This window comes from Pseudomonas sp. KD5, assembly GCF_012932895.1.
Lineage (GTDB): Bacteria > Pseudomonadota > Gammaproteobacteria > Pseudomonadales > Pseudomonadaceae > Aquipseudomonas.
The window spans coordinates 54291-111530 of record NZ_JDWJ01000012.1 but is presented as its reverse complement, the minus strand read 5'-3'; the positions used below and the strand labels follow the sequence as shown (position 1 = coordinate 111530).

The 57240-nt window shown below is 59.7% G+C and carries 51 protein-coding genes and 1 pseudogene (2 of these 52 running past the window's edge); 26 read left to right on the top strand and 26 right to left on the bottom strand.

The window, feature by feature from the left end; all coding sequences use genetic code 11:
• A protein-coding gene (gene recF / locus AF70_RS24525; protein ID WP_018927321.1) for a DNA replication/repair protein RecF crosses the window boundary here: on the top strand, positions 1–1042 show its 3' portion. Its footprint begins 62 nt before the window's first position; 1042 of the gene's 1104 nt are visible here — the last part of the coding sequence; its start codon lies off the left edge, out of view; the stop codon is at positions 1040–1042.
• Positions 1043–1047: 5 nt separating this feature from the next.
• Positions 1048–3465, top strand: coding sequence for a DNA topoisomerase (ATP-hydrolyzing) subunit B (gene gyrB, locus AF70_RS24520; RefSeq protein WP_007934319.1), 2418 nt, complete (start codon positions 1048–1050; stop codon positions 3463–3465).
• Positions 3466–3588: 123 nt separating this feature from the next.
• Here the strand turns inward: gyrB and AF70_RS24515 are convergent, their stop codons facing one another.
• On the bottom strand, positions 3589–4386 hold the full coding sequence (locus AF70_RS24515; protein ID WP_032831051.1) for a helix-turn-helix domain-containing protein: 798 nt from the start codon (positions 4384–4386) through the stop codon (positions 3589–3591).
• A gap of 158 nt (positions 4387–4544) precedes the next feature.
• Here AF70_RS24515 and AF70_RS24510 point away from each other — a divergent pair, with 158 nt between their 5' ends.
• Positions 4545–5444 carry an EamA family transporter gene (locus tag AF70_RS24510; protein ID WP_028940077.1) on the top strand — a complete coding sequence of 300 codons (900 nt, stop codon included), beginning with the start codon at positions 4545–4547 and terminating at the stop codon, positions 5442–5444.
• Between the two features lie 123 nt (positions 5445–5567).
• Here the strand turns inward: AF70_RS24510 and AF70_RS24505 are convergent, their stop codons facing one another.
• The gene (locus AF70_RS24505) at positions 5568–6287 is read right to left on the bottom strand and encodes a response regulator transcription factor (protein ID WP_026331802.1); all 720 of its coding nucleotides are present in this window, start codon (positions 6285–6287) and stop codon (positions 5568–5570) included.
• Positions 6288–6523: 236 nt separating this feature from the next.
• On the opposite strand from AF70_RS24505, the gene AF70_RS24500 reads away from it, so the two are divergent.
• From AF70_RS24500 to AF70_RS24490, 3 genes are all read left to right on the top strand, one after another.
• Entirely contained in the window at positions 6524–6727 is a 204-nt protein-coding gene (locus tag AF70_RS24500; RefSeq protein ID WP_169342502.1) for a hypothetical protein, read from the top strand.
• 341 nt (positions 6728–7068) lie between these two features.
• Positions 7069–8055 carry a FecR domain-containing protein gene (locus AF70_RS24495; protein WP_032831056.1) on the top strand — a complete coding sequence of 329 codons (987 nt, stop codon included), beginning with the start codon at positions 7069–7071 and terminating at the stop codon, positions 8053–8055.
• Between the two features lie 18 nt (positions 8056–8073).
• Positions 8074–10386 (top strand): CHASE2 domain-containing protein, encoded by a 2313-nt coding sequence (locus tag AF70_RS24490; RefSeq protein WP_019580334.1) that lies wholly within the window; start codon positions 8074–8076, stop codon positions 10384–10386.
• A 182-nt stretch (positions 10387–10568) separates the two neighbouring features.
• Here the strand turns inward: AF70_RS24490 and AF70_RS24485 are convergent, their stop codons facing one another.
• The 4 genes from AF70_RS24485 to glyQ all read right to left on the bottom strand — a co-directional run bounded on the left by AF70_RS24485 (position 10569) and on the right by glyQ (position 14978).
• Positions 10569–11348: a 1-acyl-sn-glycerol-3-phosphate acyltransferase gene (locus AF70_RS24485; protein ID WP_018927315.1), complete on the bottom strand. Its 780-nt coding sequence runs from the start codon at positions 11346–11348 to the stop codon at positions 10569–10571.
• Between the two features lie 81 nt (positions 11349–11429).
• On the bottom strand, positions 11430–11969 hold the full coding sequence (gmhB, locus tag AF70_RS24480; RefSeq protein ID WP_167331188.1) for a D-glycero-beta-D-manno-heptose 1,7-bisphosphate 7-phosphatase: 540 nt from the start codon (positions 11967–11969) through the stop codon (positions 11430–11432).
• 4 nt (positions 11970–11973) lie between these two features.
• Positions 11974–14028: a glycine--tRNA ligase subunit beta gene (gene glyS / locus AF70_RS24475; protein WP_028940075.1), complete on the bottom strand. Its 2055-nt coding sequence runs from the start codon at positions 14026–14028 to the stop codon at positions 11974–11976.
• Complete coding sequence (gene glyQ / locus AF70_RS24470; RefSeq protein WP_003213601.1) at positions 14025–14978, bottom strand: glycine--tRNA ligase subunit alpha; 954 nt, start codon at positions 14976–14978, stop codon at positions 14025–14027. Before glyQ ends, glyS begins: the two co-directional genes overlap by 4 nt.
• A gap of 81 nt (positions 14979–15059) precedes the next feature.
• Between glyQ and tag the strand changes: the two genes are divergently transcribed.
• Together tag and AF70_RS24460 are read left to right on the top strand one after the other, a co-directional pair.
• Positions 15060–15617: a DNA-3-methyladenine glycosylase I gene (gene tag / locus AF70_RS24465; RefSeq protein WP_028940074.1), complete on the top strand. Its 558-nt coding sequence runs from the start codon at positions 15060–15062 to the stop codon at positions 15615–15617.
• A gap of 40 nt (positions 15618–15657) precedes the next feature.
• Positions 15658–16545 carry a lysophospholipid acyltransferase gene (locus AF70_RS24460; RefSeq protein ID WP_019580330.1) on the top strand — a complete coding sequence of 296 codons (888 nt, stop codon included), beginning with the start codon at positions 15658–15660 and terminating at the stop codon, positions 16543–16545.
• 60 nt (positions 16546–16605) lie between these two features.
• Here AF70_RS24460 and AF70_RS24455 read toward each other — a convergent pair whose 3' ends face one another.
• The 5 genes from AF70_RS24455 to def form a co-directional block, all read right to left on the bottom strand.
• Positions 16606–16920, bottom strand: coding sequence for a tetratricopeptide repeat protein (locus tag AF70_RS24455; RefSeq protein ID WP_019580329.1), 315 nt, complete (start codon positions 16918–16920; stop codon positions 16606–16608).
• Between the two features lie 139 nt (positions 16921–17059).
• A complete protein-coding gene (gene trkA, locus AF70_RS24450; protein WP_018927309.1) occupies positions 17060–18433 on the bottom strand; it encodes a Trk system potassium transporter TrkA in 1374 nt (457 codons plus the stop codon).
• A gap of 22 nt (positions 18434–18455) precedes the next feature.
• A complete protein-coding gene (rsmB, locus tag AF70_RS24445) occupies positions 18456–19766 on the bottom strand; it encodes a 16S rRNA (cytosine(967)-C(5))-methyltransferase RsmB (RefSeq protein WP_019580328.1) in 1311 nt (436 codons plus the stop codon).
• Positions 19763–20722, bottom strand: coding sequence for a methionyl-tRNA formyltransferase (fmt, locus tag AF70_RS24440; RefSeq protein ID WP_019580327.1), 960 nt, complete (start codon positions 20720–20722; stop codon positions 19763–19765). Before fmt ends, rsmB begins: the two co-directional genes overlap by 4 nt.
• Positions 20723–20792: 70 nt before the next feature.
• The gene (def, locus tag AF70_RS24435; RefSeq protein WP_007941507.1) at positions 20793–21299 is read right to left on the bottom strand and encodes a peptide deformylase; all 507 of its coding nucleotides are present in this window, start codon (positions 21297–21299) and stop codon (positions 20793–20795) included.
• 169 nt (positions 21300–21468) lie between these two features.
• On the opposite strand from def, the gene AF70_RS24430 reads away from it, so the two are divergent.
• The 3 genes from AF70_RS24430 (at position 21469) to AF70_RS24420 (ending at position 24294) form a co-directional block, all read left to right on the top strand.
• The gene (locus AF70_RS24430; RefSeq protein WP_019580326.1) at positions 21469–22494 is read left to right on the top strand and encodes a LysM peptidoglycan-binding domain-containing protein; all 1026 of its coding nucleotides are present in this window, start codon (positions 21469–21471) and stop codon (positions 22492–22494) included.
• 80 nt (positions 22495–22574) lie between these two features.
• Positions 22575–23681 carry a DNA-processing protein DprA gene (dprA, locus tag AF70_RS24425; RefSeq protein WP_028940073.1) on the top strand — a complete coding sequence of 369 codons (1107 nt, stop codon included), beginning with the start codon at positions 22575–22577 and terminating at the stop codon, positions 23679–23681.
• Positions 23682–23736: 55 nt separating this feature from the next.
• Positions 23737–24294, top strand: a complete 558-nt coding sequence (locus tag AF70_RS24420) for an L-threonylcarbamoyladenylate synthase (RefSeq protein WP_019580324.1) — start codon at positions 23737–23739, stop codon at positions 24292–24294.
• Positions 24295–24447: 153 nt separating this feature from the next.
• On the opposite strand, the gene AF70_RS24415 is transcribed toward AF70_RS24420, so the two are convergent.
• Positions 24448–25425 (bottom strand): NADPH:quinone reductase, encoded by a 978-nt coding sequence (locus AF70_RS24415; protein ID WP_028940072.1) that lies wholly within the window; start codon positions 25423–25425, stop codon positions 24448–24450.
• Between the two features lie 174 nt (positions 25426–25599).
• Here AF70_RS24415 and hemF point away from each other — a divergent pair, with 174 nt between their 5' ends.
• Positions 25600–26514 carry an oxygen-dependent coproporphyrinogen oxidase gene (gene hemF, locus AF70_RS24410; RefSeq protein ID WP_018927302.1) on the top strand — a complete coding sequence of 305 codons (915 nt, stop codon included), beginning with the start codon at positions 25600–25602 and terminating at the stop codon, positions 26512–26514.
• Between the two features lie 13 nt (positions 26515–26527).
• Positions 26528–27349 carry a shikimate dehydrogenase gene (gene aroE / locus AF70_RS24405; protein WP_018927301.1) on the top strand — a complete coding sequence of 274 codons (822 nt, stop codon included), beginning with the start codon at positions 26528–26530 and terminating at the stop codon, positions 27347–27349.
• Between the two features lie 128 nt (positions 27350–27477).
• Here aroE and AF70_RS24400 read toward each other — a convergent pair whose 3' ends face one another.
• From AF70_RS24400 to betC, 3 genes are all read right to left on the bottom strand, one after another.
• Positions 27478–29046: a SulP family inorganic anion transporter gene (locus AF70_RS24400; RefSeq protein WP_028940071.1), complete on the bottom strand. Its 1569-nt coding sequence runs from the start codon at positions 29044–29046 to the stop codon at positions 27478–27480.
• 202 nt (positions 29047–29248) lie between these two features.
• The gene (choX, locus tag AF70_RS24395) at positions 29249–30181 is read right to left on the bottom strand and encodes a choline ABC transporter substrate-binding protein (RefSeq protein ID WP_028940070.1); all 933 of its coding nucleotides are present in this window, start codon (positions 30179–30181) and stop codon (positions 29249–29251) included.
• A gap of 16 nt (positions 30182–30197) precedes the next feature.
• Positions 30198–31712 (bottom strand): choline-sulfatase, encoded by a 1515-nt coding sequence (betC, locus tag AF70_RS24390; protein ID WP_028940069.1) that lies wholly within the window; start codon positions 31710–31712, stop codon positions 30198–30200.
• 114 nt (positions 31713–31826) lie between these two features.
• Here betC and AF70_RS24385 point away from each other — a divergent pair, with 114 nt between their 5' ends.
• Positions 31827–32777 (top strand): LysR family transcriptional regulator, encoded by a 951-nt coding sequence (locus AF70_RS24385; RefSeq protein ID WP_028940068.1) that lies wholly within the window; start codon positions 31827–31829, stop codon positions 32775–32777.
• A 5-nt stretch (positions 32778–32782) separates the two neighbouring features.
• Here AF70_RS24385 and AF70_RS24380 read toward each other — a convergent pair whose 3' ends face one another.
• Positions 32783–33448 (bottom strand): NAD(P)-dependent oxidoreductase, encoded by a 666-nt coding sequence (locus AF70_RS24380; protein ID WP_019580318.1) that lies wholly within the window; start codon positions 33446–33448, stop codon positions 32783–32785.
• Between the two features lie 83 nt (positions 33449–33531).
• On the opposite strand from AF70_RS24380, the gene AF70_RS24375 reads away from it, so the two are divergent.
• A complete protein-coding gene (locus AF70_RS24375) occupies positions 33532–33858 on the top strand; it encodes a DOPA 4,5-dioxygenase family protein (protein WP_019580317.1) in 327 nt (108 codons plus the stop codon).
• On the opposite strand, the gene AF70_RS24370 is transcribed toward AF70_RS24375, so the two are convergent.
• The gene (locus AF70_RS24370; protein ID WP_019580316.1) at positions 33859–34260 is read right to left on the bottom strand and encodes a GFA family protein; all 402 of its coding nucleotides are present in this window, start codon (positions 34258–34260) and stop codon (positions 33859–33861) included. It lies immediately after the preceding gene.
• Between the two features lie 319 nt (positions 34261–34579).
• On the opposite strand from AF70_RS24370, the gene AF70_RS24365 reads away from it, so the two are divergent.
• The 9 genes from AF70_RS24365 to AF70_RS24325 all read left to right on the top strand — a co-directional run bounded on the left by AF70_RS24365 (position 34580) and on the right by AF70_RS24325 (position 44874).
• Positions 34580–35887 carry a CitMHS family transporter gene (locus AF70_RS24365; protein WP_018927294.1) on the top strand — a complete coding sequence of 436 codons (1308 nt, stop codon included), beginning with the start codon at positions 34580–34582 and terminating at the stop codon, positions 35885–35887.
• Positions 35888–35969: 82 nt separating this feature from the next.
• Complete coding sequence (locus AF70_RS24360; RefSeq protein ID WP_018927293.1) at positions 35970–36737, top strand: TerC family protein; 768 nt, start codon at positions 35970–35972, stop codon at positions 36735–36737.
• Between the two features lie 211 nt (positions 36738–36948).
• Complete coding sequence (locus tag AF70_RS24355; protein WP_018927292.1) at positions 36949–38607, top strand: Na/Pi cotransporter family protein; 1659 nt, start codon at positions 36949–36951, stop codon at positions 38605–38607.
• 55 nt (positions 38608–38662) lie between these two features.
• Positions 38663–40039: a pitrilysin family protein gene (locus tag AF70_RS24350; RefSeq protein WP_018927291.1), complete on the top strand. Its 1377-nt coding sequence runs from the start codon at positions 38663–38665 to the stop codon at positions 40037–40039.
• Positions 40040–40280: 241 nt separating this feature from the next.
• On the top strand, positions 40281–41309 hold the full coding sequence (locus tag AF70_RS24345; RefSeq protein ID WP_028940067.1) for a DUF5924 family protein: 1029 nt from the start codon (positions 40281–40283) through the stop codon (positions 41307–41309).
• A gap of 53 nt (positions 41310–41362) precedes the next feature.
• Positions 41363–42511, top strand: a complete 1149-nt coding sequence (locus AF70_RS24340; RefSeq protein ID WP_018927289.1) for an ABC transporter permease — start codon at positions 41363–41365, stop codon at positions 42509–42511.
• Positions 42508–43311, top strand: coding sequence for an ABC transporter ATP-binding protein (locus tag AF70_RS24335; protein WP_018927288.1), 804 nt, complete (start codon positions 42508–42510; stop codon positions 43309–43311). The genes AF70_RS24340 and AF70_RS24335 overlap by 4 nt, the downstream gene beginning before the upstream one ends.
• A 1-nt stretch (position 43312) precedes the next feature.
• Positions 43313–44251: an MlaD family protein gene (locus tag AF70_RS24330; RefSeq protein WP_019580311.1), complete on the top strand. Its 939-nt coding sequence runs from the start codon at positions 43313–43315 to the stop codon at positions 44249–44251.
• Positions 44248–44874, top strand: a complete 627-nt coding sequence (locus AF70_RS24325; protein ID WP_019651219.1) for an ABC-type transport auxiliary lipoprotein family protein — start codon at positions 44248–44250, stop codon at positions 44872–44874. The genes AF70_RS24330 and AF70_RS24325 overlap by 4 nt, the downstream gene beginning before the upstream one ends.
• A gap of 48 nt (positions 44875–44922) precedes the next feature.
• On the opposite strand, the gene AF70_RS24320 is transcribed toward AF70_RS24325, so the two are convergent.
• The 5 genes and pseudogenes from AF70_RS24320 to AF70_RS24300 form a co-directional block, all read right to left on the bottom strand.
• Positions 44923–46152: a nucleoside recognition domain-containing protein gene (locus AF70_RS24320; RefSeq protein WP_019580309.1), complete on the bottom strand. Its 1230-nt coding sequence runs from the start codon at positions 46150–46152 to the stop codon at positions 44923–44925.
• 104 nt (positions 46153–46256) lie between these two features.
• Positions 46257–47588, bottom strand: coding sequence for a glutamate/aspartate:proton symporter GltP (gene gltP / locus AF70_RS24315; RefSeq protein ID WP_018927284.1), 1332 nt, complete (start codon positions 47586–47588; stop codon positions 46257–46259).
• Positions 47589–48271: 683 nt separating this feature from the next.
• A pseudogene (locus AF70_RS24310) lies at positions 48272–48376 on the bottom strand (Ivy family c-type lysozyme inhibitor); the annotation flags it as partial.
• Positions 48377–48442: 66 nt separating this feature from the next.
• Complete coding sequence (locus tag AF70_RS24305; protein WP_003177151.1) at positions 48443–48607, bottom strand: DUF1328 domain-containing protein; 165 nt, start codon at positions 48605–48607, stop codon at positions 48443–48445.
• Between the two features lie 81 nt (positions 48608–48688).
• Entirely contained in the window at positions 48689–48976 is a 288-nt protein-coding gene (locus tag AF70_RS24300; RefSeq protein ID WP_028940066.1) for a hypothetical protein, read from the bottom strand.
• A gap of 440 nt (positions 48977–49416) precedes the next feature.
• On the opposite strand from AF70_RS24300, the gene algB reads away from it, so the two are divergent.
• Both algB and AF70_RS24290 read left to right on the top strand, forming a co-directional pair.
• The gene (algB, locus tag AF70_RS24295; RefSeq protein WP_018927282.1) at positions 49417–50763 is read left to right on the top strand and encodes a sigma-54-dependent response regulator transcription factor AlgB; all 1347 of its coding nucleotides are present in this window, start codon (positions 49417–49419) and stop codon (positions 50761–50763) included.
• A 10-nt stretch (positions 50764–50773) separates the two neighbouring features.
• Positions 50774–52564, top strand: coding sequence for a KinB sensor domain-containing domain (locus AF70_RS24290; protein ID WP_028940065.1), 1791 nt, complete (start codon positions 50774–50776; stop codon positions 52562–52564).
• A 12-nt stretch (positions 52565–52576) separates the two neighbouring features.
• On the opposite strand, the gene AF70_RS24285 is transcribed toward AF70_RS24290, so the two are convergent.
• The 4 genes from AF70_RS24285 to AF70_RS24270 form a co-directional block, all read right to left on the bottom strand.
• On the bottom strand, positions 52577–54193 hold the full coding sequence (locus AF70_RS24285) for an EAL domain-containing protein (RefSeq protein WP_028940064.1): 1617 nt from the start codon (positions 54191–54193) through the stop codon (positions 52577–52579).
• 73 nt (positions 54194–54266) lie between these two features.
• The gene (locus tag AF70_RS24280) at positions 54267–55046 is read right to left on the bottom strand and encodes an N-acetylmuramoyl-L-alanine amidase (protein ID WP_028940063.1); all 780 of its coding nucleotides are present in this window, start codon (positions 55044–55046) and stop codon (positions 54267–54269) included.
• Positions 55047–55148: 102 nt separating this feature from the next.
• Positions 55149–57197, bottom strand: coding sequence for a GGDEF domain-containing protein (locus tag AF70_RS24275; RefSeq protein WP_028940062.1), 2049 nt, complete (start codon positions 57195–57197; stop codon positions 55149–55151).
• A protein-coding gene (locus AF70_RS24270) for an endonuclease/exonuclease/phosphatase family protein (RefSeq protein ID WP_007940704.1) crosses the window boundary here: on the bottom strand, positions 57198–57240 show its 3' end. 818 nt of this gene lie beyond the right edge of the window; 43 of the gene's 861 nt are visible here — the last part of the coding sequence; its start codon lies beyond the right edge, outside the window; its stop codon occupies positions 57198–57200.

The following is a 57240-nucleotide window of genomic DNA, read 5'->3' as shown; positions in this document are numbered from 1 at the left end:
CTCCCCCCGAATCAACATTCTTTACGGCGCCAACGGCAGCGGCAAAACCAGTGTTCTGGAAGCCATTCATCTGCTGGGGCTTGCCCGTTCGTTTCGTAGCACCCGCCTGTTGCCGGTTATTCAGTACGAACAATTGGCGTGCACGGTATTTGGCCAGGTCGAATTGGCCGAGGGCGGGCACAGCGCATTGGGGATATCTCGCGATCGTCAGGGAGAGTTCCAGATCCGCATCGACGGGCAGAACGCCCGTAGTGCGGCACAACTGGCGGAGATCCTGCCGCTGCAGTTGATCAACCCGGACAGCTTCCGCCTGCTGGAAGGCGCGCCGAAGATTCGCCGGCAGTTTCTCGACTGGGGTGTGTTCCACGTGGAACCGCGATTCATGTCTACGTGGCAGCGCTTGCAGAAGGCCTTGCGCCAGAGAAACTCTTGGCTGCGGCATGGTACACTTGACGCCGTTTCGCAAGCGGTTTGGGACAGGGAACTGTGCCAGGCCAGCGATGAAATAGATGAATACCGCCGCGCTTACATCAAAGCCTTGAAACCAGTCTTTGAACAGACCTTGAGCGAACTGGTTGAGCTTGAGGGCTTGACGCTCAGCTATTACCGAGGCTGGGACAAAGACCGTGAGTTGAGTGCAGTGCTCGCCGGATCCCTTCAGCGGGATCAGCAAATGGGTCATACCCAGGCCGGACCACAACGGGCTGATTTGCGTCTCCGATTAGGCGCACATAACGCCGCGGACATCTTGTCCCGTGGTCAGCAGAAGTTGGTGGTCTGTGCATTGCGGATTGCCCAAGGGCACTTGGTCAGCCAGGCCCGACGCGGCCAGTGTATTTATCTGGTGGATGACCTGCCGTCCGAACTGGACGAGCACCACCGTCGCGCGCTTTGCCGCTTGCTGGAAGACTTACGCTGCCAGGTCTTTATCACCTGTGTAGATCACGAATTATTGAGGGAAGGCTGGCAGACGGAAACGCCAGTCGCTTTGTTCCACGTGGAACAGGGCCGTATCACCCAGACCCACGACCATCGGGAGTGAAGGCATTGAGCGAAGAAAATACGTACGACTCAACGAGCATTAAAGTGCTGAAAGGCCTGGATGCCGTACGCAAACGTCCCGGTATGTACATTGGTGACACCGACGATGGCAGCGGTCTGCACCACATGGTGTTCGAGGTGGTCGATAACTCGATCGACGAAGCTTTGGCCGGCCACTGCGACGACATCAGCATCATCATTCACCCGGATGAATCCATCACTGTTCGCGACAACGGTCGTGGCATCCCGGTAGACGTGCACAAAGAAGAAGGCGTTTCGGCGGCCGAGGTCATCATGACCGTGCTGCACGCCGGCGGTAAGTTCGACGATAACTCCTACAAGGTTTCCGGTGGTCTGCACGGTGTAGGTGTATCGGTGGTTAACGCCCTGTCCGAAGAGCTGGTCCTGACCGTTCGCCGCAGCGGCAAGATCTGGGAACAGACTTACGTCCACGGTGTTCCGCAAGAACCGATGAAAATCGTTGGCGACAGCGAATCCACCGGTACCCAGATTCACTTCAAGCCTTCGGCTGACACCTTCAAGAACATCCACTTCAGTTGGGACATCCTGGCCAAGCGGATTCGCGAACTGTCCTTCCTCAACTCCGGTGTCGGCATCGTCCTCAAGGACGAGCGCAGCGGCAAGGAAGAGTTGTTCAAGTACGAAGGTGGTCTGCGTGCATTCGTTGAATACCTGAACACCAACAAGACTGCGGTCAATCAGGTGTTCCACTTCAACATCCAGCGTGAAGACGGCATCGGCGTGGAAATCGCCCTGCAGTGGAACGACAGCTTCAACGAGAACCTGTTGTGCTTCACCAACAACATTCCACAGCGCGATGGCGGTACTCACCTGGTGGGTTTCCGTTCGGCACTGACGCGTAACCTGAACACCTACATCGAAGCTGAAGGCCTGGCGAAGAAGCACAAAGTCGCCACCACCGGTGACGATGCCCGCGAAGGCCTGACGGCGATCATTTCGGTGAAAGTGCCGGATCCGAAGTTCAGCTCCCAGACCAAAGACAAGCTGGTGTCTTCCGAAGTGAAGACCGCGGTCGAACAGGAAATGGGCAAGTACTTCTCCGACTTCCTGTTGGAAAACCCGAACGAAGCCAAGCTGGTCGTCGGCAAGATGATCGACGCGGCGCGTGCTCGTGAAGCGGCGCGTAAAGCCCGTGAGATGACCCGTCGTAAAGGCGCGCTGGACATCGCCGGCCTGCCGGGCAAACTGGCGGACTGCCAGGAAAAAGACCCTGCCCTTTCCGAACTGTACCTCGTGGAAGGTGACTCTGCTGGCGGCTCCGCCAAGCAGGGACGTAACCGCAAGACCCAGGCCATCCTGCCATTGAAGGGCAAGATCCTGAACGTCGAGAAGGCGCGCTTCGACAAGATGATCTCTTCGCAAGAAGTGGGCACCTTGATCACCGCGCTAGGCTGCGGCATCGGTCGCGACGAGTACAATATCGACAAGCTGCGTTATCACAACATCATCATCATGACCGATGCTGACGTCGACGGTTCGCACATCCGTACCCTGCTGCTGACCTTCTTCTTCCGTCAGTTGCCAGAGCTGATTGAGCGCGGCTACATCTATATCGCTCAGCCACCGCTGTACAAAGTGAAGAAAGGCAAGCAAGAGCAATACATCAAAGACGACGACGCCATGGAAGAGTACATGACGCAGTCGGCCCTGGAAGATGCGAGCCTGCACCTGAACGAGGAAGCACCGGGTATCTCGGGTGAAGCCCTCGAGCGTCTGGTGAATGACTTCCGTCTGGTGATGAAGACCCTCAAGCGCCTGTCGCGCCTGTACCCACAGGAACTGACCGAGCACTTCATCTACCTGCCAGCGGTCAGCATGGAGCAACTGTCCGATCACGCAGCGATGCAGGATTGGCTGGCTCAGTACGAAGTTCGTCTGCGCACCGTCGAGAAGTCCGGCCTGGTCTACAAGGCCAGCTTGCGTGAAGACCGTGAACGTAACGTCTGGCTGCCAGAGGTCGAACTGATCTCCCACGGCCTGTCGAACTACGTCACCTTCAACCGCGACTTCTTCGGCAGCAACGATTACAAGACCGTCGTTTCCCTGGGCGCTCAACTGAGCACCCTGCTGGACGATGGCGCTTATATCCAGCGTGGCGAACGCAAGAAAGCCGTCACCGAATTCAAGGAAGCCCTTGAATGGTTGATGGCCGAAAGCACCAAGCGTCATACCATCCAGCGATACAAAGGTCTGGGTGAGATGAACCCTGATCAGCTGTGGGAAACCACCATGGATCCGGGCTCGCGCCGCATGCTCAAAGTGACCATCGAAGACGCCATCGGCGCCGACCAGATCTTCAACACCCTGATGGGTGATGCGGTCGAACCTCGCCGTGACTTCATCGAAAGCAACGCCCTGGCGGTGTCCAACCTGGACTTCTGATCCGGCAGGACCGCTAAAACAAAAAAGGCCAACGCTAAGCGTTGGCCTTTTTTATTGCGCGTGTCCCGTCCTGAATAAGGTTTACACCTGTTTCAGGACTAGACACCCTTCCTGATCAATCGCTCAGAACATCGATGCGCCTTTGGACTTGGCCAGATAACGCCCCGGTGAATCCCCCAGGTTACGCCGAAATACCGAGGTAAATGCGCTTGGGCTGCTGTAACCCAGATCCATCGCCACTTCGGTGATAGATGAACCATTGCTCAGTCTGGATGTTGCTTCTAGCAAACAGACTTGTTGCCGCCAGAACACAAAACTCATGCCAGTCGCTGCCCGAAAACTTCGCGTGAACGTTCGCCGGCTCATGTTCGACCAGCTGGCCATTTCACTGATGGAGATATTCTGCGTGGGGGCATCCAGGAATCGATGGCACGAAACGGCCAGTCGAGGTTCCGAAGGCAATGGTGCGCTCAATGGAAGCTCCGACATGGCGCCGATTTCATCCACCAGCAGCGTCTGTACGGACTGGCTTCGGATACTAGGCGCTTGCTCCGGGTCGATGGCCAGCGCTGCTTCCAACAGATGCCTCAGCAACGGCGAAACATCGTAGACCTGGCAATGCTCCGGCAAACCGGCGCGGATGGAGGCAGCCTCATTGAGGTAAGTATTGATCATGGTCACTTCGCCGTGCATATGCATTTCATGCGACACGCACGCGGGAACCCAAAGCGCTCTTTGAGGCGGGACAACCCAATTCCCCTGATCGGTGAACATCTTCAACGCGCCCGTCGAGGCGTACGCAAACTGACCACGACTGTGCGTATGCCGCGCAAAAACAGTACCCGAAGAATACTTGCTCAGGTTCACCACAGCATCGGGGCTTCCATGCTCGTAGGGATCTAGTGTTGGATTGATCGACATGGCCCGATTTTGACAAAAGTAGACCTGCTATAGCAAGCAGGCCAAATTTTTGGACCATAGAATCACATCTCCAAAAATGCCTGATGCAGAAACGGTTCGCATTGAACTGATTGGAATGAGGCATACCGCGGTGTGCCGCTTAATGTGAGGATAGGGATATGCAGAAAAAACATTTGGTTCTGGCGATACTCGTCACTTTAGTGTGGGGAGTGAACTTTCCAATCACCAAGCTGGGGTTACGCTCGATCGATCCCTTTGTGTTAACCGGAATACGCTTTGCACTCGCCGCCATACCTTTGGTGTTCTTCATAAAGCGCCCCGCCATCAAGTTCAGCTATGTTGTCGCCTACGGCTTCATTTTCGGATTGGGTATGTGGGGCGTAATCAACTATGGCATCCAAGTCGGTGTCAGCCCCGGTATTGCTTCGCTGATCATCCAGCTCAGCGTGTTCTTCACCATGGGGTGGGGGGCGTTATTATTTAAAGAGAAGCTACGTAGGGCTCAGCTTATCGGGGCACTGCTGGCATTGGTCGGGTTGGCGGGCATCATTTCTACCCAGCAAGGGGAGCACGCGATACTTGGAGTACTGCTGATTGTGCTGAGTGCAGTCGCCTGGAGCGTCGGCAACATGATTATCAAGACATCCGGTGTCAAAGAGATCTTTTCATTTATGGTCTGGGCCAGTCTGTTTCCACCCATCCCACTCTTCTTCATCGCCTGGCTCATGCAAGGTGCCGCGCCCTTTGAGAATCTGCAAAGCAGTCTCGACCTGACAGCTGTGCTATCGATTATTTTCCAGGTTTATCTGGCCACACACTTTGCCTATTGGGGGTGGAACTCGCTCTTGAAGCTTTATCCTGTTTCAACAGTGGCACCGCTGTCGTTGTTGATTCCGGTATTCGGCATCGGCAGTTCGATGCTGATTATCGGCGAACACATCTCGATACCGAACTTGATTTCAATTGCGATCATCATTATGGGATTGGCAGTCGGCCTCTATCGCAAGTCTGCCGACACAATCCATGCCGCCCCCAGAGCCAGGTTGCGCTCGGACTAAGGCGGTCGTGCCAGAACATTGATCAATTGAAATCTACATGGGCGGGGGATTTATTTCCCGCGCAGAACTACCGTAATGGACACTGCCAACGCTCAGCGTTGGACTTTTATATTGTTCGTCGAATCATTCGCTAGCGGTGGCTACGCTCTCAAGCCGATACCCATACCCGTAAATCGTCAGCAGTTGCCAACCGCGATCAGCCGTCAGGCCCAGCTTGTTGCGCAGGCGATAAATATGAGTATCCAGAGGCCGGGAGGAGACGATTTCTTCATGGGTCCAAAAGCGCTCATACAAGTATTCACGGGATAAAGGTCGACCCAGATTGGCGAACAGGCAGCGGGCGAGACGGTATTCCCGTTCGGTCAGGCTGATGGGGGTGGAGGCACGGGTGACAGTGAGTTCGGCGTCGTCGAATTCGAGGTCATTGAATGTGAGTACTTCGGTGGCTGCCGCGCGTTGCAGTCCATGCCGACGAAGCACGGCGCTGACCCGAGCCATCAGCTCGTTAGGACGAAACGGTTTGCTCACGTAATCGTCGGCTCCGGCGTTCAAGGCCTGGACGATATCGCTTTCGGTATCGCGACTGGTGAGCATGATCGCGGCCGGTGGTGAGTCCATGTGTTCCCGGGTCCAGCGCAACAACGACAGACCGCTGATGTCGGGCAATTGCCAGTCGAGGATCAACAGATCGAAAGTTTCCCGGCGAAGTTGCCGTAACAGGTCCTCTCCCCGCTCGAAACTGTGCAACGTCCACGCCTGCTCCCCCGTGACGGGGATCTGTCGCAGTGTCTGTTCCACCCGGCGGAGTTCGGCGGGTTCGTCATCCAGTATTGCGACACGCATGCCGAGTGCTTCCTTCATCTCGTAAGTGCAACGGTTAAGAAAATTCCTGCGGGAGTTTAGGCTGATTGATTGAATCTGAACAATTGTGGCGAATTGCTGTGAACTTCCCAAGTGTGGATACGCTGATATCACTTAGCCGGTAGGTGATGAATGATCGGCAGAATGCTCCAGAGGGACTGTGGGAAAAAATGCGTCTAAAGATTATCTTTAACGGGTTTACAAGATTAGCAGCGTTGATGTTGGCCGCGGGTCTCGGATTGGGATGCACCACGGTCCAGTCAATATCAGTCATCGAGCAGAATGTTACACCGCGTTACTTCGGCCCGGCAGAGACGAACACGGTGATGGGCGACTCGCCAGGCTTTGCCCCGGTGCACTCCGCACAGGTAGAAGCCGCCCAGCTCGACATTCGCTCGGCGCAACAACGTTGGGTGTTTTAGGCGCCTTCAGTCAATTCTGAACAAATATTGAGAATGACCGCGCAAGGTCGCTTATGCCGGTAAATTCGTTTTCGCTGAGCGGCACAGGGGCATTGGGATGTGCTCCGACGCAGGGAGCGTCAATGCCAAACTGCAGGACCGTCGATCGCCGGTTTTCGGCGGGTCTGCAGTTCAGGGGAAAACACATGGAGTGCCTGCTCAGTTCTGACACAGGGATGTGTCATCTCATTTCCTTTGCGCCCATGGCTATCTGCCAGAGCATCCGGTCAGGTATCGTGCGTCAGCGCGGGCGTTTCCCGGCATGATTTGTATAAGAGCATAAAAGCCAATCCATGAACCTCATGACCTTATTGCTCCCACGCCGTTCTGGCGTTTGTCTTTTACTGGTTGCCGGGTTGATGGAATTGTTCACCCAGAGTGCATCGGCGGCTGCCGCCTCGGCAAAACGTCTGCCTTATATCGATGACAATCAACAATGTCGCGGCCAACCGCTGCCCGCGACTGTCGAGCACCTGACTGGCGAAGCCTGGAAGCTGGATGCTAAAGGCAGACAGACGCCACTGCAGGAAGGCATGCCGATCGACGAGCAGGAAGGCATCAAGACTTCACCCTCGGCGTTTGTCAGCCTGTCCCTGGGCGATGGCTCGCGGGTAGTGCTGCCTTCCAGCTCCCAGATCACGCTACACCTCAATGAAGAACATTCGATCCCTCAGGTTATCCTCGAGCAGGGCCAGGTCGAGTCGTATGTGATCAAGCGTGCCAGCGACCATGATCGTTTTCAGATCGTCACGCCGGTCGGTGTACTGGGCGTACGGGGTACGCACTTCCGGGTGCGCAACGATGATGGTGGCCAGGCATTACTGGAAGTGCTGAACGGGCACGTGGCGGTCAATCGTGATGAGGAACTGTCGCGCCCCCGCTCTGCCCGCTCCACTGCCAAACGGACTCAGGGCCCTGAGGATGATGAAGTCCAGGTCATGGCCCGTCAGGGCTTGCGTATTCAGAAACAAGGCACGTTGACGCCAATCGACTTGTTACCTGCCCCACGTTTGTTGGGGCAGGCCGGTCAAACGGGTAATGTGCCTGTCTGGCAATTGATCATGAAGCCCATCGAAGGCGCCACGCGTTATCGGGCGCAAGTGGCCACCGACGCGGCCTTTCTGGACATCAAGCAAGAGCAGTTTTCCAGCACGCCCGAGGTCAAATTCAGCGGGTTGAAGGCGTTGTTCTACCATGTTCGCCTGTCGGCGTATGACGCTCAGGGGTTAGAAGGAGAGACCGGGGTGTATGACATTTTCTATTACCCCAGGACCACGCGTGTCCAATAGCGCCCTGGCCGACGACCGATGAAGGGCCGCCCAAGGAAGGATGGTCGCGAGCCGACCCAGGCTCAGCGGCTGTTTCGGCGAATGGTCCGCGAGTGGCTGTGGGTCAGCCTGATCCTGTTGCCGCTGACGGCAGTGCTGTCCATGACCCATGGCCTGGTCTTGAGCAATCTGCTGTACGACAACCTGCGTCGGCTGAGCCCGCTGCCGGTGGACCCACGAATACTCATCGTCACGATCGATGACTACAGCTTGCAGCAGCTAGGCAAATGGCCTTGGTCGCGGGCCATGCACGCGCAGTTGCTTGATCGGCTAGGCGCTGCGAACGCCAAAGGCATTCTGTTCGACGTAATTTTCAGCGAGCCCGATAGCCATCCCGGCAACGATCAGCTTCTGGCCCAGGCGGCCTGCCGTGCCGGAAATGTCTTCGTGCCGTTGCTGCGTGAAGGCGTGGCGCGTTATGGACAGCCTTTGGGGGAAATTGAACCGGTGGCGCCACTGAGCCATTGCGCCAAAGGCGTCGGGCACATCAATGCCCAAGCGGATGCCGACGGGATCGTTCGCAGTGTGTACTTAAGCGAAGGACCGGCACAACAAACACGTGCGCAACTGGCCTGGCTGCTGTACGAACAGACCCTTGCCGACAAGGAGAATGTACCGATGCCCGGGACCCCGGCCCTGCCGTCGACACAAGGCTGGCAGCGAGCCCACGAAATACGGATTCCTTTCATCCGTTCCGATGCGGGTTTTCCCAGTGTGCCCTACGTCAGCGTCTTGCGCGGTGAAGTCCCGCCCGAATTGCTGCGCGATCGCTTGATCCTGATCGGCTCCACCGCTCCAGGTTTGGGGGACCGTTACGTGACACCGCAATCGGCGAGCATGGGCACCACCCCGGGCATCGAAATTCAGGCAAATATCCTCAATGGGCTGCTGCAACAGCGCAACATTGTGGCTCTCGATGAACGTTTGGCGGCGTTGTTATCGGTGGTGATTGTCGGTGAGTTGCTGGGCCTGATGTTGGTGCGTCCGCGTCGCGCGTTATGGCTGACCCTGGGGGCAATGGCGGTCGCGCTGCTGGGTTCGAGCCTGCTGTTACGTCTTGGCTGGTGGTGGTCACCGGCCGCGAGTCTGCTGGGTATGCTGTTGGGTTACCTGATCTGGAATTGGCGAAGGCTGAATGCGGTGCTCGCCTATTTCGGCTGGGAACTGGCGCGTCTGGACAGCGAGCCGAAAGTGTTTCCCGAACGCCGCCGTACCCAGGCTCCGGCTGGCGATGTGCTGCAAGGGCAAATCGTCGCGCTGGAACAGGCCATGAGCCGGACACGTGACACCCGGCGTTTCATTGCCGATGGCCTTGAGTACTTGCCGGTGGCGACGCTGATCAGCGATCCGAACGGGCGCATTCTGTTGGCCAACCGTAAGGCTCGAGAGATATTTTCCAGCAGCCTGGTGGGCGAGGAGATGCTCGAGCAACTGAGCGAGTTGGGTTACCCGGTGCCGTCCGATGGAACGCTACCGGCGTTGTCGACCCTGGAGCCGCTGGAATTTCGTGACACTCAGGCACGCAGCCTGCGTCTGGACCTGGCGCCGCTGTTGCCGGCCGAGGGCGACTCGGTGATTGGCTGGTTACTGAGCCTCACTGACTTGAGCGTCGAACGGGACGCCGAGGAGCAGCGGGCCGTGTTGCTGCGTTTTCTGTCTCATGACCTGAGGGCCCCCCACTCGGCGATTCTGGCTTTGCTCGACGTTCAGCGGCATCAGGTGTCTGGCGACACTCAAGTGTTCAGTCAGATCGAATTACAAGTACGCAAGGCGCTGAACCTGACCGAGGCCTTTGTGCAGTTGGCAAAGGCTGAATCCGAGGCCTATCAGTTTCAGCCGAGTATGTTCGCGATGTTGCTGCTCGATACCTTCGACCAGGCCTCGAGCATCGCTCATCTGAAGAACATTCAGTTGCTGCATGACCTCGACGAAGATGCTGAAGCGCTGGTCCTGGCCGATCAGTCGTTACTGACACGGGCACTGTTCAACCTGCTGGAAAATGCCATCAAGTACAGTCCGGCAGGTTCGCGGATCAGCGTGCGGGTGAGTTGTGCCGAGGGTTGGTTGACGTGCGAGATCGCCGACCAGGGCCGAGGGATTGCCGTCGAAGAACTCCCCGAGTTGTTCAGTCAGTATCGACGTTTTGCATCGGCTCACGGCAGTGACGGCCTGGGGCTGGGGTTGTCCATGGTCAAGGCGGTGGTGGATCGTCACGGCGGGCGGATTTCCTGTCATAGCGTGGTGGGGCAAGGTACGACGTTCAGTGTCCAGCTGCCCCTATTGAGCGAGTGAGCCTGATCTTTTTCACAGGCATAAAAAAACCGGCTATATCAGCCGGTTTTTTTACGTCCGAAAAAAACTTATGCACGTTTTCCGAAGTTTTATTTGCTTAAGAAATATGTATGCAAATCAAAAGCTTAAAAACGAAATACAGCGATTTTCAACAAAACGGTACACAGGTTATCCACAGAATCTCAGACAGTCACTTGATCGGTTGCACTTGGTGCCGCCGGGGCTGCTGGCAGCGAACCCATTTCGCGTTGCATCTGTTCGTTCCAGGCCTGCACCCGGTCATTCAGGTCGGCGATGGCCCGTGGCCCGCTACCCTCGGCGTACATTGGCGCGCCGATGATCACGGTAATCACGCCCTGCTTTTTGGCCCAACCGGTTTTTGGCCAGAACTTGCCGGCATTGTGTGCAATCGGCAGCACGGGCAATGACGCATTGACGGCCAACGCGGTGCCGCCTCGGGAGAACTTGCCGATGGTGCCGTAGGGAACGCGAGTCCCTTCTGGGAAAATCAGCACCCAGACATTGTCCTTGAGCAGTTCATCGCCCTTCTTTGCTACATGCTTGAGCGCAGCTTTCGGGTTGTCACGGTCGATGGCGATCGGCCGCAGCATGGCCATGGCCCAGCCGAAAAACGGCACGTAGAGCAATTCGCGCTTGAGCACCTGGCTTAACGGTTCGAAGTAGGCCGAGAGAAAGAACGTCTCCCAGGTGCTCTGGTGGTTCGACTGAATCACGCAGGGCTGTTCAGGCACATTCTCGGCGCCCTTCACTTCGTAGCGAATACCCAGAAAGACTTTGCTCAGCCACAAGGCGCAGCGGCACCAATACACGTTGATAAAGCGATAACGCGCCTTGAATGGCAGAAACGGCGCGATAAAAAAGCTCAGGGTGCACCAGAGCAACGAACTGGTGCCCAGCAGCAGGTAAAAGAGGAAAGTTCTGATGGCCTGCAGTATCGACATGGCGACATTTACCGTTGCGGGCACTGCCCGCCTATTCAAGCGCACTCCCGATCAGTCCTTGGCCAGGATGTCAGAAGAGCCTTAGTTGTGGATAAGTTCTGCGGCAATCGCCGCCAGATCGTCAAAAATCAAGGTGCCTGCCGGTAGGGTCTTGCCCTGAGTCTTTTCGCCTTTCCCGGTCTTTACCAAAACTGGCTGACAGTCGACGGCTTTGGCGGCCTCCAGGTCACCGAGAGTATCGCCGACGAACCATAGATTCGTCAGCGAAACGTTGTAATGCGCGGCGATGGTTTTCAACATCCCGGGTTTTGGCTTGCGGCAATCGCAGCCATCGTCTGGCCCGTGCGGGCAATAGACGATCAGCCCGACTTCGCCGCCCTGCTCCGCCACCAACTCGCGCAAGCGCGCGTGCATGGTCTCCAGGGTGGCGATGTCGTAATAGCCGCGAGCGATGCCCGACTGGTTGGTGGCGACCGCCACCGTCCAGCCGGCCTTGCTCAACTGCGCGATCGCTTCGATCGAACCGGGGAGTGGAATCCACTCCTCCACCGACTTGATGTACGCGTCGGAGTCGTAATTGATCACCCCGTCCCGATCGAGAATCAGCAGTTTCAACAGCAGCCCCTCAGCCCAGCAACGAAATGTCGGCGACGCCGAGGAACAACCCACGCAGACGCGCCAGCAGCGCATAGCGGTTGGCTCGCACCTTGGCGTCTTCGGCGTTGACCATCACGGCTTCGAAGAACGCATCCACTGGCTCGCGCAATGCGGCCAGACGCGCCAGCGATTCGCTGTATTGACGGGCAGCGGCCATTGGCTGCACAGCCTGGTCCGCCTGCTGGATCGCCGAATACAGCGAGAACTCGTTGGCGTTGTCGAAGTACTTGGCTTCAACGACCGTCGGCACGGAGCCTTCGACTTTGCTCAGCAGGTTCGACACGCGCTTGTTCACGGCGGCCAGGGCGGCGGCTTCCGGCAATTTGCGGAACGCTTCTACCGCTTGTACACGCTGGTCGAAGTCCAGGGCCGAACCCGGCTTCAGGGCACGTACCGACAGGTAGGTTGCGACGTCCACGCCTTCGTCTTCGTAACGGGCACGCAGACGGTCGAAGATGAACTCCAGCACCGCGTCATTAAGGCCGGCAGCCTTGACCTTGGCACCGAACGCATTCACGGCGAAGGCCACGGCGTCGTTCAGGTCGAGGTCGAGCTTTTTGTCGATCAGGATCCGCAACACACCCAGCGCGGCACGGCGCAGGGCATACGGGTCTTTGCTACCAGTCGGCAGCATGCCGATACCGAAAATGCCCACCAGGGTGTCGAGCTTGTCGGCAATGGCCACGGCCGCACCGGTCAGGGTGGTCGGCAGTTCAGCGCCGGCACCGCGCGGCATGTACTGCTCGTTCAGCGCCAGGGCGACGTCTTCCGGCTCGCCGTCGTTGAGGGCGTAGTAGTAACCGGCGACACCTTGCATTTCCGGGAACTCACCGACCATCTCGGTCGCCAGGTCGCACTTGGACAACAGGCCGGCACGCGCCGCCCAGGAAGCGTTACCGCCGATGCGAGCGGCGATGTAGGCCGCCAGCTTCGACACGCGCTCGGCCTTGTCGTAGACACTGCCGAGTTTTTCCTGGAACACCACGTTCTGCAGACGCAGATTGAATTCTTCGAGTTTTTGCTTCTTGTCTTGCTTGAAGAAGAACTCGGCGTCGGTCAGGCGTGGGCGAACCACTTTCTCGTTACCGGCGATGATCTGCTGCGCATCCTTGCTTTCGATGTTGGCCACGGTAATGAAACGTGGCAGCAACTTGCCGTCGGCATCCAGCAGGCAGAAGTACTTCTGGTTGTCCTGCATGGTGGTGATCAGCGCTTCTTGCGGCACGTCGAGGAAACGTTCTTCGAACGAGCACACCAGTGGCACCGGCCATTCAACCAGCGCGGTCACTTCGTCGAGCAAGGCTTGCGGAACGATCGCCGTACCTTCCTGCATGGTCGCCAGTTCTTCGGTGCGCTTGTTGATCAGCTCGCGACGCTCGTTGGCATCGGCCAGTACATAAGCAGCACGCAGATCGTTCAGGTAGTTGGCCGGCGAGGTGATGCGCACGCTTTCAGGGTGGTGGAAGCGGTGACCACGGGAATCACGGCCGGCCTTCTGGGCGAGGATGGTGCAGTCGATGACGTGGTCACCGAGCAGCATCACCAACCATTGGGTCGGACGAACGAATTCTTCCTTGCGAGCACCCCAGCGCATGCGCTTGGGGATAGGCAGGTCGTTCAGGGAATCTTCGACGATGGTCGGCATCAGGCTCGCGGTCGGCTTGCCGGCGATGCTTTGGCTGTAGCGCAGCTTCGGGCCGCTCTGATCGATTTCGCTCAGTTCTACACCGCACTTCTTGGCGAAGCCCAGGGCTGCTTGAGTCGGGTTGCCTTCGGCATCAAACGCAGCCTGGCGTGGCGGGCCGTCGAGGTTGATGCTGCGATCCGGCTGCTGGGTTGCCAGCGCGGTGATTAGCACGGCCAGACGACGCGGCGCGGCGTAGACGGTTTTGCTCTCGTAGCTCAGGCCAGCGGCTTGCAGGCCTTTGTCGATACCGGCCAGGAATGCCTCGGCCAGGGTGTTCAGGGCTTTGGGTGGCAGTTCTTCGGTGCCCAGTTCAACCAGAAAATCTTGAGCACTCATTGTGCAGCCTCCAGCTTGGCCAGTACTTCATCACGCAGGTCCGGGGTCGCCATCGGGAAGCCCAGCTTGGCGCGAGCCAGCAGGTAGGCTTGCGCAACGGAACGCGCCAGGGTGCGTACACGCAGAATGTATTGCTGACGCGCGGTCACCGAGATCGCCCGGCGCGCATCCAGCAGGTTGAAGGTGTGGGAAGCCTTCAACACCATTTCGTAGCTCGGCAACGGCAGCGGCTGGTCGAGTTCGATCAGGCGCTTGGCTTCGCTTTCATAGAAGTCGAACAGTTCGAACAGCTTCTCGACGTTGGCGTGTTCGAAGTTGTAGGTCGACTGCTCCACTTCGTTCTGGTGGAACACGTCGCCGTAGGTCACCTTGCCGAACGGACCGTCAGCCCAGACCAGGTCGTAGACCGAGTCCACGCCTTGCAGGTACATGGCCAGACGCTCCAGACCGTAAGTGATCTCGCCGGTCACCGGGTAGCACTCAATGCCGCCCGCTTGCTGGAAGTAAGTGAACTGCGTCACTTCCATGCCGTTGAGCCAGACTTCCCAGCCCAGACCCCAGGCGCCCAGCGTTGGCGACTCCCAGTTGTCTTCGACGAAACGGATGTCATGCACCAGCGGGTCCAGACCCACGTGCTTGAGGGAGCCCAGGTACAGTTCCTGGAAGTTGTCCGGGTTCGGCTTCAGCACTACCTGGAACTGATAGTAGTGCTGCAGACGGTTCGGGTTTTCACCGTAGCGGCCGTCAGTCGGGCGACGACTGGGCTGCACATAAGCGGCGTTCCAGGTTTCCGGGCCAATGGCGCGCAGGAACGTGGCAGTGTGGAAAGTGCCGGCGCCTACTTCCATATCGTAGGGCTGAAGTACCACACAACCTTGCTCGGCCCAGTATTGCTGGAGGGCGAGGATCAAGTCTTGGAAGGTACGCACGGCTGGCGTAGGCTGGCTCACGAAATTCACCTGTTTCTTGGGCTGCGATTTAAAGAGCGGGAGTATACCCGATTCGGTCCTGCGCACGCCCCCTGGAGCCTTATGCCACGCTGCTTTTGGTGTACCGAAGATCCGCTGTACATGGCTTATCACGATCAGGAGTGGGGCACGCCGCTACGCGATGCGCAGGGATTGTTCGAGTTGCTTTTGCTCGAAGGGTTCCAGGCCGGGCTTTCCTGGATCACTGTATTGCGCAAGCGAGAGCGTTATCGCGAGGTGCTGTTCGGCTTCGACGTGCAGCGCGTGGCGCAGATGAGCGATGCGGAAATCGATGAACTGATGCTCGATCCGGGGATCATCCGCAATCGTCTCAAACTCAACGCAGCCCGGCGCAATGCCCAGGCCTGGCTGGAGCTGGAAGACCCGGTGGGGTTTCTCTGGTCGTTCGTCGGCGGCACGCCGGTGATCAATCATTTCAAGGATCGCAGTGAAGTGCCGGCGGTGACACCGGCCGCCATCGAGATGAGTAAAGGCCTGAAAAAAGCCGGCTTCACGTTCGTCGGCCCGACCATTTGTTACGCGCTGATGCAGGCTTCAGGCATGGTCATGGACCACACTCTGGATTGCGATCGCTACGCCACGTTGGCGAACGGCGGTTAGAATAGCCGCCTCGCGCACAGCACAAGATCAGGAGTGACCTGTGGATAAGTTTAAAGGCGCCTTGCTGGTAGGCGCTCTGCGACTGTTTGCCCTACTGCCATGGCGGGCAGTGCAGGCGGTGGGTTCGGCGATTGGCTGGATCATGTGGAAAACCCCCAACCGTTCCCGCGACGTGGTGCGGATCAACCTCGCCAAGTGCTTTCCGCAGATGGACCCGGCCGAGCGTGAGCGTCTGGTGGGTCAAAGCCTGAAAGACATCGGCAAGTCTCTGACTGAAAGCGCCTGCGCGTGGATCTGGCCGGCCCAGCGTTCCATTGAACTGGTGCGCGAAGTCGAAGGCCTCGACGTTTTGAAAGAGGCGTTGGCGTCCGGTAAAGGCGTGGTTGGCATCACCAGCCACCTGGGCAACTGGGAAGTGTTGAACCACTTCTATTGCAGCCAGTGCAAACCGATCATTTTCTACCGCCCGCCAAAACTGAAGGCGGTGGATGAGTTGCTGCGCAAGCAGCGGGTGCAATTGGGTAACCGGGTGGCGGCTTCCACCAAGGAAGGCATCCTCAGCGTGATCAAGGAAGTGCGCAAGGGTGGCGCGGTGGGCATTCCGGCTGACCCGGAACCGGCCGAATCCGCCGGGATCTTCGTGCCGTTCTTCGCCACTCAGGCCCTGACCAGCAAATTCGTGCCGAACATGCTCGCCGGTGGCAAAGCGGTCGGCGTGTTCCTGCATGCCCTGCGGCTGCCGGACGGTTCGGGTTACAAAGTGATTCTCGAAGCCGCGCCAGAGGCCATGTACAGCACCGATACCGAAACCTCCTGCGCGGCCATGAGCCAGGTAGTCGAGCGCTACGTGCGGGCTTATCCGAGCCAGTACATGTGGAGCATGAAGCGCTTCAAGAAGCGTCCACCGGGCGAAGCACGCTGGTATTGACGCTGCTGTGGATAACTCAGCAGGCTGCGTTCTATTGATCTTGGCCTGCGTTATCGCTGATCAGTGCGTCTGTCGCTCAAGCTTTTTCAGAAACACCGTCATCTCTTTCTCCGCCTGCTTGTCGCCATGAGCGCGGGCGGCTTCCAGGCCCTGTTCCCAGGCCTGCCGCGCCGCCGCGTAATCCGCCAGCGCCAAATGGGCCTTGCCCAAGAGCTTCCAGGCTGCCGAATACTTCGGATCGAACTCGACGCAGCGTTGGAAATGCTCTGCGGCCTTGGCGTTTTCCCCAAGATCCAGATAACCCTTGCCCAGGCCGAAGCGCAGCAATGAGTTATCCACACCCTTGGCGAGCATTTTTTCCAGGGATTCGATCATTGGGTGGCACCTCTGGTTTTTTGGGGGAGTTCGAAATCGCCTTCGCGGGCAAGCCTCGCTCCTACACGGTTCAGTCGTTCGCATAATAGCTGGACGGCTCAAACCTGGAGCGAGGCTTGCCCGCGAAGAGGCCTTCGGATCAGAAGAAGCTCAGCCCCACATGGAACAGCTTCTCCACGTCCCGAATATGCTTCTTATCCACAAGGAACAGAATCACATGGTCGCCGGTTTCGATCACGGTGTCGTCGTGGGCGATGATCACTTCTTCGTCGCGGATGATCGCGCCGATGGTGGTGCCCGGTGGCAGGCCGATGTTTTCGATGGCCTTGCCTATCACCTTGCTCGACTTCGCATCGCCGTGGGCAATTGCCTCGATGGCTTCCGCCGCGCCCCTGCGCAGTGAGTGCACGCTGACAATGTCCCCGCGCCGGACGTGGGCCAGCAAAGTGCCGATGGTCGCCAGTTGCGGACTGATGGCGATGTCGATGTCGCCGCCCTGGATCAGGTCGACGTAGGCCGGGTTGTTGATGATCGTCATCACCTTCTTCGCGCCCAGGCGTTTGGCCAGCAGCGAAGACATGATGTTGGCTTCGTCGTCGTTGGTCAGGGCGAGGAAAATATCGGCGTCGGCGATGTTCTCTTCCAGCAGCAGATCCCGATCCGAAGCACTGCCCTGCAACACCACGGTGCTGTCGAGGTTGTCCGAGAGGTAGCGGCAGCGGGCCGGGTTCATCTCGATGATCTTCACCTGGTAACGGCTTTCGATGGCCTCGGCCAGGCGTTCACCGATCTGCCCGCCACCGGCGATGACGATGCGTTTGTAGCTTTCATCGAGGCGGCGCATTTCGCTCATCACTGCGCGAATGTTCGCTTTGGCGGCGATGAAAAACACTTCGTCGTCAGCCTCGATCACCGTATCGCCCTGGGGCAGGATCGGCCGGTCACGACGGAAAATCGCCGCGACGCGGGTTTCGACATTCGGCATGTGTTCGCGTAACTGGCGCAATTGCTGGCCCACCAGCGGCCCGCCGTAGTACGCCTTGACCGCTACCAGCTGCGCTTTGCCTTCGGCGAAGTCGATCACCTGCAATGCGCCCGGATGCTGGATCAGGCGCTTGATGTAATTGGTGACTACCTGTTCCGGACTGATCAGCACGTCGACCGGAATCGCTTCATTGTCGAACAGTTCGGCACGGGTCAGGTACGCGGCTTCGCGGACCCGGGCGATCTTGGTGGGGGTGTGGAACAGGGTGTGGGCGACCTGGCAGGCGACCATGTTGGTTTCGTCACTGTTGGTCACGGCCACCAGCATATCAGCGTCGTCGGCACCAGCCTGCCGCAGCACGGTCGGCAGCGAGCCGCGACCCTGCACGGTGCGGATGTCCAGCCGATCGCCGAGGTCGCGCAGGCGTTCGCCATCGGTGTCGACCACGGTGATGTCGTTGGCCTCGCTGGCCAAGTGTTCTGCCAGCGAACCGCCGACCTGCCCTGCGCCGAGGATGATGATCTTCATCCAGTCACTCCCTTAAACCCGGTTAACCGCGCGCGGCGGCAATCTTGATCAGCTTGGCGTAGTAGAACCCGTCGTGGCCGCCTTCCTGGGCCAGCAACTGGCGACCATGGGGCTGCTTGATGCCGGCGGCCGTGGCGAGGTCCAGTTCACGGGCGCCTGGCGTGCGGGCGAGGAACGCTTCGATGACTTCGGTGTTTTCGGTCGGCAGCGTGGAGCAGGTGGCGTAAAGCAGAATGCCGCCCACCTCCAGAGTTATCCACATGGCGTCGAGCAGTTCGCCCTGAAGCACCGCCAGTGCGGCGATGTCGTCGGGTTGGCGGGTTAGTTTGATATCCGGGTGACGGCGGATCACCCCGGTGGCCGAGCATGGCGCGTCGAGCAGAATGCGCTGGAACGGTTTGCCGTCCCACCAGGTGGCGGTATCGCGACCGTCGGCGGCAATCAATTCTGCGCTCAGGCCCAGGCGTGCGAGGTTTTCCCGCACCCGCACCAGACGCTTGGCTTCCAGATCCACAGCCACCACGCCGGCCAGTTTGGGCTCGGCCTCAAGGATGTGGCAGGTCTTGCCGCCCGGTGCGCAGCAGGCGTCCAGCACCCGTTGGCCCGGCGCGAGGTCCAGCAGATCGGCGGCCAATTGAGCGGCTTCGTCCTGCACGCTGATCCAGCCTTCAGCGAACCCAGGCAGGCTGCGTACGTCGGCGGCGGCGTCGAGAATGATGCCGTCGCGACTATAAATACAGGGCTTGGCGGCCACGCCAGCGTCACTCAGCAAGCCAAGGTAAGCGTCGCGAGTGTGATGACGACGGTTGACCCGCAGAATCATCGGCGGGTGTGCGTTGTTCGCTGCGCAAATGGCTTCCCATTGTTCAGGCCAGAAGGCCTTGAGGGATTTTTGCAGCCAGCGCGGGTGGGCGGTGCGCACCACCGGGTCGCGTTCCAGCTCGGCCAGCAGCGCTTCGCTTTCCCGTTGGGCGCGGCGCAGCACGGCGTTGAGCAAGGCTTTGGCCCACGGCTTTTTCAGTTTATCGGCACAACCGACGGTTTCGCCGATGGCGGCGTGAGCCGGGACGCGGGTATAGAGCAGCTGATAAAGCCCCACCAGCAACAGCGCCTCGACATCGGCATCAGCCGCCTTGAACGGCTTCTGCAGCAATTTGGCCGCCAGCGCCGACAAACGCGGCTGCCAGCGAGCCGTGCCGAAGGCCAAGTCCTGGGTGAAGCCGCGATCGCGGTCTTCAACCTTGTCCATTTGTGTCGGCAGAGAACTGTTGAGTGAGGCTTTTCCGTTAAGAACTGCAGCAAGTGCCTTGGCGGCGGCCAGACGTGGGTTCATTGAGCGTCTGCCGTTTGACCGAGGACGGTGCCGACGGCAAATTTCTCACGACGGCTGTTGAACAAGTCGCTGAAGTTCAGTGCCTTGCCGCCGGGTAATTGCAGACGGGTCAGGCACAGCGCCTGTTCACCGCAGGCGACGATCAAGCCGTCCTTGCTGGCGCTGAGGATTTTCCCCGGTGCGCCCTGCCCTTCGGCCAGGCTTGCGGCCAACACTTTCAGCGCTTCGCCGTTCAGCGTGCTGTGGCAGATCGGCCATGGATTGAAGGCGCGAACCAGACGCTCCAGCTCAACCGCCGGGCGGTTCCAGTCGATGCGCGCTTCGTCCTTGTTCAATTTGTGTGCATAGGTGGCGAGGCTGTCGTCCTGCACTTCGCCTTCCAGTGTGCCCGCAGCCAGGCCGGCAATCGCCTGGATCACGGCCGGTGGGCCCATCTCTGCGAGGCGATCGTGGAGGCTGCCGCCGGTGTCTTCGGCGCTGATCGGCGTGGTGACCTTGAGCAGCATCGGCCCGGTATCGAGGCCGGCTTCCATGCGCATCACGGTCACGCCGCTTTCGCTGTCGCCCGCTTCAACGGCACGCTGGATCGGCGCCGCACCGCGCCAGCGTGGCAGCAGGGAGGCGTGGCTGTTGATGCAACCCAGGCGTGGGATATCCAGCACCACTTGCGGCAGGATCAGGCCGTAGGCGACCACCACCATTAAATCCGGTTTCAGCGCGGCCAGTTCCGCATGAGCGTCTTCGTTGCGCAGGGTTGGCGGTTGCAACACCTGGATGTTGTGCTCCAGAGCCAATTGCTTGACCGGGCTTGGCATCAGCTTCTGCCCACGGCCCGCCGGACGGTCTGGTTGGGTGTAGACCGCAACGATCTCGTAAGGACTGCCCAGCAGGGCCTTGAGGTGTTCGGCGGCGAATTCCGGGGTGCCGGCAAAGACAATGCGCAGTGGCTCAGTCATGGAAGCTCTCAATTGCAAAGCATCTTGAAAAGAAAAAGGCTTGCCGCGGCAAGCCTTTGAAAGAAGGGCATCAAGCGTTCTGGCGGTGGAGCTTTTCCAGTTTCTTCTTGATCCGGTCGCGTTTGAGCGTGGACAGGTAATCGACGAACAACTTGCCGTTGAGGTGGTCGCATTCATGCTGGATGCACACGGCGAGCAGACCTTCGGCGATCAGTTCGTAAGGCTGGCCGTCGCGGTCCAGGGCCTTGATCTTGACCTTTTGCGGGCGATCGACGTTTTCGTAGAAGCCCGGCACCGAGAGGCAGCCTTCCTGGTATTGGCCCATCTCGTCGGTCAGGGTTTCGAACTCGGGGTTGATGAACACCCGCGGTTCGCTGCGGTCTTCGGAGAGGTCCATCACGACGATACGTTTGTGCACGTTGACCTGGGTAGCGGCGAGGCCGATGCCTGGCGCTTCATACATTGTTTCAAACATGTCATCGACCAACTGACGCACTTCGTCGTCCACTACGGCCACTGGTTTGGCGATAGTGCGCAGGCGCGAATCGGGGAATTCGAGGATGTCTAAAATGGCCATAAGCTTAATTGCTGCACGTGTGAGGTAAAGTCGGGTCGATGGCCTGGCGAGTCCGAAGATGCAGGCTACCGTTGTGAACGTAGCTTCCGGTTTTTCAATAATGAGCCGGAGGCGAGCCACGAGGGCTCTGGCGTTTCACGCGAACGTACATAATAAAGGGATTCACCGCATGAGGAAATCACTACTCGCCTTGCTCCTTCTGGCCTCGGCCGGTTTTGCGCATGGGCAAGTGCAACTCAGGGAAGGTTTTCCACAGCAATACACCGTGGTGGCAGGGGACACACTCTGGGACATTTCCGGCAAATACCTGCGTGAGCCGTGGCAGTGGCCGCAGCTTTGGCAAGCCAATCCACAGATTGAAAACCCCAATCTCATCTATCCCGGCGATACGCTGTCGCTGGTCTACGTCAACGGTCAGCCACGCCTGACCCTCAACCGCGGCGCTTCCCGGGGCACCATCAAGCTGTCGCCACGAGTCCGCAGTTCACCGGTGGCCGACGCCATCCCGAGCATTCCGCTGAAGTCGATCAACAGTTTTCTGTTGAGCAATCGTATCGTCGACAAGGTCGAGGATTTCGACAAGGCGCCGTACATCGTTGCCGGCGACGCCGAACGGGTGCTCAGCGGCACCGGCGATCGAATCTTCGCGCGCGGCCATTTCGATCCGGCGCAGTCGGTCTACGGCATCTTTCGTCAGGGCAAGGTCTACACCGATCCGCAGAGCAAGGAGTTCCTGGGGATCAACGCCGACGACATCGGCGGCGGCGAGATCATTGCCACTGAAGGTGACGTCGCCACCCTGGCCCTGCAACGCACCACTCAGGAGGTGCGACTCGGCGACCGGTTGTTCAGCGGCGAAGAGCGCTCGATCAATTCGACCTTCATGCCCAGTGCGCCAACCACCGACATCAATGGCCTGATCATCGATGTGCCGCGTGGGGTCACCCAGATTGGCGCGCTGGATGTCGTCACGCTGAACAAAGGGCAGCGCGATGGCCTGGCCGAGGGCAATGTGCTGGTGGTGATGAAAACCGGCGAAACCGTGCGCGACCGGATCACCGGTCAGCCCTTGAAAATCCCCGACGAACGGGCCGGCCTGCTGATGGTATTCCGCACCTACGACAAGCTCAGCTACGGGCTGGTGCTCAACGCATCGCGCTCCTTGGCGGTGATGGACAAGGTGCGAAATCCTTAAGCCTGCTCACAAGTTACCAACAGAGTTATCCACAGCTTATTCCCGATTCTACGGGACCTTATAACGATCAAGGATGATCCATGTCGCTGTCTGCCTGTACGTCCGTTTCCCCTGCGGAACTGGAAGCCCGTTTACGCCTGCACCTTTTGCCTGAACTCGGTCCGGCACGTTTCAAGAAGTTGCTGGAGGCTTTCGGTTCTGCCTCCAAAGCCATCAGCGCACCGGCCAGTGCCTGGCGCGCGTTGGGCCTGCCCCTCGCTTGCGCGCAGGCCCGGCGCTGCAGTGAAATTCGTGATGGCGCCAGCCACGCATTGGCCTGGCTAGAGCGTCCGGGCCAGCATTTACTGATGTGGGACCAACCTGACTACCCCGCGCTGCTGGCGCAAATCAGTGATGCGCCGCCGCTATTATTCGTCGCGGGCGATCCGGGCATTCTGGAAAAACCGCAGTTGGCGATGGTCGGCAGCCGTCGCGCATCGCGACCAGGCATGGACACTGCCACCGCATTTTCCCGCAGTCTGGCCGGCGCCGGTTTTGTCATCACCAGCGGTCTGGCTCTGGGCATCGATGCTGCCGCGCATCAGGCGGCTCTGGATGTTGGCGGGCAAACGGTCGGGGTGCTTGGCACGGGGCTGGAAAATTTTTATCCACAGCGTAATCGACGACTGGCGGACGCCATGATCGCCTCGGGAAGTGCGGTACTTTCGGAGTTCCCGCTGGACGCCGGCCCTTCCCCGAGCAACTTCCCCCGGCGCAATCGGATCATCAGCGGTTTGTCCCTTGGTGTACTGGTGGTCGAGGCAAGTGTCGCCAGCGGTTCATTGATCACCGCGAGACTGGCGGCGGAACAGGGGCGTGAGGTGTATGCGATTCCAGGGTCGATCCATCACCCTGGCGCGAAGGGCTGTCATCAACTGATCCGCGACGGCGCGGTGCTGGTGGAAACCATCGAGCACATCCTTGAGGCCTTGCGCGGCTGGCAACGGCTGCCGTTATCCACAGAAACGCCGCAAACGACGGTGACTCATCCACTGCTCATGTTGCTCCACGCGGCGCCTCATACCAGCGAAGCCCTGGCGGTCACCAGCGGCTGGGCCTTGTCGAAAGTGCTGGCAGCGCTGACGGAGCTGGAGATGGATGGCCGGGCGGTCTGTGAGAGCGGTCGATGGTTTGCGCGGGTAAACTAGGTTTTATAAGGAAGATCGGTAAACTGCGCAGAGCCTTATTCCGGAGAGTTTTTTCATGGTTAACAGTTGGCGTGTGCAACAAGCCGCACGAGAAATTCGCGCCGGGGCGGTCATTGCCTACCCAACGGAAGCCGTCTGGGGACTGGGTTGCGACCCGTGGAACGAAGAGGCGGTGGATCGGCTGCTGCTGATCAAGGGCCGGTCTGTGGATAAAGGCCTGATTCTGGTGGCCGACAATATTCGTCAGTTCGACTTCCTGTTCGAAGACTTCCCGGAGTTGTGGATGGATCGCATGTCCAGCACTTGGCCGGGTCCCAACACCTGGCTGGTGCCGCATCAGAATCTATTGCCCCAGTGGATTACCGGTGTGCATGAAACAGTGGCGTTGCGGGTCAGCGATCACCCTGTGGTGCGGGACTTGTGTGCGTTGGTCGGCCCGTTGGTGTCGACCTCGGCGAACCCTCAGGGCCGACCGGCGGCACGGACGCGGATTCGCGTGGAGCAGTATTTCCGGGGGCAGGTTGATTATGTGCTCGGTGGCCATCTGGGCGGGCGCAAGAATCCGAGCGTGATTCGCGATCTGGCGACGGGGCACGTGGTGCGCCCGGATTAATGTGGCGAGGGGGCTTGCCCCCGTTGGACTGCGCAGCAGCCCCCAACCCGATGATGCGGTCTGCCAGTTAGAACGCGTCGCTCATTGGGGGGCGCTTCGCACCCGAACGGGGCGGTGCGGCGTTCCGACAAGCCCCCTCGCCACAGTCTGGTGTCAGGGCAACAGAATCGTCGAACCAGTCGTACGCCGCGCCGACAACTCGGTCTGCGCCTTCGCTGCATCAGCCAGTGGATACCGCTGGCTGATGTCCACCTTCAGCTTGCCGCTGATGATCATCTCGAATAGTTCATCAGCCATGCGTTGCAGGTTTTCAGCATTGTTGGCGTAGGTCGCCAGCGTCGGCCGGGTCACGTACAGCGAACCCTTGGCCGCGAGAATCCCCAGATTCACCCCGTCGACTGCGCCTGAAGCATTACCAAAGCTCACCACCAACCCCCGAGGCGCAACGCTGTCGAGCGATGTCAGCCAGGTATCTTTGCCTACACCGTCGTACACCACCGGGACTTTTTTACCGTCAGTCAATTCCAGTACGCGTTGTGCGACGTTCTCATGGCTGTAATCGATGGTCGCCCAGGCACCATTGGCTCTTGCCAGGGCGGCTTTTTCCGCTGAACTGACCGTGCCGATCAGCTTCACCCCAAGGGCCTTGGCCCATTGGCAGGCAAGCGATCCGACGCCGCCGGCCGCGGCGTGAAACAGGATGGTTTCGCCACCCTTGAGCTCATATGTCTGACGCAGCAGGTATTGCACGGTCAGGCCTTTGAGCATCACGCCGGCAGCCTGTTCGAAGCTGATGGCGTCCGGCAGGTGCACCAGGTTGGCTTCCGGCAAGACATGCACGTCGCTGTAGGCGCCCAACGGGCCACTGCCATAAGCCACGCGATCGCCAACCTTGAAGCGGGTGACTTCGCTACCGACTGCGTCGACCACGCCCGCGCCTTCGGCGCCCAGGCCCGATGGCAGGGCTGGCGGTGCATAAAGGCCACTGCGGTAATAGGTGTCGATGAAGTTCAGGCCGATGGCCTTGTTGGTCACGCGTACTTGTTGCGGGCCGGGCTCGGCGGGTTGGTAATCCACGTATTCGAGCACTTCGGGGCCGCCATGGACGCGGAACTGGATACGCTTTGCCATCTGCTCTCTCCTTAGGTCTTTGGCTTCTAGAGTCGTAGCGCCAAGCGCCCTATCGAACTCCCAAGCTTGATCTTCGTCAACTGCGACGGCACAAGGTGCAGTGTTATCCTACGCAGCAATTTGCCGCCGGCCTGTTTGAGCGCCGCGTAGCTTTGCCCGATTCAAGGTGATGCCATGACTACCCGCACCGAGGCCGTAAAAGCCTACCTGCTCGACCTGCAAGACCGTATTTGCGCTGCCCTCGAAGCCGAAGACGGCGGCGCGCGTTTCGTCGAAGACGCCTGGACCCGGCCTGCCGGCGGCGGTGGTCGCACCCGGGTGATTGAGAACGGTGCAGTCATCGAAAAGGGCGGCGTCAACTATTCCCACGTGTTTGGCAGCGGTCTCCCACCGTCCGCCAGTGCTCATAGGCCGGAATTGGCCGGTCGAGGCTTCGAAGCCTTGGGCGTGTCGTTGGTGATTCACCCGCATAACCCCCATGTGCCGACGTCCCACGCCAATGTGCGCTTTTTCATCGCCGAAAAAGAAGGTGAAGAGCCGGTCTGGTGGTTCGGTGGTGGCTTTGACCTGACCCCTTATTACGGCAATGAAGAAGATTGCGTGCATTGGCACCGCGTCGCCGAACAGGCCTGCGCGCCGTTTGGCCCGGACGTTTACCCGCGCTACAAGGCTTGGTGCGACAGCTACTTCCACATCAAGCATCGCCATGAGCCACGGGGCATCGGCGGCCTGTTTTTCGATGACTTGAACGAGTGGGACTTCGATACCAGCTTCGCCTTCATGCGCGCCATCGGCGATGCGTTCATCGACGCGTACCTGCCGATCGTGCAACGTCGCAAGAATGATGCGTTCACCGCCAAACAGCGTGAGTTCCAGGAGTTTCGCCGTGGTCGTTACGTTGAATTCAACCTGGTCTATGACCGCGGCACGCTGTTCGGCCTGCAATCGGGCGGGCGTACCGAGTCGATTCTGATGTCGCTGCCGCCGCAAGTACGCTGGGCCTACGATTGGAAGGCCGAGCCGGGCAGCGAAGAAGCGCGCCTGACCGAATACTTCCTGCAAGACCGCGATTGGTTGGCCAAGGCCTGAACGAGGAATTCTGATGGACCGTTATGTCGTATTCGGTAACCCGATCGGCCACAGCAAGTCGCCGCTGATCCACCGTCTGTTCGCCGAGCAGACCGGGCAGAAACTGGACTACAGCACCTTGCTGGCACCTCTCGACGACTTTTCCGGCTGTGCGTTGGAATTTTTCCGCGAAGGCCGTGGGGCGAATGTGACAGTGCCGTTCAAGGAAGATGCCTATCGCCTGGCGAACAGCTTGACCCAGCGGGCGCAGCGGGCCGGCGCGGTGAATACCCTGAGCAAACTGGCCGATGGCAGTCTGCTGGGCGACAACACCGATGGCGCCGGGTTGGTACGGGACCTGACGGTCAACGCCGGATTCAGCCTCGCGGGCAAACGCATCCTGCTGCTGGGGGCCGGTGGCGCGGTGCGCGGCGCGCTGGAGCCGCTGCTGGCGGAGCAACCGGCGTCGGTGATCATTGCCAACCGCACCGTGGAAAAAGCCGAATTGCTGGCGCAATTGTTTGCCGATCTGGGGCCGGTGTCGGCCAGCGGTTTCGACTGGCTGCGCGAGCCGGTGGACCTGATCATCAACGCCACATCCGCCAGTTTGTCCGGCGATGTACCGCCGATTGCCGGCAGTTTGATCGAACCGGGCAAGACGGTTTGCTACGACATGATGTACGGCAAGGACCCAACCTCGTTCTGCCGTTGGGCCAGTGAACATGGGGCTGGTGTGTCGATGGATGGCTTGGGCATGTTGGCCGAGCAGGCGGCGGAAGCTTTCTATCTGTGGCGCGGTGTGCGCCCGGATACGGCGCCGGTGTTGGCCGAACTTCGCCGGCAACTGGCACTATAGTTTTTTGTGGCGAGGGGGCTTGCCCCCGTTGGACGGCGAAGCCGTCCCAAAGCTGCCACGACCGCTGCGCGGCCGAACGGGGGCAAGCCCCCTCGCCACAGGTCGGTGTTTATCCCAGGGTTGGGCGTTTAGTCCTCAAACCGGATCGGGCATTTCTCCGGCCCTTCCAGCTTCCTCAATTCCTCCACCACTTGGGGCCGTGCCTGCCGCAGGGTCAGGCTGCGATCCTGACGCAGCAGCCGTCGTGCTTCCTGGTGCAGCATTTCCACGCCCGAGTAGTCGATGAAGTTGATCTGCTGCGCCTCGATCACCACCCGTGGGCCTTGCATCCGTTGCAGGCGCACTTGCAGGTAATGGCTGGCGCCGAAAAAGATCGAACCGCCGACCCTCAGAATGTCTTCGTCGCCATCACGCCAGTGCTGCACCCGTGGCTGTGAGGTGCGTTTGAGGTAGAAGAACAGTGACGCCAACACCCCGGCGTAGATCGCCGTCTGCAACTCCAGCAACAGGGTGGCGACACAGGTCAGCGTCATGACCAGGAATTCGGCATGGCTGACCCGCAACAACGCACGAATGCCGCGATGATCCACCAATCCCCAAGCGATCAAAAGGATGCTGCCAGCCATGGCCGGAATCGGGATATGCGCAATCAATGCCGCACCGAAGATCGCGAACAGCGCCACCCACAGCGCCGAAAAAACCCCGGCCAGCGGTGAACAGGCTCCGGCATCGTAGCTCAGGCCCGAGCGAGTGAAGGAACCGGCGGACAGCGAGCCGGAAAAAAACGCCCCAACCATGTTCGAGAAACCCTGGGCGCGAACTTCCTGATTGGCATCGAGCAACTGTTGCGAGCGGGCCGACAGGGAGCGGGCAATCGACAGGCTCGTCACCAGCCCGAGCATGCCGACCGCCACCGCACTGGGCAGCAGGCGCAATATCAGGTCCAGATCCAGCGGCAGCGGGCTGAAGGGCGGCAGCCGCCCGACAAACGCGCTGACCAGCTTCACATGACCGAACATCGCTGGCCACAGCCACACCAGCAATCCGCTCAGGGCCAGCGCGATCAACAGCGTCGGCCAGCGCGGCACCAGCAGTTTCAGCACGATGCCAACCGCGACCGTGGCCAGGCCCAGCAGCAGCGAGGGTTTGTCCACTTCGCCCAGATGATTGAGCAGCATCATCAAGCTGTTGAGCGCCGTGGCCTGGTTGGGCACATCCAGCCCCAGCAGGTTCGGCAGCTGCCCGATGGCAATCACCACCGCCGCGCCGAGGGTGAAGCCCAGCACCACCGAGTGAGAGACGAAATTCACCAGGGCGCCGAACCGCAGCAAACCCAGCAACCACTGGAAAATGCCCGCAAGGAAAGTCAGAAGCAGGATCAGCGTGACGTAGTCTTGCGATGCAGGGACGGCCAGAGGACTGACGCTGGCGTACAGGACGATGGAAATGGCCGCCGTAGGGCCGCAGATCAAATGCCACGACGAACCCCAGAGGCAGGCAATCAGCACCGGGATGATGGCGGCGTACAGGCCATATTCCGGTGGGAGGCCGGCGATCAGGGCGTAGGCAATCGATTGTGGCAACGCGAGAATCGCGCCGCTCAGGCCGACGATCAGGTCACGACCAACGCTGGCGCGGGTTTGCCGGGGCAACCAGGTCAGGAAGGGAAAGAGTGAATGGCGGCTGGGGAAGGCCATGGGTCCTCTCGGTACGGGGTAAATCGTCAGGGTAAAGCATTGGCTCGTAGTGGGCAGATCATTGTGGCGAGGGAGTTTGCTCCCGCTCGGCTGCGCAGCAGTCGCAAATCCGGACAACTCGGTGAGGCTGATAAACCGAGTTTGCCGAAATGGGAGTGCTACGCCCTCCAGCGGGAGCAAGCTCCCTCGCCACAGGGAAACCTTACAACTTGGCTTTGACCGCTGGCAGAGCATCCTTGCCATCCACGGTCTTCACGCCCTCCAGCCATTTATCCAGCACCACCGGGTTGGCCTTGATCCACGCCTTGGCCGCGTCGGCGTTGCTGACTTTTTTGTTCACCACCTCGGCCATGATGCTGTTCTCCATTTCCTGGGTAAAACTCAGGTTGGTGAGCAGTTTGCCGACGTTCGGGCAGGCCTGTGCATAACCTTTGCGGGTCAGTGTATAAACGCTACCGGTGTCACCGAAGTACTTCTCGCCGCCCTTCAGATAATGCATTTTCAACTGCACGTTCATCGGGTGTGGCGTCCAGCCGAGGAAGGTCACGAACTTCTGTTTCTTCACCGCGCGGGACACTTCGGCCAGCATTGCTTGCTCGCTGGACTCGATCAGTTTCCACTGACCCATGTCGTAGTCATTCTTCTTGATGATTTCTTGCAGCGAAATGTTCGCCGGGGCGCCTGAGCCGATGCCATAGATCTTCTTGTCGACTTCTTTTGGATGTAGCTCGGCGTACTTGTTCAAGTCGTTAAAGTTATGCACACCCGCGTCCCAGACGTAATCCGGGACCGCCAGGGTGAACTCGGTGCCGTCGAGGTTCTTCGCCAGTTGTGTGACATCGCCGTTGGCCACGAACTTGTCGTAGAAGCCTTGCTGCGCCGGCATCCAGTTGCCGAGGAAGACGTCCACCTGGCCATCCTTCAGACCGCCAAAGGTGATCGGCACCGCCAGCGTGTCGACCTTGGCCTTGTAGCCCATGCCGTCCAGCAGAAACCCGGTGATGGCGTTGGTGGCGGCGATGTCGCTCCAGCCGGGGTCGGCCATCTTCACCGTTTCGCAGCTTTGCTCGGCGTACGCCGAGGCGCTGCCCAGAGCCAGAAGCCCGACTGTCAGTACTGTGGATAACTTTTGCATGGACGTCCCCTTAACATTATTGGTTTTGGCAGGGTTGTGGATAACGGGCTTTACGCTCCAGATCGTCGAGGTCGATGTGGTTGCGCATGTACTGCTGACTGGCGTCCACCAGCGGCTGGTGATCCCAGCTCTTCAGCTTGCCGATGGTCAGGGCGCCGGCGACGAAACGCCGGCGCCGCTGACTGGCGAGCACCTGTTGGTGGATCGCCGGGATATTCCATTTAGCCCGTGCTTCGGCGAGAAAATCCTCGAACAGCTGACGATGTTGCGGCGAATGGCTGAGTTCTTCCTGTTCACGCGGGTCGTTATGCACATCGAAGAGCAGGCAAGGGTCGTCTTCGCTGTAGATGAATTTGTAGGCGCCGCGACGAATCATCATCAACGGGCTGATGGTGCCTTCGGCCATGTATTCACCGTACACCTCGTCGTGACCGCCCTGCCCTTGCAGGTGCGGAACCAGCGAGCGGCCGTCCAGCGGCAGGCCTGGCTCCAATGAGCCGCCGGCCAATTCCACAAAGGTCGGCAGCAGGTCGGCGGTGGATACCGCTGCGCTGACCCGTCCGGCGCCGAATTGCCCCGGCGCGCTGATCAGCAGCGGTACGCGGGCGGCCATTTCGTACCAGTGCATCTTGTACCAGAGGCCGCGCTCGCCGAGCATGTCGCCGTGGTCACCGGAGAACACGATGATGGTGTCATCGATCAGCCCGGTTTCCTCGAGTGTTTGCAGGAGTTTGCCGACGTTACTGTCGATATAGCTGCACGCACCAAAGTAGGCACGGCGCGCGTCGCGAATTTTATCCACAGGCAGCGGCTTGTCCCACAGGTCATAGACTTTGAGCAGGCGCTGGGAGTGAGGATCGAGTTCGTCCTGTGCGGGTGTTTCCGGCAAAGGGATGTCGGCGTCGTCGTACAGATCCCAGAACGCCTTGGGAATCGTGTACGGGTCGTGTGGGTGCGTCATCGACACGGTCAGGCAGAACGGCTGATCGCCATCCTCGCGGATGTGATCGAACAGGTATTGCTGGGCCTTGAACACCACCTCTTCGTCGAAATCCAGCTGATTGGTGCGCACGCAGGGCCCGGCTTGCAGCACCGACGACATGTTGTGGTACCAGGTCGGCCGCACGTCCGGCTCGTCCCAGTTCACCGCCCAACCGTAGTCGGCCGGGTAGATATCACTGGTCAGGCGTTCTTCATAGCCGTGCAACTGGTCCGGGCCGCAGAAGTGCATCTTGCCCGACAGCGCGGTGCGATAACCGAGGCGCCGCAGGTAGTGGGCATAGGTCGGAACGTCGGCGGGGAAATCGGCCGCGTTGTCGTAAGCGCCGATCTTGCTCGGCAACTGACCGCTGACCAGGGTGAAACGTGACGGTGCACAGAGCGGGCTGTTGCAGTACGCGGCGTCGAACACCACACCTTCGGCGGCGAGGCGGCTCAGATTCGGCAGTTTGATGGGCGAAGGGCCGTAGAACGGCAACATTGGCGCGGCCATTTGATCGGCCATGATGAAAAGAATATTTTTGCGCTTCATGTGATCGCGGCATTCCATAGTGGATATTTATGCGAGAGTGCTGTGGTCGAGCATGCAATCCATGGAATTTGTGGTAAAGCCCACGCCAGGCAATGACTAGGATAAGCACAGCTTATGTATGAAGCTCTCGGTGATTTGTCTCTGGACCTGCTGCGTGTCTTTGAGGCCGCGGCCCGCCAACGCAGCTTTACTGCTGCTGCAGTGGAGCTCGGCACCACGCAACCGGCCATCAGTCAGCAGATCAAACGATTGGAGGAGCAGCTCGCTACACGATTGTTTGACCGCATTTATCGCGGTATCGAACTGACCGAGGCTGGCGCGATTCTGTTTGATCAAGTTCAGCTCGGTTTACAGAATATCGACGCCGGATTGAGCGCGATCAGTGCACAGCAGCAACACGAAGTGTTGCAGGTGGCCACCGACTTCGCCTTCGCCGCGTACTGGCTGATGCCACGGCTGCACCGCTTCCATACCGCCCATCCTCAAGTGGACGTCAGCCTGGTTACCAGTGAGCGCAGCCACAACATGCTGCGCACTGATATCGATGTGGCGGTGCTGTTCGGCGATGGCCGGTTCAAGCAAGGCGAGAGCCATTGGTTGTTCAGTGAAGAAGTGTTTCCGGTGTGCAGCCCGCTGCTCTTGAAGGATCGTCCCCTGCCCTTGCCGGCTCAGTCATTGCTGGAGTTTCCGCTGCTGCACCTGCGAGGCGAACACAGCAGCAACTGGTTCGACTGGAGCGGCGTGTTTCGCGAACTGGGGATCACGTCGGCGCCAGCGCCGGGGCAACTGCGCTTCGACAATTACACCTTGCTGATTCAAGCGGCGATTGGCGGCCAGGGCGTTGCGATCGGTTGGCGGCACCTTGTGGATAACTTGCTGGCGCAAGGTTTGTTGTGTCGGCCGATTGTCGAGACGGTGATTTCGAGGCTGGGTTATTACGTGGTCCTGCCCCAGCGCAAACGGCGTGGGGCGTTGATTCAAACATTTGTGGATTGGTTGATGGCGGAACAGGCCAGCAGTGCGCAATCGCTTAATGGCCTTCCTTTGCCATCGATTGCGGTATGAGGGCTTTACGGTTCCGAAGTCGCGACAAAATTCACATGCTGACCGACATGCAAATTCAGCCATAACTCGTCGGCAATCCCGACGGCAACTCGGTTCAGCCGTTCCAGCGGTTCGGCCAGGCCAGGTTCCAGGCTCGTACTGACGTGACTGAAATGCTCGATGGACAGTCCTGGTACGCCGCGTGGGGCATTCACCAGGGTCCAGTGCAATGGGCTGCTTTGCAGTGCCTCGCGGATTTCTTCTGCGGCGTGGCGTTGCAGTTCGTCTTCTATCTCCGGATCGTCCAGCACCTCGAAATCACCCACCACAAACAACCGCGCGATACCCGCGGCCTGCATGCCGTCAATCAGTGCATCCACTGCCAGCACCTGCTCGACCGGGCCAGGTACGATGGATTTTTCGATGTGTTCGCTGTTCATCGGCAACCCCGGCGCATCCAGCAGGCAGATCACCGCCGAACAGCCGGCCACGCTTTGCTTGACCCGCTTGGCATCGAACAGATTGCCGGACTTGGTGCGCAATCCGGGGCGTGGCGCGAGTGCCGTCAGGTCATCGAGAATCGCGATCACTTCATGTTGGCGCCGCAGCATTTCCGCCATCAGCGCACTGCCAAGGCTACTCATGGCACCATAAAGCACTACCTTCACTACCGGGGTTTCGGCATTTTTCATGGCTGTGCTCCGAACGTCCTGCCTATATAGCGTGAGACCTGCAGGGAACGGTGTGGGTTCGACTAGGTATAAAGAGGTTTCAGATGCAACAGATCAAGGGCTACCACGCCCATGTCTATTTTGACGCCAACACCCTCCCGCAGGCCCGGGCCTTGTGCGAGCAGGCCGCGCAATTGTTTCCGCTGAAGATGGGCCGCGTGCACGAACGCCTGGTCGGCCCGCACCCGGACTGGAGCTGCCAATTGGCCTTCGAGCCGCAATACCTTGGCGAGGTATTGCCGTGGCTGGCGCTCAATCGCAAGGGGTTGGTGGTGTTCCTGCACCCGGAGACCGGCAACGATCTGCTCGACCACACTGAACACGCGATCTGGATGGGGGCAATCCGGCCGCTGGACCTGTCTGTTTTCTGATCAGAGTTGTTCTTCGGCCTCGCCAGGCAAATGTTCGTCCAGATGCAGCCAGGGCAACCGACTGTCCGTCCAGATATGCCGCTCGGCCGGCGCCTGCTCAGGGTGGTCGAGGGTGGCGATGGTCACGTCGATGCTTTCGGGACTGAGCGTTGTCACCAGCGCCAATTGCGCCCCGCAGTTGGGGCAGAAATACCGCGTGCAAGTGGATGATGAGCCATACCGGGATGGCGTACCCGCGACCCAGGCAAATGCCGAGGCAGGCACGGTGATCCAGGTGGTCACGATCCCGCCGCTGACCCGCCGGCAAATCGAGCAATGGCAGTGGGCGATATCCTGCAACGGCCCGCTGAATTGATAGCGGATTTGCCCGCAGTGGCAGCCGCCAGTGTGAAGTTCGCCCATGTTTTTTCCTCCTGAGCCCGTGTTTGCTGACTTTCAACCCGGCCGACGACCGGTCGTACATTCGGTCAATGCTTTCATCCGCGAAAGCTGGCTGAAAGCTTCCCCGATTAGGATCGCCTCACTGCCGGCAACAGACCGGTTGGCCAACGCGAGTGTTTCATTGCCCGCCCGGCCCATTTAACAACAACAATGGTGATTCTGATGTCCGCTCCTATCCGCCTCTTCGCTGCACCTCCGCCCGTACGTTTCGTGCTTTCCGTTCTGCGCTGACCTCATCGGTTCGCCCATTCCCTAGCCGCGCTACGCCTGGAGTATTCCTATGCTGACTTTCCTTGGCTTTGCCATGGTCATCACGTTCATGTTCCTGATCATGACCAAGCGCCTGTCCGCGCTGATCGCCCTGATTATTATCCCGATCATCTTCGCCCTGTTCGGCGGTTTCTCGCCGAAGATCGGCCCGATGATGCTCGAAGGCATCACCAAGCTTGCGCCGACCGGCGTGATGCTGATGTTCGCCATCCTCTACTTCGCCCTGATGATCGACTCCGGCCTGTTTGACCCGGCCGTGCGCAAGATCCTCAAACTGGTCAAGGGCGACCCGTTGAAAGTGTCGGTCGGTACCGCCGTGCTGGCGCTGATCGTGTCCATGGACGGTGATGGCGCCACCACTTATATGATCTGCGTGGCCGCTATGCTGCCGCTCTACAGCCGCATCGGCATGAGCCCGCGGATCATGGCCGGTCTGATTATCCTCGCCGGTGGCGTGATGAACATGACCCCTTGGGGCGGTCCGACCGCTCGTGCGGCCAGTGCGCTGCATGTGGACCCGTCCGCGATCTTCGTGCCGATGATTCCGGCAATGCTGGCTGGTGTGGTGGCGATCCTGGCGATTGCCTATGTCTACGGTAAACGCGAGCGTGCGCGTCTGGGTGAACTGCATCTGGTCGGTGATGAAATCGACCACAGCGAAATCAGCGTTTCGCAGTTCCCGGACGCCCGTCGTCCAAAACTGATCTGGTTCAACGGCGCGCTGACCCTGGCACTGATGGGCACCTTGATCGCCGGCCTGCTGCCGTTGCCGGTGCTGTTCATGGTGGCGTTCAGTATCGCGATGATCGTCAACTATCCTTGCCTGCAACAGCAGAAAGATCGAGTGGCGGCCCACGCCGGTAGCGTGTTGGCGGTGGTCGGGTTGATCTTTGCCGCGGGTATCTTCACCGGTATCCTGACAGGCACCGGCATGGTCGACGCCATGTCCAAGAGCCTGCTGGCGGTCATCCCGGATTTCCTCGGCCCGTACCTGGCCGTGATCACTGCGCTGGTGAGTATGCCGTTCACGTTCTTCATGTCGAACGACGCATTTTATTACGGCGTGTTACCAGTGCTTGCCGAAGCCGCCAGTCATTACGGTATAACCGCGGTAGAAATGGCACGTGCCTCGATCGTCGGTCAGCCCGTCCACTTGCTGAGCCCGCTGGTACCATCGACTTACCTGTTGGTGGCCCTGGCCGGTATCGAATTCGGTGATCATCAGCGGTTCACCTTGAAGTGGGCGGTGCTGGTTTGCCTGTGCATACTGGTGGCGGCCTTGCTGATGGGGATATTTCCACTGTTCAGCACGCTATAAGCCAAGACTCGCCATGAGGGGTCCAGGCTTTGTTTGAAGCCTGGGCCCTTCGTGGTTTAAACACATCCTCAAAGGAATACACATGGAATGGCTGACCAACCCTGAAATCTGGGTTGCCTTCTTCACCCTGACCGCCCTGGAGATCGTCCTGGGTATCGACAACATCATCATGATCTCGATCCTGGTCAGCCGCATGCCCAAACACATGCAGGCGCGTACCCGGATCTTTGGCCTGGCGCTGGCCATGGTCACGCGGATTCTGTTGCTGCTGTCGATCACCTGGGTCATGCGTCTCACCGCGGACCTGTTCGAAGTGTTCGGCCAGGGTATTTCCGGGCGTGACCTGATCCTGTTCTTCGGTGGTCTGTTCCTGCTGTGGAAAAGCTCGCAAGAGATGTATCACGCGCTGGAAGGCGAGGATGAAACCAGCGACGAGCCAAGTGGCAAGGGCGGTAACTTCCTCTACACCATTATCCAGATCGCGATCATCGACATCGTGTTCTCGCTGGACTCCGTCATCACTGCCGTTGGCATGGTGTCCCACGTACCGGTCATGGTCGCGGCAATCATCGTCGCAGTGCTGGTGATGATGTGGGCTTCCGGCACCATCAGCGAGTTCATCGACAAGCACCCGTCGCTGAAAATGCTGGCGCTGTCTTTCCTGTTGATCGTCGGTACCGTGCTGATTGCCGAATCCTTCGATGTGCATGTGCCGAAAGGCTACGTCTACTTCGCCATGGCGTTCTCGCTGGCAGTGGAAGCGATCAACATCAGGATGCGCACCGCGATTGCGAAAAAGCGCACACAGCAAGAGCCGGTGAAACTGCGCAAGGATGTTCCGGGTCAGTAACCCGAACACCCTGCTGTGACAAAGGGGCCTTCGGGCCCCTTTGTCATGTCTGCATCAAACTGTTTTCATGACAGTTTTGTTTCAATCGCTTCTTTAGCTATGCGATGCTGGCGTCCAGACCGTTAGCCAACTACAGCTTAAGTACAGAACGTAGAAGAACGCGGCATCGTTAACTTGCCCCGCTGGGGCGCTACCACCACAGGGGGCCTGTATGCTCACCCTGCTCAATTTGTTATCGGCCGTGGCCTTGCTGATCTGGGGCACGCACATCGTCCGAACCGGCATCCTGCGGGTTTATGGCTCCAACTTGCGCCATGTGATCGGCCAGAACATGGCCAGGCGCTGGCTGGCGTTTATCGCCGGGATCATGGTGACCGCCATGGTCCAGAGCAGCAACGCCACCGCCATGCTCGTCACCTCGTTTGTCGGTCAGGGCCTGATGGCGCTGACCCCGGCCCTGGCGACGATGCTCGGTGCCGACGTCGGTACCGCACTGATGGCGCGGGTACTGACCCTCGACCTGTCGTGGCTGTCACCGCTGCTGATCTTCCTCGGGGTGATTTTCTTTCTGTCGCGCAAGCAGACCCGGGTCGGGCAGATGGGGCGGGTCAGCATCGGTCTGGGGCTGATCATTCTGGCGCTGCAACTGATCGTCGAGGCCGCCACGCCGATCACTCATGCTCAGGGAGTGAAGGTGATTTTTGCCTCTCTGACCGGCGATATCTTGCTCGATGCGCTGGTCGGTGCACTGTTCGCGATGATTTCATACTCCAGCCTGGCCGCCGTATTGCTGACCGCGACCCTCGCCGGTGCCAGCGTGATCAGCCTGCCAGTGGCCATCGGCCTGGTGATCGGCGCCAACATCGGCAGCGGCGTTCTCGCCTTCCTCAGCACCAGCATGCAGAACGCCGCCGGCCGTCAGGTGGCGCTGGGCAGCCTGTTGTACAAACTGATTGGTCTGCTGCTGATCATTCCGGTGCTCGATCCACTGGTGCACTGGATCGACAGCTTCGACTTCAGCGCTCAGGAAATGGTCATCGGCTTCCACCTGCTCTACAACACCGCGCGCTGCCTGATCCTGTTGCCCAGCGTCGGGCTGATGGCCAGGCTCTGTGCTTGGCTGCTGCCGGAGCGGCCGGACATCAACGGCACGGCCAAGCCGCGGCACCTTGACCCGACGGCATTGGTGACCCCCAGCCTGGCGCTGGCCAATGCCGCCCGAGAAACCCTGCGCATCGGCGATCTGGTCGACAACATGCTCGAAGCCATGCTCGCCGTACTGCGTGGCAAACAGACCGCCGTTACCCAGGAAATCCGACGCCTGACCGATGATGTCGAAGCGCTCTACAGCGCGATCAAACTCTATCTGGCGCAAATGCCTCGGGAAGACCTCAGCGAACAAGATAGCCAACGGTGGGCTGAAACCATCGAGCTGGCGATTAACCTGAAACTGGCCAGTGACCTGATCGAACGCATGCTGCGCAAGGTTCAGCAGCAGAAAACCGCGCAGCGGCGGTCGTTTTCCGAGGTCGGTCTGGAAGAATTGGCGGGCCTGCACAGCCAGCTGATTGCCAACCTGCGCCTGGGGTTGTCGGTGTTCCTCAGTTCCGATCCGGAAAGTGCTCGCCAGTTACTGCGTGAGAAACGTCGCTTTCGCGCACAGGAACGCCGCCTGGCCCACGCTCATGTCAGTCGTTTGCACCGTAAGATTGTGCAAAGCATCGAGACCAGTTCGCTGCATCTGGAGCTGATCGCTGACATGAGGCGCCTCAATTCGCTGTTTTGCAGCAGTGCCTATGCGGTGTTGGGCACTTCGGACACCGGTGCTCTGGCGGTCGACGATTTGGCTGACATCACTCATTCACCCTGAACGTCCACAGTTGCCTGAAGTCTGTTGTACTTACGCTGTCGTACGGAAACTCGTTATGCGCTGTCTGCTATTCGCTTGTCTGTTGCTCGGCGCCCTGCCCTCATTTGCCCTGGATCGCTTTCAGGTCGAGGGCTATACGCTGCCCAACGGCCTGCAATTGGTCCTCAAACCGGGCACCGAGCGCGGGCATGTGGCGATTCGGCTGGTAGTCGGCGTGGGTCTGGATGATTTCAGCTGCGCCGACAAGGAGCTGCCGCATCTGCTCGAACACTTGCTGTTCAGCGGCATCGACGCCACCGGCGAAGGTGGTCTGGAGGAGCGCATGCAGGCCCTGGGTGGTGAGTGGAACGCTTACACCAGCAACGCCGACACCACGTTCGTCATCGAAGCACCGGCGAAAAACCAGCGTAAGGCCCTCGATCTGTTGTTGGCTCTGCTGACCCAGACCCGTATCGACGACAACGCTATCAACGTCGCCAAGCAGGTGGTCGAGCGCGAAGACGGTGGCCATTATTCGCACCTGCAACGCTGGCTGGATCGCCAGGACCTGGGCCACACCGCCAGTAATCAGTTGGCGGTGGAACTGGGCCTCAAATGCCAGGAGCGCGCCGAAGTCAGTCACCTGACCCGCGAGCAACTGGAGAAGGTGCGCAAAGCCTGGTACGCGCCCAACAACATGACCCTGATCGTGGTCGGCGAGCTCGACCGCCTGCTGCCGGCCTATCTGGAACGGGCGTATGGCGCGCTCGTAGCCGTCGAGCCTGCCGATCACCTGCCCTTGCCGACAATCCAGGCCAGCGCGGCCCACGAGCGTACTCTGAGCCACGGTTTTGTCGGTGGCGGCGCCAAGTTGCACTGGCTGGTGCCGGAACCGGTGCAGGAAGACCAGCCCGACGAAACGTTCGATCTGCTCAAGGACTACCTGGACTGGGCGCTTTATCGCCAACTGCGCCTGGTCCATGGGTTGTCCTATGGGCCCTCGGCCGAGCGTGAGGTGTTTGGCGGAGTGGGCTTCATGAGCCTGAACGCCGATCTTGAACGCGGCGACGTGCCGGCAGCTGAACAGGTGCTGGATGAGCTCAAAGCCGGTTTGCTCAAGGACGGTCTCGACGCCACCACCTTCGCCCGCCTCAAGCAGGCCGCCATCGCCCGTCAGGCCTGGGCCGTGCAAGGCAATAGCGCCCTGGCGGATTACTACTGGAGCGCCCTTGGGGACTACGAGGACGGCCATTTCACCAACCCGGCCAAGGCACTGCAAGAAGTGACGCTGGCCGAGGCGAACCAGGCGATGCGTGAGTTGCTGCTGCAACCGGGGTATTTGCGGATCGAGAAGCCGTTGGTGAGTTATGACCAGTTGATGTGGGCGATTGCCGGGGTATTTGGATTGATGGTGCTTGGGGCATTGGGTTGGCGTGTTCACCGCAGAAAGTAGTTATTTCCCTGTGGCGAGGGAGCTTGCTCCCGCTCGGCTGCGCAGCAGCCGTAAACCGGTATCGGAGATCTACTTGAAATTACGCGATGGGTGGTTTTTAGGGCCGCTTCGCGACCCAGCGGGAGCAAGCTCCCTCGCCACAGGGTTTTGGGGTTGGTCAACGTAACCGGAACCCTCGCCACAGGCCCCCTCGGACGGTACCCTGTCGGGGATTTTTCCCACGACTATTGTGAACCGCCGAATGCCGACTCTGACCCTGTACATACAGCGCATCCTGGAATTGATGAAGCGCTACCCCGGGGTCATCGCGCTCGGCGGTTTCATTTCCGGGGTCGGCAGCTTCATCTTGGTGGATCGCCAGCAAGGCCTGGCGACCTGGATCACCACCATCATGCTGGTCAGCTGGGTCTGGCTGATGCTGGAAAACAGCCTCACTGAGTTGTTCGCCAAGGTCTTCAAGCGCGAAATACCCCAGCCCCTGCTGCGTTATGCGACGCAGATGATCCATCAGGAAAGCCTGTTCTTCGTCCTGCCGTTCTTTTTCATCACCACCACCTGGAACAGCGGCCAACTGTTTTTCACGGGGTTGTTGGGCATGGCGGCGTTGATCTCGATCACCGACCCGCTCTACTACAAATGGCTGGCGCCGCGCCGCTGGGCGTTCCTGGCGCTGCATACCCTGACCCTCTTCGCCGCCCTGCTGACCGCCCTGCCCGTCATCCTGCACCTGACCACCTCCCAGAGCTTCAAACTGGCGCTGGGCATCGCCATGGTGCTGTCGTTCCCCAGTCTGGCGTCGATCTTCCCGATTCGGACCGTGCGCAATGCGTTGGCGATCCTCAGCATCACCGTGGGCATCGGCGCTGTCGGCTGGGTGCTGCGTTCCTGGGTTCCGCCGGCCACCCTGTGGATGACCGATGTGGCGATCAGCACCCAAATGCAGGACCGCACCCCCGGCAAGAGCCTGGAAGAAGTCAGCGCCGAGCAGATTCGAGGCGACGGTTTGTACGCCTACACCGCGATCAATGCCCCACGGGGGCTGGACGAGCGGATTTATCACGTCTGGATGTTCAACGGTAAAGAGGTCGACCGCATCCCTCTGGATATCCACGGCGGGCGCAAGGAAGGCTACCGCGCCTGGACCCACAAGCAGAATTTCCCCGGCAATCCCGCGGGTAAATGGCAAGTTCGGGTGCTCACCGAAGACGGCCAGTTGATCGGCGTGCTGCGCTTCAAGGTCATGGACAGCACACCCATCAAAGATAAGTAACGCGGTTCGTGCTATTAATCTGGTCTGCGCAATTGCCGAACAAGCAGGAGCTTATGACCAGCAGCACAACGCCTGGCAATGTCCGACTGGATACCTCGCACATCCCTGCCCTGCTGCGGGTCACGGGTGACTGGACGCTCGCTCATTACGCCGATCTCAGCCACCTGAGCGAAAAGCTCCGTGGCCAATACGACAACAACACCCCCATCGACCTCAACGGCCTCGGTGCCCTGGACACGGCGGGTGCATCGCTGTTGGTGGAGTTGCTGGGTTCCGAGCGTCTGGGCAAGTCCGCCGAACACCCTGATTGCACCCTTTCCTCCGCCGATCGCGCCTTGTTGCAGACGGTGTATTGCTCGCTGACTGATTTCTGCGTGCCGATCAAAGAGCCGGAAATCAGCGTCGGCATTCAACTGCTGACCCGTATCGGCCGTGCGGTCGATGCGGTCTGGCAGGACGCCCTGCAGGTGCTGGGTTTTGTCGGCCTGATCCTGCAAACCATCGCGCGCGGGCTGTTTTGTCCCAAGCGCTGGCGCCTCACGCCGATGGTCGCGCACATTGAGCAGACTGGCCTCGACGCCGCTCCCATCGTCGCCCTGCTGACCTTTATGGTGGGCGCCGTGGTAGCGTTTCTCGGTGCGACTGTGCTGGCGAGCTTCGGCGCGAGCATTTTTACCGTGGACCTGGTGGCGTTTTCTTTTTTGCGCGAATTCGGCGTGTTGCTCACCGCGATCCTGATGGCCGGCCGCACCGCCAGTGCGTTCACCGCGCAGATCGGCTCGATGAAGGCCAACGAAGAAATCGATGCGATCCGCACCCTCGGCCTCGACCCGATGGAGTTGCTGGTGGTGCCGCGGGTATTGGCGTTGCTGGTGGCGCTGCCGATGCTGACCTTCCTGGCGATGTTGTCGGGGATTGTCGGCGGTGGCGTGGTGTGTGCGCTGTCGCTGGATATATCGCCGGCGATGTTCCTGTCGCTGCTGCAATCGGACATCGGCGTTCAGCACTTCCTGGTGGGGATCGTCAAAGCGCCGATTTTTGCGTTCCTGATCGCCGCCATCGGCTGTCTTGAAGGCTTCAAGGTCAGCGGCAGCGCCGAGTCCGTCGGTGCGCACACCACGTCGAGTGTGGTGCAGTCGATTTTCGTGGTGATCGTCCTCGATGCCGTGGCCGCATTGTTTTTCATGGAGATGGGCTGGTGAGTCGTCTACCCCGAGCGCCTTCCGAGGCGGTGATCGAAGTCCGTGGGCTGTGCAATCGCTTCGGCCGCCAGAGCGTGCACGAGAACCTCGACCTGGATTTGTACAAAGGCGAAATTCTGGCGGTGGTCGGCGGTTCCGGCAGCGGCAAATCGGTGCTGTTGCGCAGCATCGTCGGCTTGCGCCAGCCCAGCGAAGGGCTGGTGAAGGTCTTCGGCAAGAACTTGCCGAGCTTGTCGGAGCACGAGCGCTCGCTGGTCGAACGGCGCTTCGGTGTGTTGTTCCAGAAAGGCGCCCTGTTCTCTTCGCTGACAGTGACCGAGAACGTCGCCCTGCCCCTTATCGAACACGCCGGCCTGAGCCGTACCGATGCCGAGCACTTGGCGGCGGTGAAACTGGCATTGGCCGGATTGCCGTTGTCGGCGGCCGACAAGTACCCTGCTTCACTGTCTGGCGGCATGATCAAGCGCGCCGCCCTGGCCCGGGCGCTGGCGCTGGACCCGGACATTCTGTTTCTCGACGAGCCCACCGCTGGTCTCGACCCGATTGGCGCGGCGGCGTTCGATCAATTGATTCTGACCCTGCGCGACGCGTTGGGTTTGAGTGTGTTTCTGGTCACACACGACCTCGACACGCTCTACACCATCACCGACCGGGTGGCGGTGCTGGCGCAAAAGAAAGTACTGGTGGCGGATGCCATCGACAAGGTTTCGGAAACCGACGACGCGTGGATTCACGAATACTTCCATGGCCCTCGCGGCCGCGCGGCGCTGACGGCCGCTAACCAGCTCAACGAGGTCTGACATGGAAACCCGAGCCCATCACGTATTGATCGGCCTGTTCACCGTCATAGTGGTGGCAGGCGCCCTGCTCTTCGGTCTGTGGCTGGCCAAGTCCAGCGTCGACACCGAATTCAAGGATTACGAAATCGTCTTCAACGAGGCGGTCAGCGGTTTGTCCAAGGGCAGCGCCGTGCAGTACAGCGGGATCAAGGTCGGCGACGTAGTGACGCTGCGCCTGGACCCGAATGATCCGCGCCGGGTGTTGGCGCGGATCCGCCTGGGTGGCGATACCCCGATCAAGGAAGACACCCAGGCCAAACTGGCGCTGACCGGGATCACTGGCACCTCGATCATTCAGCTCAGCGGTGGTACACCGCAAAGTCCGACGCTCAAGGGCAAGGGCGGCAATTTGCCGACCATCGTGGCATCACCCTCGCCTATCGCCCGTTTGATGAGCGACAGTAACGATCTGATGACCGGTGTGAACGTGTTGATGCAGAACGCCAATCAGATGTTTTCTTCGGAAAACGTCGAGCGCATCAGCAAAACCCTTGAGCATCTGGAGCAAACCACCAGCACCATCGCCGACCAGCGCGGCGACATTGGTCAGGCCATGCAGCAACTGGCGTCGATCGGTAAACAGGCCTCGGCCACACTCGAGCAAACCGCAGGGCTGATGCGCAACGCCAACGGCCTGCTCAACGATCAGGGCAAGCAGATGTTTGGCAGTGCCGAGCAAGCCATGAAGTCCCTGGAACAGAGCAGCGCGACCCTCAACTCATTGCTCACCACTAATCAGGATTCCCTCAACAACGGCATGCAGGGCCTCAATGGCCTGGCGCCGGCAGTGCGTGAGTTGCGCGATACCTTGAGCTCGCTGCGCACCATTTCCCAGCGGCTTGAGGCCAACCCCAGCGGTTACCTGCTGGGCAGTGACAAGAACAAGGAGTTCACGCCATGAAGCTGATCCCGTTAGCCTTGGCTGTTGGTTTTGCGCTGACCAGTGCCTGCTCGATTCTGCCCAAGTCCGAGCCATCCGATGTCTACCGGTTGCCCTCGGCCCAGAGCGGCGCACCGGCCAATCACAGCACGGCGCTGCACTGGTCGTTGCGGCTGGCCAAGCCACAGACCAGCGAAGCCTTGAACAACCCGAAGATCGCCGTGATCCCTCAGGGTGACCTGATCAGCAGCTACAAGGCTTCCCGCTGGAGCGACCCGGCGCCGGTGCTGCTGCGCAATCGTCTGCTCGATGGTTTCCAGCGTGACGGTCGGGTGCCGTTGCTCAGCACCGATGACAGCAATCTGCAGGCGGACCTGGAGCTGGGCGGCAACCTGCAGGCGTTCCAGACCGAATACCAGGGCACGACGGCGAGCGTGGTCGTGCGGCTGGATGCATTGCTGGTGCGTGGGTATGACCAGCGCATCCTCGCCAGTCGGCGCTTTGAAGTGCGCCAGCCGTTGAGCGATGTGAAGGTGCCGGCGGTGGTCGCCGGGTTCGGCCAGGCCAGCGACCAGTTGACGGCGCAGGTGGTGGCCTGGACGGTGGAGCAGGGTCAGAAAGTCGTGCCGCCGCTGAGGCCCTGAAGCCACCGCTGAAAGGAGCGGGCTTGCCCGCTCCCACAGGGTTTTCGTTTAACCGAAGAACCAGTAGCAAACCCCGATGGCCCCCAGCACCCCGCCAAGCTCCGCCAGCAGCGCACAGCCCACCGCATGCCGTGCACGCTGGATGCCCACCGCGCCGAAGTACACCGCCAAGACATAGAAAGTCGTTTCGGTACTGCCCTGGATCGTTGCCGCCACCAGCGCCGGGAAGCTGTCCACCCCCTCGGTCTTCATGGTTTCGATCAGCATTGCCCGGGCGGCACTGCCGGAAAAGGGTTTGACCAATGCGGTCGGTAAGGCATCGACAAAGCGCGTGTCCCAACCGGCCCACGCCACCAGGTGACGAATCCCGTCCAGACCGAAATCCAACGCTCCGGATGCTCGCAGCACACCCACGGCGCAGAGCATCGCCACCAGATACGGCAACAGGTTCTTGGCGACGTCGAAGCCTTCTTTGGCGCCTTCGACGAATGCCTCGTAGACCTTCACCTTGCGTAATGCGCCGATGATCATAAACAGCATGATCAAGCCGAACAGCGTCACGTTGCCGAGGACCGATGACAGGCTCGCCAGCGCGGTCGCCGAGAGCGTCGCCAGCAGTGCCATGAAGCCGCCAAGGGCGAGGGCGCCGGGAATCAGGTACGCCAGCACCACCGGGTCCCAGATGCGCAGGCGTTGCATGAACGCTACGGTCAGGAAGCCGACGATGGTTGAGCAACTGGTGGCGAGCAGGATCGGCAGGAACACCAGCGTCGGATCGGGCGCGCCTTGCTGGGCGCGGTACATGAAGATCGTCACGGGCAGCAGGGTCAGGGAGGAGGCGTTGAGCACCAGGAAGAGGATCTGCGCGTTGCTGGCGATCGTTGCACTGGGGTTGAGCTCTTGCAGCGCCTTCATGGCTTTGAGGCCGATCGGTGTGGCGGCGTTGTCCAGGCCCAGGCCGTTGGCGGCGAAGTTCAGGGTGATCAGGCCGATGGCGGGATGACCGGCCGGCACTTCCGGCATCAGGCGCAGGAACAGCGGCCCCAGCGCTTTCGCCAGCCACTCGACGATCCCGGCCTTCTCGGCGATCCGCAGAAAGCCCAGCCAGAGGGTGAGGGTGCCGAACAACAGGACCATGACCTCGACCGATAATTTGGCCATGGCGAAAATACTTTCCACCATCGCCGCAAAGATCCCGGCGTTACCACCGATCAGCCACTGCGCCAGCGCCGATACGGCTGCCACGATGAAGAAGCCAAGCCACAGGCCATTAAGCATCAGTCAAATCCCCCGGAAGATGCGGCGAATGATAGCGGGGTAGGCAGAAACGACAAACCCCGGATTTCTCCGGGGTTTGTTGGGGGCTCTTGTGGGAGCGGGCATTAGTTGCTGGAGGTTTCACCAACCGGCAGCTTTTCCTTGCTGCGCCAGTGCGGCAGGGAGTTCCAGTAGCGCTGGCCCTTGGCGTCGTCGTACATGCCTTCCCAACGCGAGATGACCAGCACGGCCAAGGCGTTGCCGATCACGTTCAGCGCGGTACGGGCCATATCCATGATGCGGTCGACACCGGCGATGAATGCCAGGCCTTCCAGCGGAATACCGACGCTGCCCAGAGTGGCCAGCAACACCACGAAGGACACGCCCGGTACGCCGGCGATGCCTTTGGAGGTGACCATCAGGGTCAGCACCAGCAGCAATTGCTGGCTGATCGACAGGTCGATGCCGTACAGCTGGGCAATGAAGATCGCCGCGATGCTTTGGTACAGGGTCGAACCGTCGAGGTTGAACGAGTAGCCGGTCGGTACCACGAAGCTGCAAATGGCTTTCGGCGCGCCGTAGGCTTCCATTTTCTCGATCACGCGCGGCAGCACGGTTTCGGAACTGGCGGTGGAGTAGGCCAGGACCAGCTCATCCTTGAAGATGCGCATCAGCTTGATCACCGAGAAGCCGAACAGGCGAGCGATCAGGCCCAGCACCACGAAGGCGAAGAAGGCGACGGCGAAGTAAACCAGGACGACCAGCTTGGCCAGTGGCAGCAGGGAGGCGAAGCCGAAGTTGGCCACGGTCACCGCGATCAGTGCGAACACGCCGATCGGGGCGTAGTTCATGATCATGTGGGTGACTTTGAACATGCTTTCCGACACGCCCTGGAACATCTTCACCAGAGGTTCGCGCAGGTCCGATTGCAGGCTCGACAGACCGAGACCGAACAACACGGAGAAGAAGATGATCGGCAGCATCTCGCCGCGCATCATGGCCGCAAAGATGTTCGACGGGATCAGGTTGAGGATGGTTTCGATGAACGCGTGTTCATGCTGAACCTCGGCAGCAGTGGCCTGGTACTTGGAAATATCCACAGTACCCAGGGTGCTCATGTCGATGCCGCTGCCCGGATGGACCACGTTGGCCAGCACCAGACCGACCAGAATGGCGATGGTGGTGACGATCTCGAAGTAAATGATGGTCTTCAGACCGATACGCCCGAGTTTTTTCGCGTCCCCAACGCCAGCGATGCCGACGACCAGCGAGGAGATTACGATCGGGATCACGATCATCTTGATCAGACGGATAAAGATATCGCCTGCCGGTTGCAGGACGTTGCTGATCCACCAGGCCTTTTCAGCGCTGAAGTGGTTGAGCAGTGCACCTATTGCTATCCCCAGAACCAGACCGATGAGGATCTGCCAGGCGAGGCTAAGCTTTGCCTTCTTCATATCTTTACCCTTACTTGCGTTTGACTCAGGTCGATGCATGAACTGCAACGCTCAATTGCGAAGCCGTCTTGCACCAACCCCCGTATAAGGTCCCCGCGAGCGAGCATTTACAGCTCTCTGGCAGCGAAAAAGGCGCAACTATTCCGATGCGGGGAAGCGCCGTCTAATGCCGTAAACGCCTACCCTATGCCGAATCGGCATGAGATTTTTCAACTGAAACCCACGTCCCAGCCGGTTCGAATGCGACATTTCGGCAGGTATAAGTGCCGTGAACCGGCCATTTCAGCGCCGGTTGATGTTTTTTTTAACCAGTGAAAATTTAGGAGATGTCCTACGTTCGACTGCGATTTTTCTTCTCATGAAAGTCAGAGCTTTCTCGATATACGGTCACGAAGAAACACCGCGAAACGGTTTTGCGGGGAATATGCAGCAAGAACATATGAGCAGAATGCTCTAGATCAACGTTTTGCACGTTGAAGCTCTCCGCAAGTCCGTCGAGCCACGCTAGGCCGACGAACTTGCGTCGCAGCTTCACCTGACCCGGCCCTTGCGCGGCTACTCCCTGTACCCGTAGGTCACTCCGACCCTGAAGCAGTCAGAACGTCCCGACCCCTTGGTCATGCGTCTACCGTCCTCGGGTAGCGCAGTGGAAAGAAGCGTGAGGCCTCTTTCGTGTTTCGAACTCAATACCGGCGTGGATCTTTCTTCAGTCGCGCCATCCACATCTTCTGCATGCCTTCGTCCGGTTTACCGAGTAAGCGGTAGTCGGCATGTCGCGTGGGTGGCCGCGATCGTCATGGCACTGCCGCCCAGAAGCAGGGCGGCCGCCAATGTCTTTAATCAAAACACACATATCAACCTCGACCGCGACGGCCAAAGAAGAAGGAAGCAATGAACATCACCAGGAATACGACAAAGAGAATCTTGGCGATACCCGTGGCGGTGCCCGCGATACCACCGAAGCCCAATACTGCAGCGATGATGGCAATGATCAGGAATGTGATTGCCCAGCTCAACATGGTGATTCTCCTTACGCTTCTATTTAAGGATGTTGCTTGTGGTGCTTTTCCCGGCGCGTTGAGCGCGCCAAGTTCGTTTGCTTAAAACACCCAACGTTCCAGGGAGGGCGTCTCGTCCACAGGCCGGGCCTGGTCGACGCCCATCATTCGCATTGAGGCGTTGTCAGCCGGGTTGCTGCTGACGGCGCTGAAGTGGGTTTGGGGGGGATGTGGAATCGAAAGGTGCACTGGCGCCGGTTGCTCGCTCTGCTCCCAACGCATGTACTGCTGGCCACCAATCAGGGTGATCAACAATGCCAACAGGGCAAACAAGCCTTGCTGGACATGCAGTGGCGAAAGACGCAATTGGGCGGCACTTTGGCGATTCATCCTGAAGTTCCTCCCATACGGGTAGTGATCTTTGGCGGGCGCTGGTTCATTAAATGCCCTGATTACCTAGACCATTGCAGCCTGCATGCCAGCTTTAATAAAGAATAAATACGATAGAAATCAAAAGGTTATTGTGTTTGTAGAAAACGTTTTAGACGCATCCTGCACGATGATCCGTTTGCAGTCGTGCGTAATGCACGATGAGTTCGCAGGCACTTTCAATATTTTTGGAATTGCGGGGAGGGCGTAGATGTCAGAAAGGGACGCAGGCAATCGCTGAAAGAATGGTCTGTAAATAAAAGTTCAAATAAATCAGCGTATTAGATGAACTTTGAGTAGATAGATAGCCTGTTGTGGCTGGAATCGACCAGAATCAATCATGCAACTTGCCCGATTTTTCCGGGACTAACCAAGAACACCTATTAAAGGAGCGTAGGAACATGGAATCAGCCACTGAGCATCAAGGCCGCATTCTGCTGGTGGACGACGAATCCGCCATCCTTCGAACCTTTCGCTATTGCCTCGAAGACGAAGGCTACAGCGTGGCCACCGCGACCAGCGCCGCTCAGGCCGAAGCCTTGTTGCAGCGTCAGGTTTTCGATCTGTGCTTCCTCGATTTGCGCCTGGGTGAAGACAACGGCCTAGATGTGCTGGCCCAGATGCGGATTCAGGCGCCCTGGATGCGTGTAGTGATCGTTACCGCTCACTCGGCCGTGGACACTGCCGTGGATGCGATTCAGGCCGGTGCCGCCGACTATCTGGTCAAACCTTGCAGCCCCGATCAGTTACGTCTGGCCACTGCCAAACAGCTGGAAGTGCGGCAACTCTCGGCACGTCTGGAAGCCCTCGAAGGTGAAGTGCGTAAACCCAAGGAGGGGCTGGACTCCCACAGCCCGGCGATGAAAGTGGTGCTTGAAACCGCACGCCAGGTCGCCAGTACCGACGCCAACATTCTGATTCTCGGAGAGTCCGGCACCGGTAAAGGTGAGCTGTCACAGGCCATTCATGGCTGGAGCAAACGCCAGAAGAAATCCTGCATCACCATCAACTGCCCGTCCCTGACAGCGGAATTGATGGACAGTGAACTCTTCGGCCACAGCCGTGGCGCGTTCACCGGTGCCAGCGAAAGCACCTTGGGGCGTGTCAATCAGGCTGATGGCGGAACGTTGTTTCTCGACGAGATCGGCGATTTTCCCCTGACCTTGCAGCCAAAGCTGCTGCGTTTTATCCAGGACAAGGAATACGAGCGTGTGGGCGACCCGGTGACCCGTCGCGCCGACGTGCGAATCCTCGCGGCCACCAACCTCAACCTTGAAGACATGGTCCGCGACGGTCGTTTTCGTGAAGACTTGCTCTATCGGCTGAACGTTATCACCTTGCACCTGCCGCCGCTTCGCGAACGCAGGGAAGACATTCTTAACCTGGCTGACCGTTTCCTGGCGCGCTTCGTCAAGGAGTACTCGCGTCCGGCCCGGTGTTTCAGCGACGAGGCCCGCGAGGCGCTGCTCAGCTACCGCTGGCCCGGCAATATCCGCGAGCTGCGCAACGTGGTGGAACGGGCGAGCATTATTTGTCCGCAGGAGCGGGTCGAGATCAGCCACTTGGGCATGGCCGAAGCTCCGACCAACAATACGCCACGCATTGGCGCCGCGTTGAGCCTGGATGAGTTGGAGAAAGCCCACATCGGCGCGGTCCTTGCCACCGCCGATACCCTGGATCAGGCGGCCAAGACCCTGGGTATCGATGCCTCGACCCTGTACCGCAAGCGCAAGCAGTACAACTTGTGAGCCGCACCCGATGAAACTGGCGATGACGTTGCGCACCCGGTTGTTCCTGAGTATTTCAGCCTTGATCACCGTGGCGCTGCTCGGGCTGTTGCTCGGGCTGGTCAGCGTGATGCAGATGGCCGGCACGCAGGAGGCCCTGATCCGTGACAACTTCGTCAGGCTGGATCTGGGATTGAAGCTGCGTCAGACCCTGGGTGATCAACTGATCATCATGCTCGGCGAGAAACCTGATCCCGCGGCGTTCGAGGCATCCAGACAGCATTACCTCGAATTGCTCGATGAAGGCATTGCTCGCGAGCCGTCCAGCGAGGGCGCCCAGTACGGTTTCAAAAAGGCCAAGGCTGATTACCAGAGCTTTCTGCAGGCCTACGATCTTTCCCGCGATACGGCACAGGTGCTCACTGGGGGCGGGGATCTCACGGAAAAATTCAACACGTTGCGCAACGGTTTGATCGCCGAACAGAAGCGCGCGCTGGATAACATCAGTGAAACCGAACGCCAGGCCCGGGACCGCGCGTTGCTGATTGCCGGCCTGCTCGGGTTGATCGGGGTGGGGGTGCTGTTCATCGGGTTCATTACCGCCCATGCGATCGCCCAGCGTTTCGGAGCCCCGATCGAGGCCCTGGCGGCGGCCGCTGACAACATCGGCCAAGGCAATTTCGAAGTGACTCTGCCGATTTCCTCCGCGGTGGAAATGAACCAGCTGACCCGGCGTTTCGGAATCATGGCCGAGGCCCTGCGTGAACACCAGGCAACCAATATCGACGAACTGCTCGCCGGCCAGCAACGTCTGCAAGCGGTGCTCGATAGCATCGACGACGGTTTGCTGATCATTGATCGTCAAGGTCATCTTGAGCACCTCAATCCGGTGGCTCAGCGCCAGTTAGGCTGGGACACCGAGCGTCTCGGCCAAGGGCTGGGCACGGCACTTGAGCGTCCCGAGCTGGATGAACAGCTGCACCTGGTGCTGCGCGGCGGCACCTTGGAGCAAGTGCCGGACGACCTGAGCATCGAGGTTGACGGGGAGTCGCGATTGCTGACGTATAGCCTGACGCCGGTCAGCCATACCCAGGGTCATATCCTCGGCGCCGTGATGGTGTTGCATGACGTCACCGAGCAGCGTGCCTTCGAACGGGTGCGCAGCGAGTTCGTCTTGCGTGCTTCCCATGAGTTACGCACGCCAGTCACCGGGATGCACATGGCATTCGGCCTGTTCCGCGAGCGGGCGCATTTTGCCGAGGACTCCCGTGAGGCCGACTTGCTGAACACCGTGAATGAAGAAATGCAGCGCTTGATGCAGTTGATCAACGACCTGCTGAATTTCTCTCGCTATCAGAACGGCCTGCAAAAACTCACCCTGGCGCCGTGCTCCATCGAAGATTTGCTGGAGCAGGCCCAGGCACGCTTTGCCGGCCCGGCGCAGGAGAAGGGCATTGAGCTGTTGGTGGAAGTGCAGGGAGCTTTGCCGCGGCTGCAAGCCGATCAGGCGCAACTGGAGCGGGTGCTCGATAACCTGATCGACAACGCCTTGCGCCATACCTCCCGCGACGGGCTGATACGTTTGCAGGCTCGACGTCATGGGGAGCGGGTGATTATCAGTGTCGAAGACAACGGCGAAGGCATTGCCTACGGCCAGCAAGGGAGGATATTCGAGCCTTTTGTTCAGGTCGGCCGCAAGAAGGGCGGCGCCGGGCTCGGTCTGGCGCTGTGCAAGGAGATCGTGCAGTTGCACGGTGGGCGGATGGGCGTGTATTCACGGCCAGGGCAGGGTTCGCAGTTCTACATGGCGCTGGCGGTATAAGCCTGAACCCTCTCAGTCTTCGTCATCCAGACGCCGCGTTGCTTGTCGGCGGCCACGGGTAATCAATTCGATGAATTGCACAGCGCTCAATGGGTGTGCGAACAGCCAGCCCTGACCGAACTTCACCCCCTCGCTGCTCAGAAACTCTGCCTGGGCTTCATATTCGATGCCTTCGGCAATCACCTTGAGTTGCAGGGCCTGGGCCATGCGAATGATGTGCGGTGCCACGCCGCTGCTGGCGGCGTCATGACCCAGCGCGTCGATAAATGCCTTGTCGATCTTCAGGCAGTCCACGGGCAGTGTTTGCAGGTAGGCGAGACTGCAATAGCCAGTGCCGAAGTCATCGATCAGCACCTGATGCCCGACATCGCGCAAGGCCTGCAGGTTTTCTCTGGCCACCACGACATCAACCAATCCGCGCTCGGTCACCTCAAAGGCAATCTGTCTGGCGGCTACACGGTGCAAGGCCAGCAGGCGCGCGATCACCTGACCGATACGCGGCACCATGACGTCGCAGGCCGCCAGGTTGACCGAGATATACAACTGCGGATTGGCGCGCAACAGTTGTCCGAGCTGTTCCAGCAGGCGCTGTAATACGAAATCAGTCATCTGGCGGATCTGGCCGGTGTTTTCCGCCATGGGAATGAACAGCTCGGGGCTGGTCAAGGTGCCGTCCGGCCTTCGCCAGCGCAGCAAGGCTTCGGCTCCGACACAGTTGCGACTGTCGAGGTCGAAGATCGGCTGATACAACACCTGCAATTCGCCTCGTTGTATCGCGCCGTGCAGTTCAGCATCCAGTGATTGACGCTGGCGCACCAGCAGAAACACCAGAATGCCTACGCAGGCACTGAGTGCGAGGCTGGCCGGAAGCAGCCACCACCAAACGGCCGGCACATGCATCCCGGTACGCGGGGTGATCAGCACCAGTTGGTATTCGGGAGTGTTGGTCGGCATTCGGTAAATCAGGCGGGTAGGGGTGACTTGCAGTGCATCGTGATTTTTCGGGGGCCAGGGTTGCGTCGGGGGCCACTCCTGCTCGGCACCGAGCACGGGAATCGCGCGGGTGTCGTGGTCGAGCACCACCAACAGGCTGCTCCCCGGAGACAGATCAACCATGTCGGTCAAATGCCCGCGAGACGTAGCCACCCGGAAATTGCCACGCCCCAGCATCAGTGCGGCGCGGTTCTCATCGGGTTCGGTAGTGGTGTTTAACCAATAGCTGTAGGTGGGGCCCTCGATGTCCGGTGGCCGGATCACTGACAGCCCTTCCTGACGGGGGCGGTTGGAGCAGATTCCTGAAGCATCCATGTAAGCGGCTTCGTAAACGAAGCGGTAATTGAAGCTGACCTGCTGCAATGTGGCGATCATTTCATCATCGCAGCCCCGCAGCGGTTGAGCTTCAAGGTCGTCGAGGCTTTCGCGCAGTTGCCCGAACAGCTGCTCCAGACGGACCAGAAAGCGCTCCCCCTGGGCGTTCATCTCCTGGCTTTCGTTGTCCTCGACCTGATGCATCGCAATGAACAGACTGCCGGTCATCAGCAGCGTTGCACTCAAGGCAGCCGCCAGCGTCGCCAGAAACCAAGGGCGATAGAACCAGCTACGCAGCCTCTCTCGAGCAGCCGTCATCATGGAATATCCGAAGGATTACCAATGAGTTATAGCTGCTGATTGGGAAAAGGCCCTGACCGTCGGGCGGGCGTCATTATTTTGTCTGATTCAACACCTGGAGAAGCGCTGCGGTTTGCGCGTCCGGCGTGCCGTCGAAACGGGATGGGCGAAAATGCAGCTGAAAAGCCGCCAGCACATTGCGTGTCGCTACATCCAGTTCGCCGGTTTGTGGCGTGGCGTAGCCCAGGCGGGCAAGTTGCGCCTGAAACCAGCTGATGCTTGGCAGCTGCGCGGCGAACTGCGCTTGCTGACGCGCCACGGCCTGCTCGTTCGGCCAGATTCCCAGGCCTTCGGCCGCCAGGCGTTTCCAGGGGAACAGCGGGCCAGGGTCGAGCTTGCGCATGGGGGCGATGTCGCTATGGCCGATGATATGGCGAGGGCTGATGCCCTGGCGCTTGCTGATGTCCTTGAGCAGAAAGATCATCGACTGAACCTGGGCTTCGCTGTAGGGATACCAGAGGCGCCCGGTCGGGGTGTCCTGGAAGCCTGGATTGACGATTTCGATGCCAATGGAACTGGAATTCAGCCAGGTCCGGCCTTGCCATTGGCTTTCGCCGGCGTGCCAGGCTCGAAGATTTTCATCCATCAGCTTATAGATGGTGGCGTGCTCGTCGTCGCCGATCAGGTAATGGCTACTGACTTCGCCATGGGTCAGCAATTGCAGCGAGTCCTCCAGGGATGCGGAGGTGTAATGCATCACCACGAACTGAATACGGCTGTCGTGATTGACTGAAGGGTGGCTGGTGTCAATCCGGGGACCGCTGGCGCAACCGGCTAATACAAGCAGCGAAGCAATAAAAGCAAGAAATTTCATGGTGGAGGCAATACACGCGAGACAATAATGCAACAGTGTAACGTATTGCCTTGCGCGCCGACCGCAAAAGCGCGCCTTTAAACAAAATGGAACAATTAACTGTCAGCCCAGTTCTATCCGGTTGCGGCCGGTATTTTTCGCGCGATATAGCGCCTGATCGGCTCTTTTAAGCACCAGGTCGCTATGTTCGCCCGGTCTGAAGGCGGTCAGTCCCATGGAAATGGTGATAGTGACTCGCTCGCCCTTGAAGTGGAACGGGCAAGCTTCGATCGATGCGCGCAGGGTTTCCAGTAGTTTCGCGCCGACCATCGGCGCCGTGGCAGGCATCAACAGCACAAACTCCTCACCGCCAAACCTGGCTATGAAGTCCGTCCCGCGCAGACGCTTGCGCAGCACACTGGCGATGATTTTCAGCACCTTGTCGCCCGCCAGATGGCCGTAGTTGTCGTTGATGCGTTTGAAATGGTCGAGGTCGAGCATCGCCAGCAACAGGGTGTTGCCGTGTTGTTGCCATTGACTGATTTCGTGGTCCAGCCGTTCGCTCCAGGCCGCTCGATTCGGCAGGCCGGTCAACGGATCGATCAAAGCCTTCTGGCGCTGTTCTTCGAGGTGCTCGCGGTAGCCCAGCGCTTCCTGCTCCATGTGGGCCACCCTTTCAGCCAGGCTTTGCAGGCGGGCCGCGACTTCCTGCTCGCGCTCGTCGCGTTGCTTCTGGTGCTGGTCCATGGTGCCGAGCAGGCCTTCGAGATGGTCTTCCAGCATGTGCTTGAGGTCATCGAGGTCCGCCGCGTCCTGCATGCTGCTTTGCAGGCCGTCGACTTGCTCGCGAATCTGCGTGTCCATCACCCGCGCGGCAGAGCGGTTGTCGGCGTGGCCTTCACTGGCGGCTTGCAGGTTGCTCTGAAATGATTCGAGGCGCTCGTTGAGTCGCTGCAGATAGGCTTCGAATTCGTGTTGGCCGCTGTCGGTAATGGCCAGCATTAATGTTGCCAGATCATCGAGAATGGGTAGCAGCTCGTACCAATTCAAGCCGTTTTGAAGACGATTGCGCATCGCTTCGGCTTGCGGTCGATGGCGCTCGGGCAGCGTCAGGTCGTCGAGAAGGCCCAGCAGAGTGTCTTCGATGTGCTTGGCCACAGAGCTGTAGGACGGTTCCGGTGAGTCCGGCAGGGCATACAGAATGTCGTGTTCTGGCGCTTGCGGATCGCTGGCCTCCGGGATCAGTTCATCCGGGTTGATTGCCGACGGAGCCTGGGTGGCCGGTACGGCGATCGATGGAACCGGCTCTTGCGGCTCTTGCGGCTGTTCGATGTTCGGCTGGGTTTGTGGCTCTGGGGCCTGGCTGCTCGTGGCCTCTGGCTCCAGGACGGGCGGGACGAACGCCACGACTTCGGCTATGGGTGCCGTTGTTGCTGTCGGCGCCGGAGTGTCCACGGGTTCAGCGGGCGCAGCGGCGGGCAGGGCAGCTTCAACGGTTGGCATTACCGCTTGCGGTTTGTTGGCGGCTGGCGCGAGATTGACCGTCGCGATTGGGAGCTCGGCCAGTTGTGCGGCAACCGGTTCGACAGGTTGCGGGGCAGGCATGTGCAATTCGGGGGCGGCGATCTGTGGCGCAGCCTCGTCTGCATCCCGGCCACCGAACAGGCGCTGCAGAAAACCCGGACGATCTGGTTCCACAGGGTTCTCCAGCAGGCTCAAGGCTTTGCCTTGCAAGCCGCTCAGCTCGCTGAGCAGCAACGGGATTTCGCGAGCCTGGCCGACACGTCCGTCCAGCTGCTTGGCGAAACTCTTCAGTGGCCGGCTCACTTCCCGTGGCAGCGGCAATGCTTGCAACTGGGAGACCAGCGCCGTCAGTGCGGCGCTGACTTGATCAACCCGGGTTTCCCGGCGCTGCTCGGAGTCGAGCACGGCTTTTTCCAGGCGCGGCAGCAAGGCTGCCAGGCCGGCGTCCATGTCGTCTGTGCGTACGACTTCGCGCATTTCCTTCATGCATTGGTCAACGGCGCGATCGGTACCTTCGGCAGCCAGGGTGCTGCGCACCAGCCCGCGACGCAGCAGGTCGAGCCGGGCGTCCCATCGACGTTCGAGCTTTTCCTGTTGTTCGATGCTTTTGAGGTATTTCTCTTTCCAGCGCTGTGCTTCGTCGCTCATTCAGGCAGGACTCAACGCGGGGAATGCATCGGCCGTGAGCGAG

Bases quoted from the DNA above. Each gene is read 5' to 3' on its own strand.
- AF70_RS24305 (WP_003177151.1), bottom strand. From the start codon at position 48,607: ATGTTGAGCTGGGCAATCACATTCCTGATCATTGCCATCATCGCTGCA.
- AF70_RS24515 (WP_032831051.1), bottom strand. From the start codon at position 4,386: ATGTCGATCAATCCAACACTAGATCCCTACGAGCATGGAAGCCCCGAT.
- AF70_RS24510 (WP_028940077.1), top strand. From the start codon at position 4,545: ATGCAGAAAAAACATTTGGTTCTGGCGATACTCGTCACTTTAGTGTGG.
- AF70_RS24280 (WP_028940063.1), bottom strand. From the start codon at position 55,046: ATGAAATTTCTTGCTTTTATTGCTTCGCTGCTTGTATTAGCCGGTTGC.
- trkA (WP_018927309.1), bottom strand. From the start codon at position 18,433: ATGAAGATCATCATCCTCGGCGCAGGGCAGGTCGGCGGTTCGCTGGCA.
- rsmB (WP_019580328.1), bottom strand. From the start codon at position 19,766: ATGAACCCACGTCTGGCCGCCGCCAAGGCACTTGCTGCAGTTCTTAAC.
- choX (WP_028940070.1), bottom strand. From the start codon at position 30,181: ATGCAAAAGTTATCCACAGTACTGACAGTCGGGCTTCTGGCTCTGGGC.
- AF70_RS24485 (WP_018927315.1), bottom strand. From the start codon at position 11,348: ATGTCGATACTGCAGGCCATCAGAACTTTCCTCTTTTACCTGCTGCTG.
- AF70_RS24375 (WP_019580317.1), top strand. From the start codon at position 33,532: ATGCAACAGATCAAGGGCTACCACGCCCATGTCTATTTTGACGCCAAC.
- aroE (WP_018927301.1), top strand. From the start codon at position 26,528: ATGGACCGTTATGTCGTATTCGGTAACCCGATCGGCCACAGCAAGTCG.
- AF70_RS24290 (WP_028940065.1), top strand. From the start codon at position 50,774: ATGAAACTGGCGATGACGTTGCGCACCCGGTTGTTCCTGAGTATTTCA.
- AF70_RS24505 (WP_026331802.1), bottom strand. From the start codon at position 6,287: ATGCGTGTCGCAATACTGGATGACGAACCCGCCGAACTCCGCCGGGTG.
- def (WP_007941507.1), bottom strand. From the start codon at position 21,299: ATGGCCATTTTAGACATCCTCGAATTCCCCGATTCGCGCCTGCGCACT.
- AF70_RS24300 (WP_028940066.1), bottom strand. From the start codon at position 48,976: ATGAATCGCCAAAGTGCCGCCCAATTGCGTCTTTCGCCACTGCATGTC.
- AF70_RS24455 (WP_019580329.1), bottom strand. From the start codon at position 16,920: ATGATCGAATCCCTGGAAAAAATGCTCGCCAAGGGTGTGGATAACTCA.
- AF70_RS24350 (WP_018927291.1), top strand. From the start codon at position 38,663: ATGCGCTGTCTGCTATTCGCTTGTCTGTTGCTCGGCGCCCTGCCCTCA.
- AF70_RS24330 (WP_019580311.1), top strand. From the start codon at position 43,313: ATGGAAACCCGAGCCCATCACGTATTGATCGGCCTGTTCACCGTCATA.
- AF70_RS24340 (WP_018927289.1), top strand. From the start codon at position 41,363: ATGACCAGCAGCACAACGCCTGGCAATGTCCGACTGGATACCTCGCAC.
- AF70_RS24495 (WP_032831056.1), top strand. From the start codon at position 7,069: ATGACCTTATTGCTCCCACGCCGTTCTGGCGTTTGTCTTTTACTGGTT.
- AF70_RS24355 (WP_018927292.1), top strand. From the start codon at position 36,949: ATGCTCACCCTGCTCAATTTGTTATCGGCCGTGGCCTTGCTGATCTGG.
- AF70_RS24430 (WP_019580326.1), top strand. From the start codon at position 21,469: ATGAGGAAATCACTACTCGCCTTGCTCCTTCTGGCCTCGGCCGGTTTT.
- dprA (WP_028940073.1), top strand. From the start codon at position 22,575: ATGTCGCTGTCTGCCTGTACGTCCGTTTCCCCTGCGGAACTGGAAGCC.
- tag (WP_028940074.1), top strand. From the start codon at position 15,060: ATGCCACGCTGCTTTTGGTGTACCGAAGATCCGCTGTACATGGCTTAT.
- AF70_RS24490 (WP_019580334.1), top strand. From the start codon at position 8,074: ATGAAGGGCCGCCCAAGGAAGGATGGTCGCGAGCCGACCCAGGCTCAG.
- AF70_RS24420 (WP_019580324.1), top strand. From the start codon at position 23,737: ATGGTTAACAGTTGGCGTGTGCAACAAGCCGCACGAGAAATTCGCGCC.
- AF70_RS24415 (WP_028940072.1), bottom strand. From the start codon at position 25,425: ATGGCAAAGCGTATCCAGTTCCGCGTCCATGGCGGCCCCGAAGTGCTC.
- AF70_RS24365 (WP_018927294.1), top strand. From the start codon at position 34,580: ATGCTGACTTTCCTTGGCTTTGCCATGGTCATCACGTTCATGTTCCTG.
- AF70_RS24400 (WP_028940071.1), bottom strand. From the start codon at position 29,046: ATGGCCTTCCCCAGCCGCCATTCACTCTTTCCCTTCCTGACCTGGTTG.
- AF70_RS24500 (WP_169342502.1), top strand. From the start codon at position 6,524: ATGTTGGCCGCGGGTCTCGGATTGGGATGCACCACGGTCCAGTCAATA.
- hemF (WP_018927302.1), top strand. From the start codon at position 25,600: ATGACTACCCGCACCGAGGCCGTAAAAGCCTACCTGCTCGACCTGCAA.
- AF70_RS24345 (WP_028940067.1), top strand. From the start codon at position 40,281: ATGCCGACTCTGACCCTGTACATACAGCGCATCCTGGAATTGATGAAG.
- AF70_RS24320 (WP_019580309.1), bottom strand. From the start codon at position 46,152: ATGCTTAATGGCCTGTGGCTTGGCTTCTTCATCGTGGCAGCCGTATCG.
- glyS (WP_028940075.1), bottom strand. From the start codon at position 14,028: ATGAGTGCTCAAGATTTTCTGGTTGAACTGGGCACCGAAGAACTGCCA.
- AF70_RS24385 (WP_028940068.1), top strand. From the start codon at position 31,827: ATGTATGAAGCTCTCGGTGATTTGTCTCTGGACCTGCTGCGTGTCTTT.
- algB (WP_018927282.1), top strand. From the start codon at position 49,417: ATGGAATCAGCCACTGAGCATCAAGGCCGCATTCTGCTGGTGGACGAC.
- AF70_RS24360 (WP_018927293.1), top strand. From the start codon at position 35,970: ATGGAATGGCTGACCAACCCTGAAATCTGGGTTGCCTTCTTCACCCTG.
- gltP (WP_018927284.1), bottom strand. From the start codon at position 47,588: ATGAAGAAGGCAAAGCTTAGCCTCGCCTGGCAGATCCTCATCGGTCTG.
- AF70_RS24325 (WP_019651219.1), top strand. From the start codon at position 44,248: ATGAAGCTGATCCCGTTAGCCTTGGCTGTTGGTTTTGCGCTGACCAGT.
- fmt (WP_019580327.1), bottom strand. From the start codon at position 20,722: ATGACTGAGCCACTGCGCATTGTCTTTGCCGGCACCCCGGAATTCGCC.
- betC (WP_028940069.1), bottom strand. From the start codon at position 31,712: ATGAAGCGCAAAAATATTCTTTTCATCATGGCCGATCAAATGGCCGCG.
- AF70_RS24380 (WP_019580318.1), bottom strand. From the start codon at position 33,448: ATGAAAAATGCCGAAACCCCGGTAGTGAAGGTAGTGCTTTATGGTGCC.
- AF70_RS24370 (WP_019580316.1), bottom strand. From the start codon at position 34,260: ATGGGCGAACTTCACACTGGCGGCTGCCACTGCGGGCAAATCCGCTAT.
- AF70_RS24285 (WP_028940064.1), bottom strand. From the start codon at position 54,193: ATGATGACGGCTGCTCGAGAGAGGCTGCGTAGCTGGTTCTATCGCCCT.
- AF70_RS24275 (WP_028940062.1), bottom strand. From the start codon at position 57,197: ATGAGCGACGAAGCACAGCGCTGGAAAGAGAAATACCTCAAAAGCATC.